This is a genomic window from Paenibacillus barengoltzii NBRC 101215, assembly GCF_004000745.1.
Classification (GTDB): Bacteria; Bacillota; Bacilli; order Paenibacillales; family Paenibacillaceae; genus Fontibacillus; species Fontibacillus barengoltzii.
The window spans coordinates 1-57,671 of sequence record NZ_BILV01000010.1 but is presented as its reverse complement, the minus strand read 5'-3'; the positions used below and the strand labels follow the sequence as shown (position 1 = coordinate 57,671).

The 57,671-nt window shown below is 51.4% G+C and carries 56 protein-coding genes and 1 other RNA gene (1 of these 57 running past the window's edge); 5 read left to right on the top strand and 52 right to left on the bottom strand.

From position 1 onward, the window contains the following. The 11 genes from mraZ to PBA01S_RS04085 form a co-directional block, all read right to left on the bottom strand. On the bottom strand, window positions 1-419 hold the 5' portion of the coding sequence (gene mraZ, locus PBA01S_RS04135; protein ID WP_009225592.1) for a division/cell wall cluster transcriptional repressor MraZ. Its footprint begins 19 nt before the window's first position; the window shows 419 of its 438 coding nt (coding positions 1-419); its start codon is at window positions 417-419; its stop codon lies off the left edge, out of view. Window positions 420-941: 522 nt separating this feature from the next. Then, window positions 942-2,210 carry an adenosylhomocysteinase gene (locus PBA01S_RS04130; RefSeq protein ID WP_028537931.1) on the bottom strand — a complete coding sequence of 423 codons (1,269 nt, stop codon included), beginning with the start codon at window positions 2,208-2,210 and terminating at the stop codon, window positions 942-944. Window positions 2,211-2,222: 12 nt separating this feature from the next. Then, complete coding sequence (gene bshC / locus PBA01S_RS04125) at window positions 2,223-3,860, bottom strand: bacillithiol biosynthesis cysteine-adding enzyme BshC (RefSeq protein WP_028537930.1); 1,638 nt, start codon at window positions 3,858-3,860, stop codon at window positions 2,223-2,225. Window positions 3,861-4,030: 170 nt separating this feature from the next. Next, complete coding sequence (locus tag PBA01S_RS04120; RefSeq protein WP_127575406.1) at window positions 4,031-4,972, bottom strand: ABC transporter ATP-binding protein; 942 nt, start codon at window positions 4,970-4,972, stop codon at window positions 4,031-4,033. Then, entirely contained in the window at window positions 4,969-5,964 is a 996-nt protein-coding gene (locus PBA01S_RS04115) for an ABC transporter ATP-binding protein (RefSeq protein WP_016311494.1), read from the bottom strand. The genes PBA01S_RS04120 and PBA01S_RS04115 overlap by 4 nt, the downstream gene beginning before the upstream one ends. Before the next feature lie 11 nt (window positions 5,965-5,975). Beyond that, complete coding sequence (locus tag PBA01S_RS04110; protein WP_269635492.1) at window positions 5,976-6,947, bottom strand: ABC transporter permease; 972 nt, start codon at window positions 6,945-6,947, stop codon at window positions 5,976-5,978. Next, window positions 6,947-7,879 (bottom strand): ABC transporter permease, encoded by a 933-nt coding sequence (locus tag PBA01S_RS04105; RefSeq protein ID WP_085169626.1) that lies wholly within the window; start codon window positions 7,877-7,879, stop codon window positions 6,947-6,949. Before PBA01S_RS04105 ends, PBA01S_RS04110 begins: the two co-directional genes overlap by 1 nt. A gap of 186 nt (window positions 7,880-8,065) precedes the next feature. Then, window positions 8,066-9,781, bottom strand: coding sequence for a peptide ABC transporter substrate-binding protein (locus PBA01S_RS04100; RefSeq protein WP_127575405.1), 1,716 nt, complete (start codon window positions 9,779-9,781; stop codon window positions 8,066-8,068). 225 nt (window positions 9,782-10,006) lie between these two features. After that, window positions 10,007-10,390, bottom strand: a complete 384-nt coding sequence (locus tag PBA01S_RS04095) for a DUF3397 domain-containing protein (RefSeq protein WP_085169628.1) — start codon at window positions 10,388-10,390, stop codon at window positions 10,007-10,009. A gap of 82 nt (window positions 10,391-10,472) precedes the next feature. Beyond that, entirely contained in the window at window positions 10,473-11,402 is a 930-nt protein-coding gene (locus PBA01S_RS04090; protein ID WP_127575404.1) for a ketopantoate reductase family protein, read from the bottom strand. 104 nt (window positions 11,403-11,506) lie between these two features. Next, a complete protein-coding gene (locus tag PBA01S_RS04085) occupies window positions 11,507-12,160 on the bottom strand; it encodes an RsfA family transcriptional regulator (RefSeq protein ID WP_009225582.1) in 654 nt (217 codons plus the stop codon). A gap of 346 nt (window positions 12,161-12,506) precedes the next feature. On the opposite strand from PBA01S_RS04085, the gene PBA01S_RS04080 reads away from it, so the two are divergent. Further along, on the top strand, window positions 12,507-12,743 hold the full coding sequence (locus tag PBA01S_RS04080) for a DUF2626 domain-containing protein (RefSeq protein WP_009225581.1): 237 nt from the start codon (window positions 12,507-12,509) through the stop codon (window positions 12,741-12,743). 129 nt (window positions 12,744-12,872) lie between these two features. Next, a complete protein-coding gene (locus PBA01S_RS04075) occupies window positions 12,873-13,949 on the top strand; it encodes a coiled-coil domain-containing protein (RefSeq protein ID WP_255315286.1) in 1,077 nt (358 codons plus the stop codon). 15 nt (window positions 13,950-13,964) lie between these two features. Here the strand turns inward: PBA01S_RS04075 and PBA01S_RS04070 are convergent, their stop codons facing one another. Further along, window positions 13,965-15,230, bottom strand: a complete 1,266-nt coding sequence (locus tag PBA01S_RS04070) for a sugar ABC transporter substrate-binding protein (RefSeq protein WP_085169631.1) — start codon at window positions 15,228-15,230, stop codon at window positions 13,965-13,967. Between the two features lie 553 nt (window positions 15,231-15,783). After that, the gene (locus PBA01S_RS04065; protein ID WP_127575402.1) at window positions 15,784-17,115 is read right to left on the bottom strand and encodes a PhoH family protein; all 1,332 of its coding nucleotides are present in this window, start codon (window positions 17,113-17,115) and stop codon (window positions 15,784-15,786) included. 125 nt (window positions 17,116-17,240) lie between these two features. Here PBA01S_RS04065 and PBA01S_RS04060 point away from each other — a divergent pair, with 125 nt between their 5' ends. Then, window positions 17,241-17,816 carry a YhcN/YlaJ family sporulation lipoprotein gene (locus tag PBA01S_RS04060; protein WP_085169632.1) on the top strand — a complete coding sequence of 192 codons (576 nt, stop codon included), beginning with the start codon at window positions 17,241-17,243 and terminating at the stop codon, window positions 17,814-17,816. A 40-nt stretch (window positions 17,817-17,856) separates the two neighbouring features. Here the strand turns inward: PBA01S_RS04060 and PBA01S_RS04055 are convergent, their stop codons facing one another. The 6 genes from PBA01S_RS04055 to PBA01S_RS04030 form a co-directional block, all read right to left on the bottom strand. Further along, window positions 17,857-18,309, bottom strand: a complete 453-nt coding sequence (locus PBA01S_RS04055) for a pyridoxamine 5'-phosphate oxidase family protein (protein WP_016311484.1) — start codon at window positions 18,307-18,309, stop codon at window positions 17,857-17,859. Window positions 18,310-18,415: 106 nt separating this feature from the next. Continuing rightward, complete coding sequence (locus tag PBA01S_RS04050; RefSeq protein WP_085279277.1) at window positions 18,416-19,510, bottom strand: LCP family protein; 1,095 nt, start codon at window positions 19,508-19,510, stop codon at window positions 18,416-18,418. A gap of 93 nt (window positions 19,511-19,603) precedes the next feature. Beyond that, the gene (locus tag PBA01S_RS04045; RefSeq protein WP_085169634.1) at window positions 19,604-19,912 is read right to left on the bottom strand and encodes a YlaH-like family protein; all 309 of its coding nucleotides are present in this window, start codon (window positions 19,910-19,912) and stop codon (window positions 19,604-19,606) included. Between the two features lie 37 nt (window positions 19,913-19,949). Beyond that, window positions 19,950-21,791, bottom strand: coding sequence for a translational GTPase TypA (gene typA / locus PBA01S_RS04040; RefSeq protein ID WP_016311481.1), 1,842 nt, complete (start codon window positions 21,789-21,791; stop codon window positions 19,950-19,952). Window positions 21,792-21,993: 202 nt separating this feature from the next. After that, the gene (locus PBA01S_RS04035; RefSeq protein ID WP_127575401.1) at window positions 21,994-22,488 is read right to left on the bottom strand and encodes a hypothetical protein; all 495 of its coding nucleotides are present in this window, start codon (window positions 22,486-22,488) and stop codon (window positions 21,994-21,996) included. Between the two features lie 161 nt (window positions 22,489-22,649). Then, window positions 22,650-23,309 (bottom strand): TerC family protein, encoded by a 660-nt coding sequence (locus PBA01S_RS04030; protein WP_127575400.1) that lies wholly within the window; start codon window positions 23,307-23,309, stop codon window positions 22,650-22,652. 131 nt (window positions 23,310-23,440) lie between these two features. Here PBA01S_RS04030 and PBA01S_RS04025 point away from each other — a divergent pair, with 131 nt between their 5' ends. Next, complete coding sequence (locus PBA01S_RS04025) at window positions 23,441-24,145, top strand: TerC family protein (RefSeq protein ID WP_127575399.1); 705 nt, start codon at window positions 23,441-23,443, stop codon at window positions 24,143-24,145. A gap of 61 nt (window positions 24,146-24,206) precedes the next feature. Here PBA01S_RS04025 and thiI read toward each other — a convergent pair whose 3' ends face one another. The 6 genes from thiI to PBA01S_RS03995 all read right to left on the bottom strand — a co-directional run bounded on the left by thiI (window position 24,207) and on the right by PBA01S_RS03995 (window position 28,958). Further along, window positions 24,207-25,442 (bottom strand): tRNA uracil 4-sulfurtransferase ThiI, encoded by a 1,236-nt coding sequence (thiI, locus tag PBA01S_RS04020; protein WP_016311477.1) that lies wholly within the window; start codon window positions 25,440-25,442, stop codon window positions 24,207-24,209. 15 nt (window positions 25,443-25,457) lie between these two features. Then, the gene (locus PBA01S_RS04015) at window positions 25,458-26,597 is read right to left on the bottom strand and encodes a cysteine desulfurase family protein (protein WP_127575398.1); all 1,140 of its coding nucleotides are present in this window, start codon (window positions 26,595-26,597) and stop codon (window positions 25,458-25,460) included. Window positions 26,598-26,716: 119 nt separating this feature from the next. Beyond that, window positions 26,717-27,487, bottom strand: coding sequence for a lytic transglycosylase domain-containing protein (locus PBA01S_RS04010; protein ID WP_127575397.1), 771 nt, complete (start codon window positions 27,485-27,487; stop codon window positions 26,717-26,719). 186 nt (window positions 27,488-27,673) lie between these two features. Next, window positions 27,674-28,069: a hypothetical protein gene (locus PBA01S_RS04005; protein WP_127575396.1), complete on the bottom strand. Its 396-nt coding sequence runs from the start codon at window positions 28,067-28,069 to the stop codon at window positions 27,674-27,676. A 28-nt stretch (window positions 28,070-28,097) separates the two neighbouring features. Then, window positions 28,098-28,331, bottom strand: coding sequence for a DUF1540 domain-containing protein (locus tag PBA01S_RS04000; RefSeq protein WP_127575395.1), 234 nt, complete (start codon window positions 28,329-28,331; stop codon window positions 28,098-28,100). 123 nt (window positions 28,332-28,454) lie between these two features. Further along, window positions 28,455-28,958, bottom strand: a complete 504-nt coding sequence (locus tag PBA01S_RS03995; RefSeq protein ID WP_085169640.1) for a YpuI family protein — start codon at window positions 28,956-28,958, stop codon at window positions 28,455-28,457. A gap of 158 nt (window positions 28,959-29,116) precedes the next feature. Between PBA01S_RS03995 and PBA01S_RS03990 the strand changes: the two genes are divergently transcribed. Beyond that, entirely contained in the window at window positions 29,117-31,069 is a 1,953-nt protein-coding gene (locus PBA01S_RS03990; protein WP_127575394.1) for a S8 family peptidase, read from the top strand. Between the two features lie 87 nt (window positions 31,070-31,156). Here the strand turns inward: PBA01S_RS03990 and rnpB are convergent. From rnpB to PBA01S_RS03855, 27 genes are all read right to left on the bottom strand, one after another. Next, an RNA gene (rnpB, locus tag PBA01S_RS03985) (RNase P RNA component class A) lies at window positions 31,157-31,568 on the bottom strand. A gap of 121 nt (window positions 31,569-31,689) precedes the next feature. Beyond that, window positions 31,690-32,805, bottom strand: a complete 1,116-nt coding sequence (locus PBA01S_RS03980) for a Nif3-like dinuclear metal center hexameric protein (RefSeq protein WP_085169642.1) — start codon at window positions 32,803-32,805, stop codon at window positions 31,690-31,692. Next, window positions 32,781-33,542: a tRNA (adenine(22)-N(1))-methyltransferase gene (locus PBA01S_RS03975; protein ID WP_127575393.1), complete on the bottom strand. Its 762-nt coding sequence runs from the start codon at window positions 33,540-33,542 to the stop codon at window positions 32,781-32,783. Before PBA01S_RS03975 ends, PBA01S_RS03980 begins: the two co-directional genes overlap by 25 nt. Window positions 33,543-33,852: 310 nt before the next feature. Next, a complete protein-coding gene (rpoD, locus tag PBA01S_RS03970) occupies window positions 33,853-34,977 on the bottom strand; it encodes an RNA polymerase sigma factor RpoD (protein ID WP_016311467.1) in 1,125 nt (374 codons plus the stop codon). 46 nt (window positions 34,978-35,023) lie between these two features. Continuing rightward, window positions 35,024-36,847, bottom strand: a complete 1,824-nt coding sequence (gene dnaG / locus PBA01S_RS03965; protein ID WP_127575392.1) for a DNA primase — start codon at window positions 36,845-36,847, stop codon at window positions 35,024-35,026. Between the two features lie 101 nt (window positions 36,848-36,948). After that, a complete protein-coding gene (locus tag PBA01S_RS03960; RefSeq protein ID WP_016311465.1) occupies window positions 36,949-37,398 on the bottom strand; it encodes a YaiI/YqxD family protein in 450 nt (149 codons plus the stop codon). Window positions 37,399-37,551: 153 nt separating this feature from the next. Continuing rightward, window positions 37,552-39,633, bottom strand: a complete 2,082-nt coding sequence (gene glyS, locus PBA01S_RS03955) for a glycine--tRNA ligase subunit beta (protein WP_127575391.1) — start codon at window positions 39,631-39,633, stop codon at window positions 37,552-37,554. Further along, window positions 39,626-40,513 (bottom strand): glycine--tRNA ligase subunit alpha, encoded by an 888-nt coding sequence (glyQ, locus tag PBA01S_RS03950; RefSeq protein ID WP_036645656.1) that lies wholly within the window; start codon window positions 40,511-40,513, stop codon window positions 39,626-39,628. Before glyQ ends, glyS begins: the two co-directional genes overlap by 8 nt. A 416-nt stretch (window positions 40,514-40,929) precedes the next feature. Further along, window positions 40,930-41,679, bottom strand: a complete 750-nt coding sequence (gene recO, locus PBA01S_RS03945) for a DNA repair protein RecO (RefSeq protein ID WP_085169645.1) — start codon at window positions 41,677-41,679, stop codon at window positions 40,930-40,932. A 39-nt stretch (window positions 41,680-41,718) separates the two neighbouring features. After that, window positions 41,719-41,856: a YqzL family protein gene (locus PBA01S_RS03940; protein WP_085169646.1), complete on the bottom strand. Its 138-nt coding sequence runs from the start codon at window positions 41,854-41,856 to the stop codon at window positions 41,719-41,721. Window positions 41,857-41,974: 118 nt separating this feature from the next. Further along, window positions 41,975-42,877, bottom strand: a complete 903-nt coding sequence (gene era, locus PBA01S_RS03935; protein ID WP_016311460.1) for a GTPase Era — start codon at window positions 42,875-42,877, stop codon at window positions 41,975-41,977. 359 nt (window positions 42,878-43,236) lie between these two features. Beyond that, window positions 43,237-43,647 carry a cytidine deaminase gene (cdd, locus tag PBA01S_RS03930; RefSeq protein ID WP_016311459.1) on the bottom strand — a complete coding sequence of 137 codons (411 nt, stop codon included), beginning with the start codon at window positions 43,645-43,647 and terminating at the stop codon, window positions 43,237-43,239. Between the two features lie 84 nt (window positions 43,648-43,731). Then, window positions 43,732-44,106: a diacylglycerol kinase family protein gene (locus tag PBA01S_RS03925; protein ID WP_127575390.1), complete on the bottom strand. Its 375-nt coding sequence runs from the start codon at window positions 44,104-44,106 to the stop codon at window positions 43,732-43,734. Then, on the bottom strand, window positions 44,106-44,603 hold the full coding sequence (gene ybeY, locus PBA01S_RS03920) for an rRNA maturation RNase YbeY (RefSeq protein ID WP_127575389.1): 498 nt from the start codon (window positions 44,601-44,603) through the stop codon (window positions 44,106-44,108). The genes PBA01S_RS03925 and ybeY overlap by 1 nt, the downstream gene beginning before the upstream one ends. Beyond that, window positions 44,575-46,866, bottom strand: a complete 2,292-nt coding sequence (locus PBA01S_RS03915; protein ID WP_127575388.1) for an HD family phosphohydrolase — start codon at window positions 46,864-46,866, stop codon at window positions 44,575-44,577. Before PBA01S_RS03915 ends, ybeY begins: the two co-directional genes overlap by 29 nt. 49 nt (window positions 46,867-46,915) lie before the next feature. Then, complete coding sequence (locus PBA01S_RS03910) at window positions 46,916-47,887, bottom strand: PhoH family protein (protein WP_085169650.1); 972 nt, start codon at window positions 47,885-47,887, stop codon at window positions 46,916-46,918. Window positions 47,888-47,893: 6 nt separating this feature from the next. Then, window positions 47,894-49,075, bottom strand: a complete 1,182-nt coding sequence (gene yqfD, locus PBA01S_RS03905; RefSeq protein WP_085169651.1) for a sporulation protein YqfD — start codon at window positions 49,073-49,075, stop codon at window positions 47,894-47,896. A gap of 3 nt (window positions 49,076-49,078) precedes the next feature. Further along, window positions 49,079-49,366, bottom strand: coding sequence for a sporulation protein YqfC (yqfC, locus tag PBA01S_RS03900; protein ID WP_016311453.1), 288 nt, complete (start codon window positions 49,364-49,366; stop codon window positions 49,079-49,081). A 180-nt stretch (window positions 49,367-49,546) separates the two neighbouring features. Beyond that, window positions 49,547-49,990 (bottom strand): GatB/YqeY domain-containing protein, encoded by a 444-nt coding sequence (locus PBA01S_RS03895; protein ID WP_009225545.1) that lies wholly within the window; start codon window positions 49,988-49,990, stop codon window positions 49,547-49,549. 16 nt (window positions 49,991-50,006) lie between these two features. After that, window positions 50,007-50,180, bottom strand: coding sequence for a 30S ribosomal protein S21 (rpsU, locus tag PBA01S_RS03890; protein WP_005547957.1), 174 nt, complete (start codon window positions 50,178-50,180; stop codon window positions 50,007-50,009). Between the two features lie 131 nt (window positions 50,181-50,311). Next, window positions 50,312-50,677 (bottom strand): histidine triad nucleotide-binding protein, encoded by a 366-nt coding sequence (locus PBA01S_RS03885; RefSeq protein ID WP_016311452.1) that lies wholly within the window; start codon window positions 50,675-50,677, stop codon window positions 50,312-50,314. 248 nt (window positions 50,678-50,925) lie between these two features. Then, entirely contained in the window at window positions 50,926-52,080 is a 1,155-nt protein-coding gene (locus PBA01S_RS03880; protein WP_127575387.1) for an ABC transporter permease, read from the bottom strand. Window position 52,081: 1 nt separating this feature from the next. Continuing rightward, window positions 52,082-53,206, bottom strand: coding sequence for an ABC transporter permease (locus tag PBA01S_RS03875; RefSeq protein ID WP_085169653.1), 1,125 nt, complete (start codon window positions 53,204-53,206; stop codon window positions 52,082-52,084). Between the two features lie 43 nt (window positions 53,207-53,249). After that, window positions 53,250-54,185: an ABC transporter ATP-binding protein gene (locus tag PBA01S_RS03870; RefSeq protein ID WP_127575386.1), complete on the bottom strand. Its 936-nt coding sequence runs from the start codon at window positions 54,183-54,185 to the stop codon at window positions 53,250-53,252. 137 nt (window positions 54,186-54,322) lie between these two features. Beyond that, the gene (locus PBA01S_RS03865; protein ID WP_127575385.1) at window positions 54,323-55,435 is read right to left on the bottom strand and encodes a sensor histidine kinase; all 1,113 of its coding nucleotides are present in this window, start codon (window positions 55,433-55,435) and stop codon (window positions 54,323-54,325) included. 3 nt (window positions 55,436-55,438) lie between these two features. Beyond that, complete coding sequence (locus tag PBA01S_RS03860) at window positions 55,439-56,182, bottom strand: response regulator transcription factor (RefSeq protein ID WP_127575384.1); 744 nt, start codon at window positions 56,180-56,182, stop codon at window positions 55,439-55,441. 34 nt (window positions 56,183-56,216) lie between these two features. Next, a partial coding sequence (locus tag PBA01S_RS03855; protein ID WP_304363567.1) for an SbcC/MukB-like Walker B domain-containing protein occupies window positions 56,217-57,671 on the bottom strand: 1,455 nt, incomplete at its 5' end.

The window sequence follows — 57,671 nt, the reverse complement described above, 5'->3', positions numbered from 1 at the left end:
TCCACCAGCTTCTCAGCAATTTCGTTAAACGTATCTTCCGACTGCTGGAAGTATTGCTCCCACGTGTCTTTGCTCCAAATTTCTACGCGATTCGACACGCCTAAAACAACGCAATCCTTCTCCAGTTTGGCATACTGCCGTAAATTACTCGGCAAGTTTACCCTTCCCTGTTTATCCCATTCACATTCGGTTGCTCCCGAGAAAAAAAACCGGGTAAACGCACGGGCGTCGGATTTCATCAGTGGCAAGGCCTTCAGCTTCTGTTCCAGCACTTCCCATTCCTGCATTGGATAAACGAAAAGACACTGGTCCAAGCCGCGGGTTACAACGAAAGAGCTGCCGAGGAGTTCACGAAACTTAGCCGGAATAATAATCCGGCCCTTATCGTCAATGCTATGTTGGAATTCCCCCATAAACATTGGTGACTCACTCCTTACCTCTTTCCCCCACTTTGCACCACTTTACACCACTGTGATATGTAACTATTCCACACTAAATGTGAAATTCCTTCTTAGGTTCAAATTTTTTTTGACATGAGTTGGATTCGAAGAGTGCATTGCTTTAGGACAGCGACCGCGGTAGAAGCTTCGTTTGGCGCTTAGGAAGCAGCAAAAAGGACTATCCCGACAGATTGAATCTGCCTGAGATAGTCCACTTATCGTGCGTTAACAGTAAAAACTACGGTTATTTTATGGATTGATCTCTAGTTTCTGCGAATTAACAGCATTTTGTACCGTTATTTTAGGTGAAATCCTCCAACTTTGCTCTATCCGTCGAAATTAGCGGTAGGATTTACCGTTAAATCTCCTCTAGCGGGAGAAAAGCAACAATTAACGGTACGATTTACCGTTAACTATCGCCTCTTGGCGATGGAGCAATATCAGTTGGAACAAGGATCTTCTCTCCACCAGCGATCGAACTGCTCCCGCACTCCCAACAAATTAATGCTCTTGCCAGCTATCCAGGTAAGCGCGTTGCTCCGCGGACAGCGTATCGATGTTCACGCCGAGGCTTTCCAATTTGAAGCGAGCTACCTGCTCATCCAATTCGTAAGGGACATTAACAACCGTCTTCCCGATTTCTTTATAACGGTCATTGACGTATTTCAAAGACAACGCCTGCAGCGCAAACGTCATGTCCATAATTTCAGCTGGATGTCCATCACCAGCAGCCAAGTTCACCAGACGGCCTTCGGCGAGCAAGTACATTTTGCGTCCGTCTTTCAGCTGATATTCTTCAATGTTCTTACGCACCGTGCGAACAGAAACCGAACGCTCCTCAAGCTCTGGCTTGTTCACTTCCACGTCGAAGTGGCCGGCATTGGACAGAATCGCGCCATCCTTCATCACATCGTAGTGCTCGCCGCGAATGACATCGCGGTTGCCTGTTACGGTAACGAAGAAATCGCCGATCTTCGCTGCTTCCAGCATCGGCATCACTTGGAAGCCATCCATCACCGCTTCCACCGCTTTGATCGCGTCAACTTCGGTAACCACAACGTTAGCGCCGAGGCCTTTGGCCCGCATCGCCACGCCTTTGCCGCACCAGCCGTAGCCGACAACAACCACGGTTTTCCCCGCAACGACCAGGTTTGTCGTCCGGTTAATGCCATCCCACACCGATTGGCCGGTGCCGTAACGGTTGTCGAACAAGTATTTGCAATAAGCATCGTTAACTGCAACCATCGGGAATTTCAACTGACCTTCCTTGTCCATCGCTTTCAGACGCAAAATCCCGGTAGTCGTCTCTTCAGCGCCGCCCCGCACATTTTCCAGCAAATCCTGACGTTCCGAGTGCAAGATCGTCACCAAATCACCGCCATCATCGATGATCAGATCCGGCTTCGTCTCCAGCGCTTTAATCAACAAGGCTTTATACTCTTCCGGTTCAGGATTATATTTGGCGTAAACGGTGATGCCATCTTCAACGAGTGCAGCACATACATCGTCCTGCGTCGACAGCGGATTGCTGCCGGTAATCGTCACTTCTGCCCCACCGGCTTGGATGACTTTCGCCAAGTAGGCTGTTTTGGCCTCCAAATGAAGCGAGATGGTTACTTTCAAGCCCTTGAAAGGTTGCTCCGCTTCGAATTGCTTCCGAATTCGGTTCAGCACCGGCATATGGGCTTCCACCCAATCAATCTTCAAATGCCCCTCCGGCGCAAGCTTCAAGTCGGTAATGATGCTGTTCTGAATGGCCAACGAACTCATTAATGTCTCCTCCTATAAATAGATAATTCGATGTTTGCCAGTTAACTCATAAGGGATATTCATCAGGTCTTCGATCCAATCCTCCCCATACCGATTTAATGCATCAAAGAGATTGTAGACTCTCTCCTGCGGTTTGCCTAGAGGGAACAACGAAAGTTGAATCCGATCGAAATGGCGTAAGCCGGTCTCATGAATTTTCTCCAGTGTATCCTTCGCTTTGCCCCGCAAATACTCAATTTGACCAATGATTTTGTCCCGATTCACCGCCCCGAGTCTGGATAAGTCGTTTTGAATCCCTGCCAGTTCCTCAATGAGCGGATTGTACAGATCCACAAACGCAGCGATGACCTCATCAAACCGTTGGTCGACCGGCATTCGCTCCTGCGCTGCAAGCCAAGCATCACGTCTGCGTCGGAAGCCTTCCGCATCCTTCACATCGTCCCAGCTGAGCTGGTATTTTTGCATGTGCTTTTGGACGGTGCGATCGACTACGGTGAAGGCTTCCCGTGCCAGCAGCAACGGCATTTTCAGCCCCAGTTTATGAAACGCTTTGCGCGTCAGACCCCAGTATGCAATTTCGCCGGGGCCAAGAACCGAGCCGAGGACAGGCAGTAAACTATCCTGCATCAATGGGCGAGTTAACACATTGTTGCTGAACCGCTCGGGATGCTCTCGTAACTCGTCAAGCAGTTCGTCAACCGTAAAGGAGACCTTGCCCTTACGATCCTCGAAGCGGCCCTCCCGTTTAAACAGCAGCAGCCTTTCGCGTTCATTAATATAGAACAAATTTGCTCCATCTACAGCCACTTCAGCCGAAGGTTCAAATCCCAAGTTTGCCAAATCTCGTACCGTTTCGTGGTAAGCCGACTCCAACTCGTCATTGCGACGAATCATTTGCTCAAACACAGGGATCTCCAAGCGGCGAAGCTCAGGATCCGACGAGTCGAGCAGCACCAGCCCGTATTTTCCAAACAAAGTCCCCATGAGCTTGGCAAAAGCGACGGACAAGTTATCCGCATCCGCGGATGAGCTTCGTGCCAAATCCAGGATCGCCGCCTTATGCTCACTATCGGGCAGCAGCTGCTCCAGCTCTGTTAGGGCCTTGTCCCACGCCTCAGACATCACTTTCGTAAAGCTGACGGGGAGCCGTTCCATGCCGCCTCGGTGCATGCGAATCCGACGCACCTGCAAATCCGGCGCCATGACATAGGTGTGATTAACCTCATCCCAATCGTGGTCTTCGCCGGCAATCCAGAACACCGGCACCACCGGGCGATTTAACCGGACAGAAGCATCCTTCGCCGCTTTGAGGATGGTCACCGCTTTATAGATCACGAGCAGCGGCCCGGTAAACAATCCGCTTTGCTGCCCGCCTACAATTACCGCCGTTCCCGGCTGCTCAAGCTGATGGATTGCCTGCTCCACGGCTGGGTCCGGGTTATACTGTCTGTTATATTCACGAAGTCGGGCTGCTAGCGTCTTCCGATCTACGCGCGTATGCTCTGATTGATCAAGCCATGCGACTCGTTCAGCCCAGCTGCTCGCTTCCGCCGGGTTGCTCTCATACAAATGCTGAACCGTAGCAAACTGATTTACGTAGACTTCAGCCAGCGGCCCCGCAAATGAAAGTTGCTCTTGAACGACATTCATCAGTTTGCGTCCTCCTGTCTGCATCAAAACCTTACTTGATTGTAACGGATGTCCCACTGCTCCGTCAAAGAAATCCTTACTTTTGCTAAACCTCTAACTTTCCGTAATTAATAAGGCGCAAAAAAACTCCCGCATCCGTCATACACGGCTGCGGGAGTTCGCAGGTTCGATCAACCTTTTTTCGGCATGGAGACGAAATGGCCTTTCGACACTTCCACCAACTCGGAATTCTCCAAGTCGTACAAGCCTCCGCTGGCTGCGCCTTCTTTGCCGATTGGACCGCTGGTCGTATCCTCCAGAACAATCCGTTTCTTATTCGCTTCAACTTCAGGATCCGGAATCGGAATCGCGGACAGAAGGGTTTTGGTATAAGGGTGCAATGGATTGGCATACAGCTCCTCACTATCTGCCAATTCTACGATCCGCCCCAGGTACATCACGGCTACACGGTCACTGATGTGCTTCACCATGGACAAGTCATGTGCGATAAACAGATACGTTAATCCGAGACGTTCCTGCAGATCCTCAAGCAGGTTAACAACCTGGGCTTGAATGGAGACGTCCAGCGCCGAGATCGGTTCGTCACAGATGATGAACTTCGGATTTACCGCAAGCGCGCGAGCAATCCCAATCCGTTGACGTTGACCGCCGGAGAACTCATGCGGATAACGGGTTGCATGGTCCGGGTTGAGACCAACCATATCGAGCAATTCCTCAACGCGTTTCTTACGTTCGGCTCTCGAGCCGGCCAAACCGTGGATATCCAGCGCTTCCCCGATAATATCCGTTACGGTAAACCGCGGATTCAGCGATGCATATGGATCCTGGAAGATCATCTGCATGTCCCGGCGCATCGCTTTCATTTTCTTCGGCGGCAATTTGCTGATATCTACGCTGTTGAAGCGGACACTGCCGGCAGTAGGCTCGTACAAACGAAGAATCGTACGGCCTGCGGTCGATTTACCGCAACCCGATTCGCCAACGAGGCCAAGCGTTTCGCCTTCGGCAATCGAGAAGCTGATGTCGTTGACAGCTTTCAGGACGTTACCGCCGCCAACGTTAAAATACTTTTTCAAACCTTCAACTTCAATTAACGTCTTGCCTTTGCTCATGACGACTGTACCTCCTTGGCCATCGGATGAAGATCCCAGCAACGGGCGGTATGTGTTTCGCTAAATACCGTCGCGCCTGGGTCGATGCGTTCACAAATCTTCATCGCTTGGTCGCAACGAGCAGCGAATGGACAACCAATTGGCGGCTTAATCAAGTCCGGCGGCGTCCCGATAATTGGAATCAGCGGTTCGCCTTTCTTCTGGTCCAAACGCGGCATCGAACGTAACAAACCTTTGGTGTACGGATGTTGCGGGTTTTTAAAGATCTCCCACTTCGTTCCGGTCTCCACCACTTCACCCGCGTACATAACGATGACGCGATCACACATGCCGGCTACAACGCCAAGGTCATGGGTAATCAAAATGATGGAGGTGCCCAGCCGGGATTGCATTTCTTTCATGACGTCCATGATTTGAGCTTGAATCGTCACGTCGAGCGCCGTTGTAGGTTCGTCAGCGATCAACAGCGCAGGCCGGCAGGCAAGCGCAATGGCGATCATGACGCGTTGCCGCATCCCCCCGGAAAATTCGTGTGGATATTGGTTAAAGCGGGCTTCTGCATTTTTGATGCCTACAAGCTTCAGCATTTCGATAGCCTGTTTCTTCGCTTCGCCCGCTGACATTTTCTGATGTTTGATTAATACTTCAGTAATTTGTCGGCCTACTTTGATTGTAGGATTCAAGGAGGTCATCGGGTCCTGAAATATCATGCCAATATCTTTCCCGCGGATCGATTCCATTTGCTTGTCGCTTTTCTTCAATAGGTCTTGCCCTTGGAAAATAATTTCACCTTGCTTAATAATGGAAGGAGGAGACGGAATCAGGCGCATAATCGTTTGGGCTGTGACACTCTTGCCGCTGCCGGATTCGCCGACGATCGCAACCGTTTCACCTTTCCCCACTTCAAAGTTCATACCGCGAACGGCCTTCACTTCTCCACCTTTGACTTGGAAGGAAACATGCAAATCTTTAACTTGTAAAATCGGCTCCATCATTCCACCTCCTACTTCTTCAGTTTAGGGTCAAGCGCATCGCGAAGACCGTCACCAAAAATATTAAACGCCAGCATGATGATACTGATCAGAATAGCCGGGAACAGCATCCGCCAAGGATAATACAACCAGCCGGTCAAGGCATCGTTGATCATCGAACCCAGCGAAGCAACCGGGGCTTGAACGCCCAAGCCAAGGAAGCTAAGGAATGCTTCTGCGAAAATGGCGTTAGGCACAGATAAGGTCACCGTAACGATGATTGGGCCAACTGCGTTTGGCAACAGGTGGCGGAACAACAAGCGTCCGTGGCCTGCGCCCATCGAGCGGGATGCCAATACGTATTCACGGTTCTTCAGCTGCATAATTTCACCGCGGACAATCCACGACATATTAATCCAGCCGGTGATAGTTAATGCCAGGATAATCGTCCCTAAGCTTGGCTCCATCACGACTAGCAAAAGAATCGTAACGAGCAAATAAGGGATGGAGTACAAAATCTCCGAAAACTTACTCATTATTTCATCGACGCGACCGCCGTAGTACCCCATGATTCCGCCGTAAATAACGCCAATCAAGAGGTCGATACACGCCGCCGCCAAACCTACGATCAGGGATATACGAGCCCCCATCCAGGTACGGATAAACATATCACGACCGAGATCATCCGTGCCAAACCAGTGTGCGGCCGATGGCGCTTTGTTCGTATTTAGAAGATCATTCGAATAATAGTTGTAGCCGTAAATTTTACCGACAATCCAAGGAGCGATAATCGCAGCGAGCGTAACTAGCGCCAAGAAAATCAAAGCCGTCATCGCCAGCTTATTGCTGCGCAATCGTTGCCATGCATCACGCCAAGCAGAAATACTTTCGCGTTGAATGACTTCGGCTTCTTTCTCGTCCGCGCCAATTTTGCGGAAATCCTCCGCTGTCAGATCGACCGGTGTCGGCATCACTTTCATCGGATTTGTATTTTCCATGCGCATTATCCCTCCTTCCCTTTCGCAAGCTTAATTCTCGGATCCACCAGCACGTAAAGGATGTCTGTGATAAACCGAGCCAACATCAGCAATACGCCGTAAAAAATCGTAATCCCCATAATCAGCGGATAATCGCGAACGCTGATCGCTTGCACGAACTGCTTCCCGATGCCGCCAATCCCGAAGAGCTGCTCAATAACCACAGAACCGGTTACAATGTTTGCCGTCATTGGTCCCATGTAGGTGATGACCGGCATAATCCCGTTACGAATAACGTGACGGAACAGAATGGCCATCCAGCCCAAGCCTTTTGCTTTTGCTGTTTTAATGTAGTCCGCATGCAATACCTCCAGCATGCTGGAACGAGTCAAACGGGCAATAAACGCGATCGGCTGCGCCGTGAGAGCCGCTACCGGCAACACATAGTACATTGGACCTTTAAAACCCATCGTTGGCAACCAGTGCAGCTTCGAAGCAAACACATACTGCAGCAATGAAGCCACGACGAAGCTAGGTACCGCGATGCCCAGCACCGCTAACACCATCGCCACATTGTCAATCAATTTGCGATGATACAGCGCTGCCAGCATACCAAGCAGTACCCCAAGGATTAACGCGACGATAATCGCCACGATCCCCAGCTTCAATGAAGCCGAAAACGTTTGACTGATAATGTTCGATACATCCTGGTTGATTTGCTTCATGGAAATTCCCAAATCGCCCTGAGCAATTTCACCCAAATATTTCAGATATTGCTGGTAAACGGGCTTATCGAGACCTAACTGTTCTATAAGGCGCTCCTTAATTGCCGGAGGTACCTGCTTCTCTGAAGTCAGCGGATTCCCTGGAATCGCCTTCATCAAGAAAAAGGTAGCCGAGATCAAAATAAACAGTGAAATTAACATGTAAAAAAACTTACTGGCAATATAGCGTACCATGCCCGTTCACACCTCCTTCTTTTAAATTTCGACATATATCGATTTTAGGTGAAAAGAACCACTTTGTCTATTCCATATATTTGTATAAGGACGTAATGCTTGGAAGAAGAGGACACGCAAAAAAAACGGGATATATATGGAATACCCACATATATATCCCGAGATTTCTATGCGATTAACAATGACTTATTTACGATCATCCGTAATATAAGCGCGGCTGTAATCGATCGCACCGCTGTAGTCGAGAACTACACCTTTCAACCACGGTTTCGTAGCCGAAACGTTCGTGTAGTAGTAGATCGGCATCAAGACTTGGTTGTCCTTGATCAAGATTTCTTCTGCTCTTGCGAAGTTCTTGTCGCGAACAGCCATATCGTCGCTAGTTTTGGCTTCTTTGATCAGCTTGTCGTATTCTTCGTTCGAGAAACCAGTGTCGTTGTTGCCGCCACCTGTTACCCACATATCCAAGAAAGTCATCGGATCGTTGTAGTCAGCACTCCAACCAGCACGAGCTATTTGATAGTTCAGGTTTTGACGGTTTTCGATGAATACGGCCCATTCTTGGTTTTCCGTTTTCACGTCAACGCCCAGGTTCGTCTTCCACATATCAGCAACCGCCAAAGCGATCTTCTTGTGCGCTTCACTGGAGTTGTAAGTCAATGTGATCTCAGGCAATTTCGTATAGCCTTCTTCTTTCATACCTTGTTCCAGAAGCTTCTTCGCTTCTTCCACGTTTTCTGTGAAGTAGTCGTCTTTGTGTTCATTACGATATTCGTCATTCAGACCTTTGATACCCGGAGGTACGAAGCCAAATGCCGGAACTTGTCCGCCCAGCGTTACGTTGTCAACAATTTTTTGACGATCGATTGCCATCGAGAACGCTCTGCGGATATTTACGTTATCAAACGGTTTAGCCGTTACGTTAAATTCATAGTAGTACGTACTAGCAATCCCTTTGATATCCAGTTCGTCTTTCAGTTGATCTTTCAGGATCGGAATTTGGTCGGTTGGAATTTCACCGTTAGGCGCACCAGCGCGATCCAATTCGTTGTTTTGGTAAGAAGCCAGCTCTGTTGCACTGCTGTTCACCAGGGACATTGTGATTTTATTCAGCTTGATGTTGGCTTTATCCCAATAGTTTTCGTTCTTCGTAACTTCGATCGTTTGGCCTTTCACCCAGTTGGTCAGCGTGAATGCGCCGTTAACGATCATTTTGCTTTGGTCAACCGCCCATTTCGGGTCGTCCTTAACGGATTGGTGAACCGGATAGAACGTATAGAAGGAAGTCAGACCCAGGAAGTAAGGAGTTGGAGCTACCAGTTCTACTTCCAGCGTGTAGTCGTCAACTGCTTTGACGCCGACTTGGCTGAAATCCGTGATGGTTCCTTCGTTATATTCTTGAGCATTTTTCAGATAATACAATTGGTAAGCATAAGGTGCAGCCGGATCTGTGTTCGGGCTCAGAACGCGCTCCCAAGCGAATACGAAATCGTTCGCCGTTACAGGGTCGCCATTGCTCCAAGTTGCGTCCTTGCGCAGATGGAACGTATACTTCGTTCCGTCAATGTCCCAGCTTTCAGCTGCAGCGGGGATAACTTGACCGGATTCATCCATACGAGTAAGACCTTCATACATCAATTTCAGAACCGTGTTCGCTTGGCTGTCTTGAGCTTGAGCCGGATCAAATGTTGGCGGTTCAGCGCTCAGGTTAATTCTAAGCGTTTGATCTGCGGCCAGTTTCTCTCCGCCGGTGTTACCATTGTCGGAAGCTGTATTGCCTCCATTTGCTGCGCCATTGTTAGCAGCGCCACTGTTTCCGTTGTTCGATCCGCATGCGGCAAGCAAAGTGCCGACTGCAAGAACGAGCGTCAGAAGAAGCAATAGACTCTTACTCTTCTTCATCTAGCAATATCCCCCTTAAAATGGTTTGGTATATGTTTTTAGATTATACAACCAGCGGTCAAAAAAATCCAACACAAAATTAAAGATTTTTCGCGTAATTTGTCAAATTTCGCGCTAGACTTTAACAAAATAGTCCAATATACAATATTGACATTTGATTTTCTTAACAATTAACCAAGAATGTCATCCCTTTATTCGGTATTGGAAAGTTAAGCATAGTTTGACCTAAGCGGCGGTGATATATGTAATAAAGCTGATCAAAAATAATAAAACGTATGCTAATCCGGTTGCCGCAAACGCCAAACGCCACACCACACGCAGCAGCTTGCGTGCGTCGACCCTTCCCTTCAAGCGAGTCTGCGCCCCGCCAATCAATCCGCTAACCACCAATAGAATGATTACGATCAGATAGAAGCCAAAGGTCGAATGGAACACATTATTAAACAAAGCAGAGACCGACAAGATCAGAAATAGCGTCGTTACGTCCATGGCCAGCTTTAACGCTCTTTTCTTGTCCCGTTTGACATAATAATGAATGAAGTAAACGAGCCCAAATGGAATGACCGGTATCATAGCCAACACGATAAAGGAAGAGACCAACGCTTCCAAAGCCTCACCTCCGCATCAATTTTGGTTATAGAAAAAATCAATTCAAAAAAGTAAGTAACTATATTTTTATATCCATGTCAGCTTACAAAGCTCGGACCAACCGCCAAACCATCTCGTGTCCAGGAACCGCGACCCCTTTGCTGCGCGCCATCTCAACGATTTTCCCGTTAATCTGATCAATCTCCGTTGGCGCTCCCTGCTGCACGTCCTTTAGCATGGAAGAGATATTCGTTGAGGTTGATCGACAAACCTTGACGATTTGATTGAACATATCGGCATCGTGTGGAATCCCGTAAGCCTCATAAACCTGTAATCCTTCATCGCAAAGTTGCTGGAGCAGGCCCATTCGTTCATCGTTCTCCAACAGTTGGCCGTTATTCAGCCGCCACAAAGCTGTTAAGGGGTTAATCACCGCATTGATTAGCAGCTTTCTATAGACTTCTCTCCCGATGTCTTTCGACAAAAGGGCGGTAAATCCTGCCTTCACCAGCAATTTCACGAAACTTTCTGCATGAGACTCCAGATCGGCCATATCGCCGTTCGCACCAATCTGCGTTGTCCCCTGGCCAGCCCGGTTCACGCTGCATTCATCCAGCCGTTTGGCACCTTCCGTTGTAATCGCCGCATAGAGCGGTATCCCCGGCAATGCTTTGCCGATCAGCTCAAGATGTCCGATCCCATTTTGAAAGCACACAACCTTCGTCTCTGGCCCCACAATCTGCTTCAGAAAAGACAGCAGCTTCGCATCGATATGGCGTTGCTTCGTCGTTAACACCAGCCATTCAGCCGCCCGCTCCGGCACGCCACTTTCTCCAGCGGGTAAAGCTTTGAACCGCTTTCCATGCACAACGGTTGTGGACCCGTCCGCTTCAGTAAGACGAATCCCTTCTTTATTCAGCTTTGCAGCCTGCTCAGCGGTTCTTGTCCAAAAACGTACCGGCACACCAGACGCCGCCAGCTTACCGCCAAACAGCAGCCCCAGTGCACCGGCGCCGATGATATCGATCTGCATAAAGCTCCACTCCCTTTCTGTATCTCCTAATCCCTTTATACCAAACTCCCCCCTAACGACACAAAAATCCCGCCATTTAGGCGAGATTTTGCGATAGTTTTCGGTTATTCGATCCGTTCTAAATTTCCGTTCGCATCCATTTTGAATCTGGATTTGTTTTCTTCGTCTTCTTCATTTAAGAAAGCTAATCTTCTAGCCCGGTCCATGATCTGAATTAACGCTTTATAGTCGTCGTTCACAACCCGATAATCCGTCTGCACCTCATTGACCTGCGCCGACAACTTCTCGTTTTCCTCGCGAAGCTTCGCAATCTCCTCTTCTTTCTCTTTAAGCTCTTTCTCCAGCGTTTTGATTTGCCGATTCGTTTCCTGAATCGTGTTTTTCCATCCGCGTAAGAAGCGGATCACCGCGTCAATCGAAATCGTCTCCTCCGACACCCCATCTCCGCGATAACCGTTGTCGTCCATATCGACGGAAGTAAGCGAGGCCATGCCGGAACCGGCCGTTAGCGAGTTTTGCTTTTTCATATAATTACGTTTCTGTCTTTGTGCTTTCGCGATGCTGATGGCCGCTTCGTACTTCTTGCGAACGCAGCTGTTCCATCGGAAACCGCAGGCCGCCGCCGTTCTGCCTATCCGTTCCCCGACCTCTTCGAAAGCGTTTAATTGGGTGCTGCCCTCCCGTATATGCCGAAGGGTAACCTCGGCCAGAATCAAATCATCTTCTGGGCTCCATGCATCTTGTCTCACAGCTGTCATGCTATAAAAACCTCCTAACGACATCCTAATCTAACCGTCATCCAACCGGCGGTCTCCGGCAGGCGTAAGGGTAAAATGCTTCTTACTCCATTTCTATGCCTCTCATAGAGTTCATAGAATCTATTTGATACTAAAATGTATTTCCAAAATCCGGGGACTCCATACATGACGTTTCATGAAATGAATAACAAGAGCAGGGGGCGCCAACACTACTGTAAGGTTTGTCACAACAACACCTTCGATATTTGGCTAAATCGTGACTTTTCGTTTACACTTTTCAGCCTAACGGGTATAATGGGAAAAGGAATGGAAGGCTCGTTGATACATAAGAAAGGGGGATTACCTCGTGGCACGCATGTTTCGCGTCCTTGGCTTCTTCACACTGGCTATTGGGCTTATGGCCTTTGCGGGCGATCTGACGGAAATGGCTTTGCTGTTCTTCTTGCAAACCGCCTTTTTCGTCCTTTTCGGCTATCTGAAGCTTACCGAGAGAACCTATATCCTGCTGTTCTGGGGATATATGATCGTCGCATTTACCGGTTTCAGCTACTGGACGGTCTTCAAAATGGGTTTACCCCTCTAATCCCAAATCTCATAAGTATTTCAAAAAGGTGTTTCGGCATGATGCTGGAACGCCTTTTTTCGTGAGTTCTGCTATTTCGGGACCTGTTATCATATATATAGGACAACTACAGATGGGAGAGGATCGTTGTTGAAGATACGCATCATATCGCTCTGTCTATTGCTGTTGCTGGCAGCTCTTCAGTTTGCCAGTTTGTCGGCTGCCGCTGCTCCGCTGACTGCTGAAGAACAACAGATCCTGGAACAAAGCTTGTCCATTCAGGAAATCGACCGGGAAATCGAGCGAATCGCTTCCCGCCAGCAAGAGACGGCAACAGACCTTCACAAGCTGCAGGCACTATTAAGCGATAAAAACGAGCAAATCCGGATCAGCCGCGAACAAGCTGGCTTAAGACTACGCGCGTATTATATGGGGGAACGGGAAAATCTGCTGTATGCTTTGCTGAGTGTGAACAGTCTGAAGGATTTTTTTACCGTATTGGATTATTATCAACTCATTCTGGATCGGGATCGTACCATCCTTAACCAATACAAGTCGGAATATGCTGATCTGACGAAGACCAAACAGAAGCTGGAAGCCACGTCCACTGAACTGGCCCGTATGAAGGAGGAACTGGAGCTCCAGCGCACCCGGGTGGCCGCGCTTCGACAAAGCGTCGACGAATCCCTTGGCCTCAGCGCCGATCCCGAGAAGTTAAAGGCGTTAATTCAGGAGTTGACTGCCTATTGGGAGAACGTTGGACTGTACGAGCTTCGCAGATATTTTCAGGCACTCAGCTCCGCGATGTCGCAATTCTCCGACTTTTTGAAGCAGAACGAGAGCAGTTTGATTGCTGAAAAAGGGGGCTATCGTCTTGAGGTCCACGAGCAGGATCTAAATGCGTTTCTCTACCGCAAGAGCGAGCTGCTCAAGGATATGAGCTTTCAATTCAAAACAAATAAGATCATCGCACGCGGCAGTCGGGAAGGCTTGGAGCTCGAAGTCGAGGGGCATTATACGGTGGAGCAGGAACCGGAGAACGCAATTGTTTTCCACGTAGACCGTTTGCTGTTTAATGGATTGGCTCTCCCGGATACGACGCGTGCTGAACTGGAGCGGGATTTCGACCTTGGCTTTTATCCGAAAAAAATCGTCCCCTTCGTGGAGGCCACTGAAGCGGTGATCTCCGAGGGGACGTTAACTGTGAAATTGAAGTTGACATTATAAATACGAGGTGATGTTTTATCGACTTAGCTCAGCCAACCGTCCGCGATATTGTTTGCCGGTTATCGCTCCGCTTAAAAAATCGGTGGTGGGCGGTGCGAAAGCTGCGAGCTGTTCCGGTAGCGATGGACTGGCTGGCAGCACAATGCCGGATCCCGCAGCCAACGTGGCGGGGATCCAAGCGGGAAGCTGATTTCGCGCGGCTTCGTAATAAATCGTTTTGAGAACGGGAAGATTCCCGGTAGTTTCATACCATCGCGCTTGATTATAAAGGGAGGTCATTTCCGAGATCCACAATCCGGCCGCATCGGGATGATCCGTTTGGGAAGAAACGGCGTAACTTCGGCCGAGGATCCACGTCGACGCTAGATTCTGTTGCAACTCAGGCATCCAGATTTTCGTGCGAGGATGCCGGTGCTTCTCGGCTTCCGTTGCCGTCGTGATCATCATCGACAGTTCGCCGTCACTCAGCTTGCTCCACGCATCCAATCCAGTCAAGCTAGAATCCATGAGCGTTGAGCGCAGTGATTCCAGCAGTTGCAAGGCGTATGTCAGATGCCCCTCTTCCATTGCATAGAAGGGTCCTGAACCGGTTGGTTTCCAGCCTCCGCCGACTTGCCATAGTAAGGTCGCTGCAGCGTAGGGATCACGGAAATCCAACCCTAATAGGTAGGGCTGGGAATGTTGTTTTTTGAAGGTGGAGATGAAGACGTTCCAATCATCCGCTGTAGCCGGCGGGCGTTTCCATCCTAACTGCTTCAGCTTGTCCTCATGATAGACCAGCACATAGGGATCCACATCGAGCGGGACTCCCCAGACGTAACCATTCCACTCGTTCGGAATTAAGGAAGCGCTTAACACTTCGCCTGACAACGAGCCCGAGAAATACCCCTCCGTGGGCAGCAGGTAACCGTCCGCCGCAAAACGGCGAACCCAGACATTGTCCAAAAGCAGGACGTCCGGCGACTCCCCAAGCTTCATTAGCTTGCGTTGGTACGCGGGATAACTCTCCTCCATCGGCACATTCACTAGATCCACCTCCACCGGATGGCTCAGCGTAAACTGCCGGTTCATCTCCTCCAGACGACGGAAGTCAGTCTCATTCATCTGTACTGCCACCTGGATGTGGCCAGTCTCCTCCTTGGTTTGCGCTTCAGGCGGCGTAACCGGCTGAGCCTCCCCGCCGTCTTCTTGGCGAACTAGCGTTAATTCTTCGCTAGGCGACAGATTAATTAAAGCGAGCAGGAGGATTGCAAAAAGCACCCAATGATTTTTTCGCTTCACGCCTGTCCTTCCTCTCCACAATTTAGGAGCGCACGTCACGTCAATCGATAACCTTCTGATACTCCGTATTGTAGCAAATTGCCGGATGAATTGTCCCGTAAAAAAATGTATAAGCCGCGGCGGGCCCTCTGACCGATATGTGATTTCGAACTGTAACTGATCCGCCTCTTAGTTGAGTTTACCACCATTCACTGAAAAGTCCGGCTCACGTGATTCCTGCAAAAATACAGTTTTTGTGCGGGGAAGTTGCTATTTTGTCTAGAAAGCCTGGAAAAGTGCAGGTTTATTTGTGGAAAAGCCCTTTTTGCCCTATTTCGCGAAAAATAATTGCACTTTTGCAGGTTCCTACTTCGAGAACACACACGAAAAAAGCCCGGTGAATCAAGTGACACGATTCGCCGGGCTGTTGCTATTTTTTTCTCGCAATGGACGGATGAGACGCGCTCACAATAGACAACCCGGCAAACAAGAATGGACCGAAGTCGTTATTGCCAACTTGCCACCCACCGTAGCTGCCCGAAGGATCGACCGAGTCCTGAGCGAGCTCTCCCTGCTACAATAAATCCGCCGCCAGCTGAGCCAGCTTCGAGCGTTCGCCCTTCTCCAGCGTGATATGCCCGCTGATCCCCTGGTCGCGAAAGCGTTCGACCAATATGGTTAACCCGTTGCTGGAAGCGTCCAGATACGGATGGTCGATCTGCTCCGGATCACCGACCAGCACGATCTTGCTGCCTTCGCCGACGCGCGACACGATTGTCTTCACCTCATGGCGGGACAGGTTTTGCGCCTCGTCCACGATAATAAACTGCCCCGGGATTGAGCGGCCGCGGATGTAGGTGAGGGCTTCGACCTGGATGCTGCCCAGCCCCATCAAGATTTTCTCAATGTCACCGGATTTCTTCGTATCGAATAGATACTCCAAGTTATCATAGATCGGCTGCATCCACGGGCGCAGCTTTTCTTCCTTTTCTCCGGGAAGATAACCGATATCTTTGCCCATCGGGACAACGGGCCGGGCAATCAACAGCTTTTTGTATTTGTGCTCATCTTCGACCTTCAACAGCCCGGCGGCTAACGCAAGCAACGTCTTCCCCGTCCCGGCTTTGCCCGTGATCGTGACGAGCGGAATATCATCGTTAAGCAGCAATTCCAATGCCATGCGCTGCTGCGCATTTCGAGCGCTGATTCCCCAAATCGGCTCATTGCTAAGATACAACGGTTCCAAACGAGTAGCATCTTCGTTTACTTTCAGCAAAGCGGATTTTCCGGTTCCCATCTCATCTTTTAATATCACAAACTCATGCGGATAAAGGGAATAACTAAGTCCCAGCGGTTTAATGGGCAAAAAGCGATACGTATAAAATTCATCTATCACCGATGGGTGAACCTTAATGGTTGAATAACCTCCGTATAGATCGCTGGGGCCTACGGTTCGGTCTGACAAGTAATCCTCAGCATGAAGTCCTAGAACATCGGCTTTGATCCGAACCAGTACATCCTTGCTGACCAGGATCACCGGCCGCGGCGTTTCCATCTCCGCTTGCTCCAGGTGATAATTCAGGGCTACGGCAAGAATCCGGTTGTCGTTAGTGACTTCCCCGAACATTTCCTGAACCTTGACGAAGCTGCGGTGATTTAACTCCACCTTAATTCGCCCGCCGCCCTCCAGCGGTACGCCATCATGCAAATGGCCCGTCGACCGCAAGCCATCCAGCAAGCGGGAGACGCCCCGCGCATTCCGGCCGATCTCGTCGGCGTTACGCTTCTTGCTGTCGATTTCCTCCAGCACGACAGCCGGAATGACCACATCATGTTCGTCAAAGGCAAATACGGCCCCCGGATCATGCAATAATACATTCGTATCCAATACAAAGATCTTCTTCACCATTATCCCCTCCACCGCGGTCATTGCAGCCTTATGAGCATACATATTTTTTGGCGTCCCGGGAACTCTATAACCGATATTAGAACCCGGTATCGAGAGATCAATTCCGAAAGGACGGATCGAACATGCGATTATGGCTGTGTTTGTTACTGACGGCTACCCTGCTTACAAGTTGCGGAACTCGTTCTGAAAAGGCATCACCCTCTCCAAATAATCAAACAGGGAATGCGCCCCAGGCACAAAGCGTGGACCCTTATGCAACCAATATCAACGATAAAGAGGTCATGTCGGACCAGGAAAGACAAGAATATTTGGAACAACTGGTGAAAAAAGTCCCCGGCGTGAAAGGCGCGCATTGTGTCATTATGGGCAAAACCGCCATCGTAGGTATCGATGTAGATAGCCGCCTCGAACGTGCAAGGGTTGGAAGCATTAAATATACGGTAGCTGAAGCGCTTCGGAAAGATCCGCACGGGGCCGGCGCCATCGTCACCGCGGATATCGACTTAAATCAACGAATTGCCGAGATCGGCAAAAAAATCCGCGAAGGTCGGCCGGTATCCGGCTTCGCCACCGAGCTGGCAGATATTATCGGCCGGATCGTCCCTCAGATTCCGAACGATACCCGTCCGCCGGAAGGCAATCCGAAGCAAATGCAAATCGCCCCTGGCGACGGCGGAACGCGGCAAAATCTGCGTTAAGTTTGTCCCAAGAAGGAAAAAAAGCCTAGCGATCAATTCGCTAGGCTTTCTTCATGGCTTCAAACACTTGACGATCCAGCATGTCCGCAGCACGCTGGTCATAAACTTTGGCATATTCCGGCGGTGACACCAGTTGCGCGCCATAAAACAACGCGTTTCGCACCGCATCGATCTGGATGTCGAAACAGCACATATTAAACGGCACTCCATCCAGTGGATCCTGTACAACGGAAGCTCGGCCATTGATGGCATAAATCGTATCCTGGCCAAACACCGTCACCGTCGCCCGCGGATTGGCCTTCAAATTACCGACCAATCTGGAGCGATGATCCAGAGCCAGCCGCAACTTCGAAGGATCCACCGCATACACCCAAGAAATCGCACTGGATGTAGGGCCGCCGGATTCCTGATCCACCGTGTTCAACAGTACATACGTTTCGGACTGGAGTAGGGAATAAAGCGAATCAGACAATTGGGTTACGACTTCGGACATTAGACCAGCCCTCCTGTACGGTGTTACATCGGATTTCTGCTCAATACGCTTCAGCTATCCTTAAGTCAATTGTATTATAGCACGCATTAAAACTTGCATTCAATCGTCAGTTGACCTGTCCGTCTTCCGTCTCCCCGCTGTTTGCCTGCGCCGAACCTGCCTTCCCGTCGAGCTGATCCTTCAGCGCCTGCTTGGCCGCTTCGAGTTCATCCTGATGCAAGTACACGTACGGACTCTTCCAATCCCCGGTTACTGGCATGAAATCTACATTTTCCTTGGAAATATTCCAGTACGCTTGAATGATATTCTTCATTTGCTGCGATTCCAGGTCCGTCTCCAAATTCTTGCCGACGGATTCAATGACTTTGCCAGCCCCCATGACCCCATTCAGCGACTTCGCTTGATCAATCAGGGCGTGAAGCACTTCATTTTGTCGGCGGTTACGATCGAAATCATCCGAACCCTTCGTCTTCGGACTACAGTTCGATTTGCGGTAGCGAACATAACCTAACGCATCTTCCCCGTTCAGGTGCTGCTCGCCTTTCTTCAGATTGATATTCGTGCCATCCGCCGTATCCCGATAACACATGTTGGCATCCACATTGACGTCCACGCCGCCCAGCGCATCCACCACATCGCGGAACCCTTGGAAATTCAGCACCGTTACATAATCGATGTTGATCCCAAAAAACTTGCTCATCATCGTTTTCATTTCCTGAGTGGCAGGGATTCCTGATTTCTTCTCTGCCGCTAGGAAGTTCGGATAGTACGCATTGAGCTTATTCGTCTTATATCCGTCCAATTCCAGCTTCGTATCGCGCGGAAGAGAGACAACCGTGGCCGATTTCGTATCCGGGTTCATCGCGATGACCATCATCACGTCACTCAGATGGGTGCCGGTCTGCGGACGGTAATCCGTCCCTAGGAGCAACATCGTAATCGGCTTGACCTTGGCGGATTTCTCAGGTGCCACCTCGCCTGAGGTCCCTGTGGCATCGATCACCTTATCGGCGGTATAGAATAAATACCCTGCATAAAGGCCTACCCCAATCACTCCGATAATGAGGAGCGTCAGGACGGTTCGGAAGAACCGTTTGAGGCCGCTGGATTTTCTTTTTCGAGTGGAACCCCGTTTTGAAGCTTTTGTCGACCCTCGTTGGCCTTGCCCTCGTGGAGGTAAGCCGCTGCGGTTAGAACTCATGAACTAAAACACCTTATTTCTGTAAAAATGTTGTTGTATTCAATAAGACGTACCGAGCTTCGGAAAAGTTACCGGTTCGAAAGCGAAGGTAAATTATACCGATTTATCGCCAGACGGCGAACCCTTCTTGCTCTGCTTGTTCCGTCGTCCCTCGACAAAATAACGAATTCTCACCATAAGCATCAAAACGACAGCCACCAGCAAACATTGAATGATCGGCAGCTTATCAATTTGGAAAATAAGCAGCAGGAAGGAACCCAGCGCCATGAGGAGGTACAAAATAATCTCCTTAAACAGCGGCAGCTTCTGCTGTGCACGAAACACCTTATTGTAAACATAAATAATCAGCACGAAGATCAGCACGTAGGAAATTATCGGATGGCTGGCAAACCAAGCCTGCATAACGAAACCCTCCTTCAAATGGCAACCTTATTCCTAATTATAGGTTGGCTTCCGCCATTTTGCGATGTTTTTCTGCACGTTCCCGCTCGCTCTTGTTCAGAATCTTCTTGCGCAAGCGAACCGATTTTGGCGTAATTTCGCAATATTCGTCGTCATTCAAATATTCCAGCGCCTGTTCCAGCGAGAAGAGCCGCGGTGTCTTCATCTTCACTGTTTCGTCCTTCGTAGCAGAACGGACGTTGGTCAGTTGTTTTTCTTTACAAATATTTACAACGATATCATTATCGCGGGTATGCTCCCCTACGATCATACCTTCATAAATTTCTGTACCTGGTTCCACGAACAGGATGCCGCGATCCTCAATGGACAAGATCCCGTAAAGGGTCGAAACGCCGTTTTCACTGGAAACCAGCACGCCTTCATGACGTCCGCCAACTTGCCCGCCAACAAATGGACCATAGCTGTCGAACGCGTGGTTCATCACGCCGTAGCCGCGAGTCAACGTCAGGAAATGCGTCCGATACCCGATCAAGCCGCGGGCTGGAATCAAGAATTCCAAGCGAACTTGGCCATTACCGTTGTTGACCATATTCACCATTTCCGCTTTGCGGGAACCTAAACTTTCCATAACGGCGCCCATGCTCTCTTCCGGCACGTCGATCAGCAGGCGTTCGATCGGTTCCATCTTCACGCCGTCGATTTCCCGTACGATAACCTCAGGCTTAGATACTTGCAGCTCGTATCCTTCACGACGCATATTCTCGATCAGAATCCCCAGGTGAAGCTCACCACGGCCAGATACGATAAAGGCGTCCGGGCTGTCCGTCTCATCCACACGCAAGGAAACGTCCGTTTCGAGTTCCTTAAACAGACGCTCGCGCAGTTTACGGGAAGTCACCCATTTACCCTCACGTCCCGCAAACGGGCTGTTATTTACAAGGAACGTCATTTGCAGCGTTGGTTCATCGATTTTCAAGACCGGCAAGGCTTCCGGGTTGTTCGGATCGGCGATCGTTTCCCCGATATTGATATCCTTAATCCCGGCAACGGCGACGATGTCCCCGGCGCCCGCTTCTTCGATTTCCACGCGGCGCAAGCCTTGGAAGCCAAACAGCTTCTCGATGCGTGCAGTCTTCTTGCTGCCGTCACGGGTCATGACTGCGACAGATTGACCTTGGCGAATCACGCCGCGGTTCACTCGGCCAATGGCGATCCGTCCCAAGTATTCGTTATAGTCCATCAACGTGACGAGGAATTGCAGCGGCTCATCGACGTTCTCCGTCGGTGCCGGAATATGATCGATGATCGTTTCATACAATGCCAGCATGTTGTCATCCTGCTTCTCTGGATCCAGGCTGGATGTGCCGTTCAACGCCGAAGCGTAAACGACAGGGAAGTCCAACTGATCATCGCTGGCTTCCAACTCGATAAACAGATCCAGCACCTCGTCGATGACTTCGGCCGGACGTGCGGCCGGACGGTCGATTTTGTTCACCACAACGATAGGTGTCAGATGGTGTTCCAGCGCTTTGCGAAGTACGAACTTCGTCTGCGGCATGCAGCCTTCGTAAGCATCCACCACGAGCAGCACGCCGTCGACCATTTTCATAATCCGTTCTACTTCCCCGCCGAAGTCGGCGTGTCCCGGAGTATCCACAATATTAATCAAATAGTCTTTGTACGTAATGGCAGTATTTTTGGCCAAAATGGTAATTCCGCGTTCCCGCTCCAAATCGTTGGAGTCCATGGCCCGCTCTTGCACTGCTTCGTTCTCCCGGAAGATCCCGGATTGCTGCAGCAGTTTATCGACGAGTGTCGTTTTCCCGTGGTCAACGTGGGCAATAATCGCAATATTGCGAATTTGTTTTCTATCATGCATAGGTTTGTCTCCATATCCTTTCGTCTCTATAGATTATTGAGAAGGGTTTATCAATACAATTTGCACTTCGAACAGGAATTAGTCGACAAGACCAAGTGCCGTCTCATCCACCACAAAACAAAGCGTCGACTTAAATGCCGACGCTTGACATATCCCTTATATTATACGTGAAATCTTGAAATTTTCAAGAACTATCCCTGCCTCACCATGATCTCCGACGGTTGCCTCGACCTGCAATCAACCAAATCCCGGCAACGATTAGAACAATAGCCAAGAAATAAACGATGGATGAAGCAAACAACGTCCAGCCAAGCAAGAGGAGTGATATCGCTCCCAATATCATGGCGGCGATGAATATTCCGTTCTGCCGCTGAGGCGCGAAGTAACCATACTCAAACAAACCGACGGCAACGCCGAGGAAGAAGATCGGCCAGGTGTATTTCAAGGTTTGCCATCCACCGATAACCCCGGTAAAAAAAACAAGGCTGTAGACGACCAGAATGGCACCAGGAAGCAGTAATTCCGCAGGACCTTTCCGCCAGAAATGCCAGATGTGCAGCAAAATCCCAGGGATCAGCAGCAGCAGCGGCCAAAGCGCTCTTCCCAGAAAGCTGAAAAACCCTAATTTACCGAGCAGGATAATCACTCCGGCAGCGAGGATCAAGACGCCAGTCATGAGTTTGTTGTTGTCGGACATATCCACCACACACCTTCCAGAAGACAATGAGGGACAAGACGTTGCAATTTACGACATCCCCTTCACTTCCAGTTTATATGAATTCTGCCCAAAAAACCACTCGGCCTAAGGCGGGGCCCGATGTTTTTTTTCGGATGGTGTGGATGGAACTGCCGGGGGCGTTAGCTGCGCCCGGCGTTATATTTTCGCAGCCAGCCGAACATAATAACGACCGCGGCGGTTCCCGCCGGTACAGCTCGTGCCAATGCGGGGGCGGCCGCCGCAAGCGCTGGTCCAAGCTGCGGATCCTGCAGCAGCATATCTCCGGCAGTGTATCCGAGTATGCCTGCTCCGGCATAAACGAGGAGCGGCAGACGCTGCAGCCAATCGGCGATCAGATTGCTGCCCCAGACCACGATCGGAATGCTGATGGCGATCCCGATCACAAGAATCGACACATCGCCCTCTGCCAGCGCGGCGATCGCCAGTACATTATCCAAGCTCATAATAAAATCGGCGGCAAGAATCGTCTGCACCGCCTTCCACAATGAGCTTGCGCCCGCCACGCGGGAGTGTTCCTCCTGCGGCAGCAGCAGCTTTACGGCAATAGCAGCCAGCAGTACGCCGCCTGCCGCATGAATAAACGGGATTTTCAACAGTAACACGGCTACCCAGGTCAAGACGCAGCGCAGCAGTACGGCTCCCAGCGCTCCCCACCATACCGCCCGCTTACGTTGTTTAAGCGGCAAATTCTTGCTCGCCATAGCTATAACAACGGCGTTATCGCCGCTGAGTACGAGATTGATGATTAATATTTCCGATAACAGCAGCAAATGTTCCAAGCTTATCCCTCCCCCCTACAACTTGTATGAGGGATGTAGCCAAGCTATGCCACTTTAAAAAACAACTCTGGACAAATGAATCCTTTTAGAGATTTAATACGTATATACGTCTATAGAGGAAGTGACATAACGTGGACTTATTTAGCGCTGCTTTTTTTCTCGCCCTGATCAATATCATTTTTATCGATCTCATTTTGGCGGGTGATAATGCAATCGTCATCGGGATGGCGGCAAGAAAACTGCCCCACTCGGTCCAGAAGAAAGCCATTTTATACGGTACCATCGGTGCCGTGGTACTAAGGATCGCCGCAACGCTGATCGTCGTATGGCTGTTGCAAATCCCCTGGCTGCTGGCGGTAGGCGGATTGATGCTGGTCTTTATCGCCTACAAGGTGCTGGCGGATGAAGGCGGCCATGACAACATCGAAGCGAAGGATAAGCTATGGCCGGCGATCCGTACGATTATCATTGCCGACGCCGCCATGGGACTCGACAATGTCATCGCCGTAGCGGGGGCGTCCAAGCAGCACATGGTGCTGGTGGTGATCGGCCTGCTGATCAGCGTCCCGATCGTTGTTTGGGGTAGTACCTTGTTTATTAAACTGTTGGACAAGTTCCCTTGGATCGCATATCTTGGCGCTGCAGTACTTGCCTACACAGCCGCCAATATGATTACCGAGGAGCGCCATTTCGTGCATTTCTTCGAAGAGAATCCAGCTCTTCGTTATCTACTGATCGCCATTGTAATCGCCGCCGTACTGTTAGCGGGTTACATGAAGAAGCGCCAACAGCGCAAAGAAACTGAAGGAGCTCAGACGCATCCGGCAACCCGCTAGAAACAGTAAAACCCGCCGAAAGCCATTTGAATTGGCTTGGCGGGTTTCTCTTTTTTTATAGTTAGAACCAGCTTTCCTGAACGACATTATCCTCTGTGTTCTCCCGTCGCTTAATGGTGCGCCCAGGGCGGATAAAGATCGTTTCCGTATCCTCGACCGCTTTGTCAATCATTTCATCCAAATCCGTCAGCGAACGCTCCACATTCTCCAGGACTCGCAGATTCGGGTTGGTTGCTGGAGATTTCGGAACAAATAACGTACAACAATCTTCATAGGGCAAAATCGACAAGTCGTACGTGCCAATCTGCTGCGCCAACGCAATGATATCCACTTTGTCGGTCATCACCAACGGCCGAAGTATTTGCAGATTCGTTACGCGTCCGATCGCATTCATGCTGGACAACGTTTGGCTGGCTACTTGGCCCAAGCTGTCTCCGGTGACCAGAGCCAAGGCGCCATTCCGTTCCGCCAGCTTCGTGGCAATGCGCAGCATTGCTCTTCGCATCATCGTGATGATCAAGTTATCCTGACCGGTCTGTGCCAGCTTCGTTTGAATTTCAGTAAACGGCACGAGGTGCAGCTTAATGAAGCCGGAATACCTAGCTAACACTTGGGCTAAATCAATGACCTTCTGCTCGGCTTTTTTACTCGTAAAAGGATAGCTGTGGAAATGAACACATTCGATTTCCAATCCGCGACGCAGCGCCGACCAACCGGCAACCGGACTGTCGATTCCGCCGGACAAGAGCAGCATGGCTTTACCGTTTGAGCCGAGCGGGAATCCTCCTGCCCCCGGGATCACTTCACAGAACAAATACGTACCCTGCTCTCGAATCTCCACGCGCAGATCCACTTCGGGGTGATGAACGTCCACCTTAAGTTCGGGGTTCGCGTTCAGGATAGGAGTGCTGACCAGTCTGTTCATTTCATGCGACGAGTGGGGAAATGCCTTCCAGATCCGGCGGGCAGTCACTTTAAACTTCGTTCCCGGGGCCGGCCCCAGTTCGTTAATGAAATCAACTCCCGTCTGCAGAATATCTTCCAACCGGGAGGGGACAACTTTGATGGGAGACATCGAAGTTACGCCAAACACGTTCTTCATCTCCGCAATCATCGGCTCTAGCGGCTCTCCGTTGATGGCAATAAAAATTCTTCCATATTCTTTGATGACTTGCGCCCGGGGGAATTTATGCATCAGTGCTTTGACATGATTGTGAATCACTTGCTCGAAGCGTGAGCGATTTCGCCCCTTAAGGGTGATTTCTCCAAAACGGAGCAGCAGCATATCATATTCCATTTTAACGTTTCTCTCCTATCGTAAAGCCTGCAGCCGCTTCACACTTCGTTGCAACGCGGCAAGCAGGGCGTCAATGTCTCGTTCTTCATGTTCATCGCCTAGACTGATCCGAATGCCGGACGAGGCAACTTCCTTCGTTTTGCCCATAGCAAGCAGAATACGGCTTGGTTCACTTCGCTTGGAAGAGCAAGCTGAGCGGGTAGATACGAAAAAACCTTCTTCCTCCAGCATGTGCAGCAACGCCTCAGCTTTCATCCCCGGATAAGAAAAATGCACGATGTGCGGCGCGCCTTGCGCCGGGGAGTTGACCACAAGCTCCGGCAATTCTGCAAGCCCCTTCATCAGACGCTCACGCAAGCCATATAGCTTGGTTGCTCGAGTCTCGCGACCTTCCTTCGCCAGACGTAACGCCTTCGCGAAAGCCACGATATAAGGGATGTTCTCCGTACCTGAACGATAGCCGCCTTCTTGTCCGCCGCCAGCCAGCAGCGGCGCAAGCCGAAGCCCTTCTCGGACGTACAGCAGGCCTACCCCTTTGGGTCCTCTTAGTTTGTGCGCAGACAGGCTGTATAAATCAATTCCGTTGTCATTCAACGACAAGGGCAGCTTGCCAAAGCCTTGAACGCCGTCCACATGGAACAGCAACCTAGGGGCAGTCGCTTTCAGCATACGGCCGATTTCCTCCACCGGCTGTATGGTCCCGGTTTCGTTGTTCACATGCATGATCGTCACCAGCACGGTATCTGGGCGCAACGCTTCCCGCACCTGCTCGACGGTCACGCCTCCATTCTCGTCAACTGGAAGAATCGTCGTTTCCCAGCCCCATGAGGCCAACTGCTTGACACTCTCGAGTACAGACGGATGCTCCGTTGTCGTTGTGATTAAATGTTTGCCCCGTTCGATAAACTGGAGGGCAACCCCTTTAATGGCCATATTATTGCTTTCCGTCGCCCCGCCGGTAAACACGATTTCCCGAGGTTGAACGCCTAGTGCAGCGGCGCTTACCTCCCTTGCTTTGTCCAACAGCTTTGCACTATCTTCGCCCAGCCGGTGTAATGAAGACGGGTTGCCATAGTGCCTTGCCATTACTTCTGCTACAGTCTTGGTGACGTCCTCATAAGGCGGGGTCGTCGCCGCATGGTCGAAATAGATCATTAGGTTCACCTTCATCTCAAAAAAGATCAAATGAAAAACGCGTATTCCCGAAATCACCGCGATCGGAGCGTTTTCCATTTGATCTTTCGAATCATGTACTTCTCAATTTTATAACCAAATTAAGCCTCGTATTTCGCTTGCGCTCGCATAATCTTGGCAATATAGCCTTGCGTCTCCTGCGGCAATAAGTGGAACTTCTCCATCAGTTGCTCATCGTTGCTGATGCCCAGCCGTTGCAGTCTGCCTGGTCCAGCGTTGTAGGCCGCAAGAGCCGTTTTAATATCCCCGCCGTAACGGTGGATTTGATATGACAAATATTTGGTGCCGCCATCAATATTCTGCGCAGGATCAAACGGGTCGCTGACTCCCAGCCCTTTCGCCGTTGCGTCCATCAACTGCATCAGCCCTTTGGCTCCAGCGGACGATACCGCCTGCGGATTAAAGGAGGATTCCGTCGCAATGACCGCTTTGATCAGACTCTCCGGCACTCCATATCGCGAACTAGCTTCGGCAATCAAAGACTGCAAATCAGCGGTAACCTCCGCGGCTTGCCCCGGAACATCCCCTACTGTCGCTGCCGCAGCGGCCGTTAAGTAATTCGGAAGCAGCTCTGCAAAAGAGGCTGCGTCTAACGAATCTCCACCGTCGATCCCCGCAGAATATAGATACCCTTGAAGCGATGCTAATAAAGCTTGAGTATCAACACTGGAGCCGGTCTCAGGCAAAGATCTCTCGCCCTGCTCAGCCAACATCATTTCCTGAAGCAATATATCAAACAACGAGCCGTCCATATCCCCGGTTGCTCGTTCAGATGACGATTGTTGCAAATTTAATGGATTTAAAGACTGAAGCTGAATCAGCTGTTCCACCGTTCGCGGATCGATTTGCATGCGTAATAAGCTCCTTATCGAGGAATAACTAGTTCAATGCCTATATTTTACACGCAATCCGCGACGCATACCACCCTTTTTCGATAAAAGCTGCAGAAAAGAAAAGGCCAACGCCTTAAAGATGGCGTTAGCCGGTTAGTATGACGGTCATGATTCCAGCGCTTCCGCAGCCCCATCGGACGTCGGTTAGCGGGTAAATGGCATCAGTACAAAGTAGCTTAACGTGGATACGAGCCCCAGGCCGATCGCCCAAGCCCCAGATGTTTTGTTGCCTTGGCTGTAGGCATAGAAGCCCATAACCGCAGCCAGCGGCCCCAGAATAATCGACCAAAAGAACAATGAGGCGATCCCTAAACCCACGCCGACATAACCAACGGTGCGTCCTGCCGTATCGTTGTTATCTATAGCATCGTGAGATTCATCGGATCTTTCACTGCGGATCACGTTACCGCTGTACGTCCCGGCCGGGGTAACCTCGGCCGCATACTCCTCACGGTGCTCACGGTTCACTTTACGCGGATAGTCGGTGCGGCTCTTTTCGGCCGATTTTTTGTGCGGTTTGTCTGATTTGGTATCCGTCATCTGAAGCACCTCCGTGAAATGTGTTTCCTTACGACGATTTGAACTTCGGTTTAAACGTATGGCAGCAAGTGGAAGCGGACGATGCAGCAGCATCTTGGTGTTCCGTATCAAACGATTCACCGGCGAACTCCGCCGAATAATGGTTCTTCGCATGCTGGTCGACATCGATCATAATGACGTCGGCATTGCACACATTTTTCTCTCCCCAATAGGTGCAGTTGGATACGCTACATTTAACTATGGGTTTTTCCCCATTTGGCATATTGATCACCTCGCGTATCATTTTCTCCCCGGTCTGATTCCCTTATGCGCTGCGCGATTAGCAAATCGTTCCCAAAAATAAAAAGATGCCGTCATCACGGCATCTTGTCGTTTCATTTGCATTTTATTTGGCGGAACGGTTTAATCGCAATTGGGTTAAATAATCGCTCTCATAATAATTGAGATCGTCCCGCAATTCCTCAAAAATTCCGGTGATATCCAGCACGATGTCACGCGCCGCGCGAACCGGTTTCTTGCGGAATCGAATGGCATCCTGACCCGTATAGGCGTATCTGCCATCTTCGGAATAGCTTTCATTTTTAGGATAGAAGAAGTTATTAACGCAATCATGATACACATGGTACAGCACTTTCTCAGCAGCTTCCTCGTCAAAGGTACCGCGACGGAGGGCAACGCCTAGCTTCTCGTAGCAAACCTCACTGAACACAAGCAGGTGACGCAGATCTGACAAAAATCCTTGGTAAAACAATACTCTGTCTTCGTCTTGGCCTTCCATTAGCTGCGGCAAAGAATGATGGTTTAAGAACGTTTCAAGCTTCTGTACCGCTTGTTTTAGCTTCTCTCGAGTGGCTTCACACAACTGCCTGATGTTATTGGCTTGTGGCATGCGAACAATTCTCCTTCACCTGTAATGATCGGTATAGTCATTAACGAAATTATCGTAACACAATTTTACAGAATACGGTATCCCTCAAGAATAAAATCAGGGGCATCACCTCACGCTATGGCTATGGACATTGGACATATAATAAAGGAGGTTTACTGATGAACTGGCGCAGATGGGCCGCTTGGGGGTTGACGGGGGCCGCGGCAGTAGCTGCGGTTTCGCTTCTCTTCCCATCCTCGGACAATGACAAGACGACTCCGCGGAATTCCGTAACTCAACTATCCGTGCCAAAGCCGGCGGAGGAGCAGAAATTAAAGCAAAGCATGCTGAAGCGGGATATGACTGCTACCGAACGGTTATCTCGCATGGACGCACGGGGCCATCTTCGTTCGCTTGCGGCAAGCTCTTCCGGCGGCAGTATAGGTGACAAGCTGCAACGTGCTGCGCGGGAATTGCAGAAGGATCATAAGCATTTTCAGGCGATCCTCTGGTACGATGCCAAGAAAGGGCAAACCCGGCAGTTTCGGCGAGAGGATTTTAAACCGGACCCGGCTGTAAGCAAGCAACTCAACACCTATTTGGGGTACGCGAAAAAGGCGTTAAGCAAATCAAGCAGTTATGAATCGCCATCGTTCCCGGAGAAGCAGCCAAAATATTTCATTGCCGCAGAGCCTGTAAAAGGGAAAAAGCAAGGGATTATCGCGGTGATGGACATCGGGATCTTAGGTCGGGTGCAGGATCATCAGAATAAAAACCTGCGGTTGATCCCTTATCCGAAGGAAGGCAAGTTCAAGGTGGAATCGGTGCATGCGGACACGCTGAAAGACATCACGGTGAAAACAGGACATGACAACGAAAAAGCAAGCCATTATTATGAGAACGAAATCGTGGTGACGTTCCACAGCAAGCCTACGGACGAGCAAATGAAGCAGATGTTGGCGGACATCTCCGGCAAACCGCCGCGGAAGCTGAACAGCACCTACATTTTCCGTTCGGATACAATGAGCATGCAGCAGTTGAAGCAATATTTTCAGAATAAATGGAAGCCGAAGTATATCGAGCCGCATTATCTGTATCTGACCAATGAAACCGGCGACAGCATTTGGGACGACCCGGGAAGTTACTATTACGAAGACGATCAGGTATCCGACACCCAAGGTACCGAAGAAACTCCCGAGATTCCAAACGATCTGCTGTTCTCCGAATACCAATGGAACCTGCCGATTATTGAAACGAATCGCGGCTGGAAATTATCCAAGGGCAGCAATGATGTGATCGTAGCAGTTGTAGACACCGGCGTGGATTTGAAGCATCCCGACCTGCAGGGGCGGTTGCTGAAGGGATACAATGTGATCAACCCGGACCAAGAGCCCACCGATGATGTAGGTCATGGCACGCATGTGGCGGGCATTATTTCCGCCAATGTGAACAACGGCGAAGGGATCGCCGGCATGATGTGGGGCGGTAAAATCTTGCCGGTCAAGGCGCTCGATCAATCCGGCTCAGGCACAACCTATTCGGTGGCTCAAGGCATCATCTGGGCGACCGACCACGGCGCCAAAGTGATTAATATGAGCCTGGGCAACTACGCCGACGCTCAATTTTTGCATGAAGCAATTAAATACGCCTATGAGCGGGATGTGGTGTTGATTGCGGCTACGGGCAACGATAACACCGAACGGCCGGGTTACCCTGCAGCTTATCCGGAAGTGTTGTCCGTGTCAGCAACCGACTATAATATGCAAAAGGCTTCCTTCTCCAACTACGGCGATTATATCGACGTGATGGCGCCAGGGGAAAGCATTGCCAGCACCTATCCGGATAATCAATATGCCGCGTTATCTGGGACATCGATGGCAAGCCCGCACGTCGCAGCCCTTGCTGCTCTGATCCGATCGGTCAATCCGGACCTGAAGAACACCGAGGTCATGGACATCATCCGGAAGAACGTGATCGATTTGGGTGACAAAGGACGGGACAAATATTATGGATATGGGCAAATCGACGTCTATGCCGCGTTGCAGGCTGCTGGCGGCAGTGCAGCTCCGCTGCAGTTCTGGCCGCAGTCGGTCCAACAGAAAATGGATCGCGCAGTAGAGCGCGCGAAATAAATTTCTAAACCAAAAGCCTCCGCATCGCTGGATACATCCAAGCGATGCGGAGGCTTTAACATTGATATAGGTCATGTTCCCTTTAGTGATGAAAGTTTGCCATAAGCCGGGTTCTGTACTCGTTGCGGTATAACGGGAACCACCCTCCCGCCTTGAGTGACAATCATCTATCTAGGCCGCACATTACTGAACGGCTCCAGCAACCAACCCGGACGCGCCTCGGGCAAAGGCCGCTTCGCGAAGAAGCTGCGTCCCATTAGGTCTTGCTCCAGGTGGGGTTTACCAGGAACGAAGTCGCCAGCGTTCCTCGGGGTCTCTTACACCTCGGTTCCATCCTTGCCTGTGATCCTCCACGAAGTGGAGAAATCCATCGGCGGTCCATTTCTGTGGCACTATCCTTCAGCTCGCGCTGACTGGACGTTATCCAGCACCCTGCCCTGTGGAGCCCGGACTTTCCTCCCGCGGCTTTGCAGCCGCCGGCGATTGTCTGTCAAACTTTCGTAAGGCAACACTAGTTAGTATACAGACATTGATGTCTGCTGACAAGAGCGATTTGCCGGTAAACCTGACGTTTCCTGCCAGCTTTGGAGACCGTTGTTTTCGTAATGTTAGCCGCCTGTTTACATGAATCGAAACGGCTCAGTATTAACCTGAGAAGCATGTACCCGGGTCGCATATTTGCCTTCGTTTAATTTCTCTGTCAGCCAGGCCGCAACGCGAGGCTTCATGATTTTCTCCGCATTATGCCCAGGATCGATGATGGCAACTCCAGCCATCCAAGCATCCTGCGCGGTATGGTAATCGACGTCCCCGGTGACAAGTACGTCCGCCCCGCGGAATTGAGCACTCTTCCAATACCGCCCACCGGAACCGCCCAAGACCGCGGCCTTGCGAATCGGCCGGTCCAAATCTCCAACAACACGAACCATCGGCACGTCCAGCCGTTCCTTGACGCGCTGCACGAAGTCGCGAAGCGTAACCGGCTCTGTGAGCTTCCCGACCCGCCCGAGTCCAAAAGTGCGCCCCTTCAGATCCATCGGGTATAGATCATAGGCTACCTCTTCATACGGATGCTGCTTCAGCATCGCTTGAATGACCTTGCTGCGCAGGCTGTGCGGCACAACGGTTTCAATGCGTACCTCTTCGACCCGCTCCAGTTTGCCTTGGCTGCCGATGTATGGGTCGGTCCCCTCTCCGGGTTTAAACGTGCCAAAGCCTTCGATATTGAAGCTGCAGTGGCTGTAGTTGCCGATATGACCTGCTCCAGCATTCAACATCGACTGAAGCACCGGCTCGTGATGATCCTTCGGCACAAACACGACCAGCTTATACAGGTTGTCCGTATGCACATCTTCAAGCGAATCGGCACTTTCAATGCCCAAGACTTCCGCCATCCAGTCGTTCATCCCGCCGTCGGTGACGTCGAGGTTCGTATGCGCGATATATACCGCAATATCGTTTTTGATCAGCTTCTCGTACACCTTTCCCATCGGCGTATCGCTCTGCAAATGAGCCAGCGGACGATAAATGATGGCGTGATGGGCAACAATCAGATCCGCTTCCAAAGCAATTGCCTCGTCCACAACCTCCTCATTTACATCCAATGCCACAAGCACATTGCGAATTTCCTTCTGCAGACTGCCTAATTGGAGGCCAATTTTGTCCCCCTCCATCGCCACATGCTTGGGAGCTAATTGCTCCATGTATTGCACTACTGTTTGTCCTTTGGCAAACATGCCAGCACCTCCTTTAACTGCTCCGATAACCGAGTGAGCTCCGCTTCCTTCTGACGGGAAGCCTCCAACGTCGAAGAAGCCACCGACCGGCGAATCCCCTCCAACTTACGAAGCTCTGATTCCCATTTCTTGAAAAAGACTTCATTCGGGGCTGCCGTTAATCGAGGCCCCATCATAAGCAGGAGCTCGCGAGTTAAGCTGACTCGACCTCCTGCCAGCTGGCGTTCCCGATAGAGCTCCGCATTTCGGGCTTCGGCATCCGGCGTGGTTTCGGCCATCAGCACTTCGTAAATTTTGCCGTCCTCTTCCAGGATCGCCTCTTCAGCCAAATACCAATCGTGCTCAAGTAGCCAGCGGCGGACAAATTCTCCGCCAACATTCGGTTGGAGCACGAGTCGCTTGACACCGACCAGCTTCGCTTGACCCGCATCGAGAATGGAGGAGATCAGCGCCCCGCCCATGCCGGCGATGGTAATCACGTCCACCTCGCCCGGGGTAATGACAGCAAGTCCGTCTCCTTTGCGGACTGAGATGCGCGCCGTCTCCCCGGCCTCAGCCACCTGGCGGCGGGCCGCTTCCAGCGGGCCGTCATTCACTTCGCCAGCAACGGCGAAGACCGCCTGTCCGCTGCGCACGGCAGCCACGGGCAGCAGCGCGTGATCTGATCCGATATCGGCAAACCGGCATCCCGCCGGAAGCCAGTCGGCAATGAGCTGCAATCTAGCTGACAATTTCATGTCGATTCTCTACACCACCCATTTTTTCTTAACCCATAGATAATAGCAGATCTGCCAAAGAGCAAGCGATCTTCAAGTGCCGAGGCATCACAAATCGCATCATCTAGCAACGCACAACAATTTGCATTGCCCCGGGAAAAACGGTAAAATAAAAACCAATAAAGAAAAAGAAGGAAATTATTCCAAAAGTAAGGGGCGACGCTTCACGGACTCAGAGCCGTTCACGACAGTATAGTTCCATAAAGCGCCGCTTTAACAAAAATGACCTTGCTGCTTGGCTGCAGAAGGTCAAGATTGCAGGCGTTAACACCTATTCGAGGAAGTCCTTCAACCGCTTGCTGCGGCTCGGATGGCGCAGCTTACGGAGCGCCTTCGCTTCGATTTGCCGAATACGCTCTCGCGTGACGCCGAAGACTTTCCCCACTTCCTCAAGGGTTCTCGTACGTCCGTCGTCCAGTCCAAACCGTAAACGAAGCACGTTCTCTTCGCGTTCAGTGAGCGTGTCCAGTACATCCTCCAGCTGTTCTTTCAGCAGCTCGTAAGCCGCTGCGTCGGCTGGCGCCAAGGCTTCCTGATCTTCAATAAAGTCGCCAAGATGGGAGTCGTCCTCTTCCCCAATCGGCGTTTCCAGCGATACCGGCTCTTGGGCGATCTTCATGATCTCCCGGACCTTCTCCACGCTAAGATCCATCTCCGCCGCGATTTCTTCCGGTGCTGGTTCGCGTCCCAGCTCTTGCAGCAGCTGCCGGGATACCCGAATCAGCTTGTTAATCGTTTCGACCATATGAACCGGAATCCGAATCGTACGGGCCTGGTCGGCAATCGCACGGGTAATGGCCTGACGAATCCACCAGGTGGCATAGGTACTAAATTTGAAGCCTTTCTTGTGGTCGAATTTCTCCACGGCTTTAATCAAGCCCATATTTCCTTCTTGGATCAGATCCAAGAACAGCATGCCGCGACCAACATAACGTTTGGCGATGCTGACAACCAACCGCAGGTTGGCTTCAGCCAAACGCCGCTTCGCCTCTTCGTCCCCGTTCTCGATCCGTTTGGCCAGCTCCATTTCGTCGTCCGCCGACAACAGCGGGACGCGTCCGATTTCCTTTAGATACATCCGAACTGGATCGTTAATTTTGATTCCCGGAGGAAGCGAGAGGTCGTCGTCGTAATTAAAATCATCGTCATGCGAGTCGTCTCCATCGCCGCGACTGCGATGATCGTCGTCGCCGTCACCGGTGATGTCGATGCCAAGATCGGCCAATTGTTCAAAAAACTCGTCCATTTGCTCGGGATCCTGATCGAAAGGCGAAAGCTTCTCCATAATTTCTTTATAAGTTAAGGATGATCTTTTCTTCCCTTGTTCGATCAATTGATCCCTTACCTGCTCTAAGGTAAGTTCCGTTTCTAGTTCAGTATGTTGATCATTCGTCATTTCTGGCTCCCTCCTCCCTAGAAACATCATCGAAAGTCCGTTCGTCTTACTGTCTCTCTAGGGCAATAATCTCACTTGCAATTTGCGCCGCACGCAAATAGTCACCGGCCCGTTCGGCCGATACCATTTCCTCTTTCTTGCGTTTGATCTGCTCCAGCAGCGGCACCTTTTGAATTTCACGGATACAATCGTCCAACTCCTGTGTGGTCCATTCAGCCGGTGTATCCATCATCGCGATCGAGATGACCGTCTGCTCAAGCCGTTCATCCTGAAGCGAGGATATGAACCGACTGGCATCCGGGGGTTTCCCTTGCGCATAATAGGCGTATAGATAAGCGGCAATCGCCACATGATCTTCGATGTTAAAGTTCGTCCCAAGGCGTTCGCCTACATAGCGGGACACCTCTTCGTCCTGAAGCATGAATGAAAGCAGTCTCCGTTCCGCCACATGAAAAGCGGGCAGCAACGTCGGCATGGATGCCTGCCCTTTTTTATGCCTACCATTATTCCACCTTTCGGGCTTATTATCCCCGGCATTTTCCTTTTTTTGCATAGCTGTTCTCAGCTCGTTGCACTCTTGCTTCAAGCTGTCGAAGGACACCTGCAATTCGGCGGAGAGTTCCTTCAAATAAATTTCGCGTTCGCTTGGGGAGGAGAGCGCCGCAATAATCGGCATCGCCTCTTTGATATAAGCGATCTTTCCGTCTTCTTCTAGCAGTATATGGTTTTTTCTCAGATATATAAGCCTAAATTTAACGGAAGATACCGCACCTTCCAAAACTTGATGACGGAACCGCTCGGCTCCGTACTTTTGGATAAATTCATCAGGGTCCAACCCTTCGCTGAGCATTGCAATTTTCACTTGGGAAAAACCTGCACCTTCAAGGATCGGAATGCTCTTTAAGGCTGCAGCCTGACCGGCGGAGTCTCCGTCATAGCAGACCAACACCTCATCGGCAAGGCTCCGCATGATCGCCGCATGGTGTTCCGTCAAAGCGGTCCCCATGGTAGCAACACCGTTGTGAACTCCGGCTTCCCATGCGCTGATGACATCGCCGTAACCCTCAAACAGGACGATTTGGCCTGTCTTGCGGATCTCGTTCTTGGCTTGATGCAAATTGTAAAGAACTCGGCTCTTTGTAAACAGCTTGCTTTCCGGCGAATTTAAGTATTTCGGTTGCCCGTCGCCGAGCACTCTGCCCGCAAACGCAATGACCTTGCCGTTTCGGTTGTGTAATGGGAAGATGACCCGATCGCGGAAGCGGTCCACATAACCGGTACCGTCCTGCTTCGCTGACAGCAATCCGCCCTTCTCCATCGTTTCCAAATTAAATGATCTCTTGTCCAAAAACTGGACGAGCGTATCCCATCTGGCGGGTGCGTAACCAATCTGGAACGTATCGATGGCCTTGTCGGTAAAGCCGCGGGATTTCAAATATTCCATCGCCGGCTTCCCGTATTCGGTGTTCTTGAGCAAATAATGATAAAGCTTGGAGGACCACTCATGGGCCTGCAGCAGCTCTTCCAACTCCCGGTTACGCGGAGTATCGGCGTAACTTCTGCCTTTATCCTCGTAAGGGATATGCGCCTCGTCCGCCATGATTCTGACAGCTTCGGGAAAGGTTAATCCTTCGATTTCCATCCTGAATTTGATGGCATTTCCGCCTTTGCCGCAGCCATAGCAATGGAAAATTTGGCGTTCGGGTGTGACTGTAAACGATGGGGTCTTCTCCGAATGGAACGGACATAACCCCTTCAAGTACTTCCCCTGCTTCGTTAGATGAACGTGCTTGCTGACCGTATCGACGATATCGTGCTGACGCAGAACCGCCTCGATGACTTCCTCCGGAATGCCACGCCCGGTACTCATCCAAATCACCTTCATCTTTCACGCGTGAGTATTGCTCAAAATGTCAAAAACACCGACATTTTGCTGCTCTCGGGTGACACGTAAATAGTAATTCGCTAAAACTATACATTCTCCTGCAAACGAAGCAAAAGTTTTGACAAAGCGTCGGCAAACCGCTCACGATCCTCGATGGTAAAAGGCTTGGGCCCCTTAGCGCGATGCCCTGCCCGTCTAGCTTTCGCATGATGATGACGGCGTTCGAGCAAATAGTCGATATTTCCCGGATGATAGATATCACCGCGCGGCGAAATCCCATGGCAGTCTCTTGCGATGATCAATGCCGCCAGCCCGTAGTCCTGGGTCACAACGATATCGCCCTTCTCTACATGGGCGGCAATGTACATATCCGCGCTTTGTCCGCTGCGATCCACCTGGACAACCGTCACGCCCGGTTCCGGCTGCAGAACATGATCATATGAGGCCACCATAATCACAGGCACACCAAATCTGCCAGCCGTTTCGGCAATTTCCGCCTTGACCGGACAGGAATCCCCATCGACGACGATCCGCATCCACCACGCCTCCATGTAATACAATATAACCTCGAAATACCTGAATCTAAACAAGACTCAGGTGAAACTCTCGTTTTTTGCCGAATAGCGATGGATGGCTGACGGCAAGCCCATCGCTTGCCGTCAGCCATACTTTTGCTTCATTGCCTTCTATTATGCCCAAACCAATTTGCCGAAATCGGCAAAAGCTTTGAGATCTTCATCAATCGCCGCCAGCAAGGCCAACCGGTTCGTCCGGATCGCATCATCCTCCGCCATAACCATGACGGCATCAAAGAACACGGTAATCGCATCTTTTAATCCGCTGATCAGCTCCAGCGCACCAACCGCGTCGCGGGCAGCCAGCGTCTCCCGGTATTTATCCGAGACCGAACGCCATGCCTCGTACAACGCTTGTTCTGCAGGTTCAGAGAGCAGATCGGAGCGAACCTTCTCACCGGTGGCTTTGGCCGCCAGATTGCTGACCCGTCCAAACGATTCAACGGTTGCTTTGAACTCGTCCTTCGCATCTACCGCTTTCATCAGCGCCTTGCCGCGTGCTACCGTCGAGACAACATCATCATAGCCCGCCGACAGAACGGCGTCGACAACGTCATAGCGGAGGTTTTCGTCCGAAAGCGTCTTTCTGACGCGTAAGCCAAAGAAATCCACCAGGTCCTTCATGATTTCATCTTCGCTGCGTTTCAGCCCGCGGAATTGCTGATGCGTCTCCAGCGCCAGCTTGAAAATCTCCGTAAGCGAAACGGACAGCTTATGATCCACGATGATTTGCACAATGCCGGCAGCCTGACGGCGCAGGCCGTACGGATCCTGGGAGCCGGTTGGAATGATCCCAATGGAGAAACAGCCAACAATCGTGTCAATCTTATCCGCGATGCTGACAATCGAGCCAACAGTTGAAGCAGGAACGGCATCATCGGCAAACCGCGGCTGATAATGCTCAAAGATCCCTCTGGCCACCGCTTCGGGTTCGCCGGCTTTACGGGCATAATCTTCACCCATAACTCCTTGCAATTCAGGGAACTCGTAAACCATCTGAGTTACGAGGTCAAACTTACAAATTTCCGCTGTACGCGCAGCAGCTTCGGCTGTTCCGGTATCCGTCCCCAGCATCGCCGACAACTTCTCGGTATTGCGACGGATGCGGCGCACTTTGTCCCCGATCGTACCAAGCTCATCATGGAATACGATACTTTCCAGCTTGGACAGCGCGTCTTTAATCGCCAACTTTTGATCTTCCTCATAGAAGAATTTCGCGTCGGACAACCGAGCACGAAGCACCTTCTCGTTCCCGCGGGCAATCACGTCCAGCGACGTGTTGTTCCCGTTACGCACGGTGACGAAGTAAGGAAGCAGGTTGCCTTGCGCATTCAGTACCGGGAAGTAGCGCTGATGTTCGCGCATCGAGGTAATGAGCACTTCCTGCGGAATGTTCAGGAACGATTCTTCGAACGTACCGTACAGCACCGTTGGCGTCTCGACCAAGAACAGGACTTCCTCCAGCAAATCTTCCTTCACGGCGATGTGCCAGCCTTTTTCTTTAGCCAAGGCGTCGATTTGGTTCTGGATCAAAGCTTGACGTTCATTAACGTCTGCGATCACGTGCTGGCTGCGCAGCGTTTCCACATAGGCTGCGGGCTCTTCGATGACGGTTTCCGTTCCAAGGAACCGGTGTCCCCGCGTCACGTTACCGGATTTCACTCCAGCGATTTCAAGCTCGATGACGTCTTTGCCGAACAACGCCACCAGCCAGCGAATCGGGCGCACGAACTTAAAGTCGTAATTGCCCCAACGCATGTTCTTCGGAAAATTCATCGCCTGCAAAATGCCCAGCAATCCGTCAGCAAGAAGACTCGATGTCTCTACACCAATTTTGCTTTTGCTGACATAAACATACTCCGTACCGCCAACCTCACGGAACGTAAATTGCTCCGGGTTGGCTCCCTGGCTGCGGGCAAAGCCAAGTGCTGCTTTACTCCACTGTCCGTTTTCATCCAGGGCGATTTTACGCGAAGGCCCTTTTACTTCCTCATGCACGTCCTCTTGCTTTTCTGCCACATCTTTGACGAGGACAGCCAATCGGCGAGGGGTTGCATAAGCCTCAACGGCTCCGTGTTGAATGACCGATTCCTCCAGCCATTTCTCCGTCCGCTCCTTTAATTGCTCCATCGCGGCGCGGATGAACCGGGCCGGCATTTCTTCCAGTCCAATTTCAAACAACAGATCCTTAGCCACGTGCAGCACCCCCTTTCTGAAGCATCGGGAATCCAAGCTTCTCACGTTCCTCTAAATAAGTTGCTGCAACTTGACGGGCCAAATTCCGCACCCGCGTAATATATCCTGTCCGTTCGGTGACACTGATCGCCCCACGGGCATCCAGCAGGTTAAACGTATGCGAGCATTTCAACACATAATCGTAAGCAGGGTACACCAAATGCTGCTCCATTGCTTTGTTCGCTTCTTGCTCGTACATGTTAAACAGCGTAAACAGCATTTTCACATCGGAGATTTCAAACGTGTATTTAGAATGCTCATATTCCGCCTGATGGAAAACATCACCGTACGTCGTGCCGTCCACCCATTCGAGCTCGAACACGTTCTCCTTGTCTTGAATGTAGGAGGCCAGGCGCTCCATCCCATAAGTGATTTCTACGGCGACCGGGTTCGTTTCGATCCCGCCGACTTGCTGGAAGTAAGTAAACTGCGTAACTTCCATACCGTCCAGCCAAACTTCCCAGCCAAGACCCCATGCGCCTAAGCCCGGATGCTCCCAGTTGTCTTCGACAAACCGGATGTCATGCTCCAGCGGGTTAATGCCGAGCCGCTTCAAGCTTTCCAGGTAAATCTCCTGGATATTGTCCGGCGACGGCTTCATGATCACCTGGAACTGATGGTGCTGGTACAACCGATTTGGGTTCTCCCCGTAACGGCCGTCCGCTGGACGACGGGAAGGCTCCACGTAAGCCACATTCCACGGCTCCGGGCCAATCGAACGCAGGAACGTCATTGGGTTCAGCGTACCGGCCCCTTTCTCCACGTCATACGGCTGCACGACGATGCAATTCTGTTCTGCCCAGAACTGCTGGAGCGTCAAGATCATTTGTTGAAAGTTGATACTCATGGCGAACCTCATCTCCTAACCTTCAGGTTTGTTCAGCAAGCATGGGCTAGAAGGGAAAAATAAAAAGCCCCCGCCTCTACGCCTGCTGTCAGACGTAGGGACGAGAGCTGTAAGTTCCCGCGGTTCCACCCTACTTGATTTGCCGCCGCCTCCTGTCGGAGACCATCGCTGCAAATCCGCTTTTCACGATCGGTTTGTGCTCCCGGGCTGCCGCTTCACAAGACCGTCTATCCGGGCTCCCACCCTCCCCGGTCGCTTGTTCCCTCTCCTGATCCTCAACATCGACTCAGAAAAAGGGGGTCATAGACTTCTTCTTGCTACTCTTCCCGTTCAACGCACAATTCTCCCTCTTGCACATTACATTTTGAGGGAGAAAGTCTTTTATATATTAACTAATTTTATCTCGTTCGTCAAATTTCATACTTGTCCAGTTGATCGAGAAAATGACGGGATTTCAACTTCAGCCCAAGCTGCATATCCATGAAGGCACGCATCACGGTCTTTAGCTCCCGTTTCGTCTCGTCCTTCACCTCGACGTTTCCGAGCCGGCGCAGGTCCATTTTCTCAAATAACATGAGCAATTTAAGCACGCCCGGTGTGACCTGCATCGCGGCCGGATCTTGATGGCGGCAGGATCGGCAAAGTCTCCCGCCTAGACGCGGGCTGACATGCGGTGAATCGTCGACCCGCCCGCAGGAGACGCAGCTTTCAAATGAAGGTCCATAGCCTGCGGCCTGCAAGATTTTCATTTCGAAGAGATGGATGACGATCTGCGGGTCCTTGCCCGACGACAACCCATCCAGGCAAGCCTTCAATTGAGTGAACCAGAAGCTGCCCACCTCTTCATCCTGCAGGGTCTTGTCCAACAGCTCACAGGCATACGAAGCATAGGCCGCGAGAAAAATGTCCTCACGCAAAGAAAAGTGAGACTCAATCATCTCACCCTGGTTCAAGGTGCCCAATCCGCCGTTTTGGCGGAAGAACACGTATTCTCCATGTGTAAAAGGCTGAGTCAGGGCCCCGTGGCGGCTCTTCACCTTTTTGGCGCCGCGCACCAGTACCCCGATTTTGCCACTCGTTTCGGTACATAATGTAATAATTTTATTGCCTTCCCCATAGTCCATACTGCGGATGACAATTCCTTCCACCCTGTAGAGCATTTCGTTTCCCCCAAACTCGCCTCTCCCGCCAAATCCGTACTACTCGGCTTCTTCCTCTAGAATCAGCTCTTCGGCAGCCGCAGCCTCCTCCTCATACGCGCTGCTGGCTTCTTTGTAAAGCAAGTAAGCATCGACATCTCCAGTCATCGCAAAATACTTCCACGAAAAATCTCGCATTCGTATTCACCCTTTCTTCGGAAATGACGCCTGCATCTACAAAGATAGGATGTGCGCATGAACGGGATCTATGCGTTGCAATAACTCCCAGTATAAAGCTAGAACTAGACGTTACGCCTTAAGCGTCCTTATGGAACCCGAGGTCCTTCAAGATCCGTTCTTGGTTCCGCCAGTCTTTCTTCACCTTCACCCATAACTCAAGAAAAATCTTCGATCCAAGCAAGTTCTCGATATCTTGCCGGGCCAGCTTGCCTACTTCCTTCAGCAGCGCCCCTTGCTTACCGATAATGATCCCCTTCTGGGAATCGCGCTCTACAAAAATGACCGCGGAAATGTACACGACACCGTTCTCCTGTACGCGCATATCTTCAATCGTGACAGCGATGGAGTGCGGCACTTCCTCGCGGGTGAGATGCAAGATTTTCTCGCGGATCAGCTCAGCGCAGACAAACTGCTCCGGATGGTCCGTAACCTGATCCTCCGGATAATACTGCGGTCCTTCCGGCAGGTATTTGCCGATCTGCTCCAGCAGCCGGTTCACGTTGTTCCCCAGCATGGCGGAAATCGGTACGATTTCGCTAAATGGATAAAGCTGACTATACTCTTCAATCAACGGCAGCAATTGTTCTGGCTCTACGCGGTCGATTTTGTTCAGCACCAGAATGACCGGTGTCCGTACATCCTTCAGCCGTTCGATGATATAGCGGTCTCCACCGCCCAATCCTTCCGCCGCATCCACGAGGAACAATACGGCTTCGACTTCGCCAAGGGTGTTGAGCGCCGTCGTATTCATGTAGTCGCCAAGCTTCGATTGCCGCTTGTGAATCCCTGGCGTATCCAGGAAGACGATCTGCATCTCTTCCGAAGTATAAACGCCATGGATTTTATTCCGCGTCGTTTGCGGTTTATCGGACATAATGGCGATCTTCTGCCCGATGATCTGATTCATCAGCGTGGATTTCCCCACATTCGGGCGTCCCACAATCGCCACAAAACCGGATTTGAATTTTGCTTTTGCCATATCGTGAGTTCCTTTCATGTGACCTGATCCGTCCTTCCGTCGGAATCGGTCCGTGTTGGTTCTGGGAAGTCATGTTGCGTGAGATCTGTACTGGTTTCTGTATTGGTTTCTGTAGTTGGTTCGTTTTGGGGTTCGACAGTTGGTCTAATCCGTCCGTGCGTAACGGAACGTAGAGACCTTATTTGCCAATTTCCCGGGAATTTCCCGCGCTAACGGAACTCAGAAGCCTTATTCGGCGCTCACAACGATCATACCCAGCGAAAGATCCGAATTAACGTCTCCTGGTTCCGTTAGAGATCCAAATCGCCTCAATAAAGCGAAATAACGTCTCTCCGTTCCGTTAGAGATAATCCCGCCACTTACTTCTGTTCCTCCAAATGGGACGGACCGAAGGCGTAGGGCAGCAACTCCCGTACCGTGGTCTGACGGATGTCGCCCTTCAGATTACCCAGGATGACAGGCATGTCCGGCCCGCATAGCTCAAACAGCACTTGACGGCATACCCCGCAAGGCGCAACCGGTTCTTCAGTGTCGGCAACCACGGCGATGGCTTGAAACGTTCCGGGTTGATGCCCGTCGGCAATCGCCCGGAACATCGCGGTACGCTCCGCACAGTTTCCCGGGGAATAAGCCGCATTCTCGATATTGCAGCCGTGATGAACCTGTCCTTTACTATCCAGCAGAGCTGCCCCAACGCCAAATCCCGAATATGGAATATATGCTGCTTTGCGGGCTTCGATCGCTTCTTTCATCAGTTGACCGTAATCCATAACCCTATCATCTCCTTCAACCATAGCAAAAATAAGTTACAGGGAAATCCACAGTCCATCCCGCCGTTATCAGGAGCACTGACCTTACAGCAGCCCCAACCAACGCATCAATGGCTGATAAAAAATCAAGATCCCGATGACTACGGCGACGACCGCAGCGACCAGTACAGCCCCGGCCGCGGCATCCTTAGCGATCTTGCCAAGTCGATGCCACTCAGGGGCTGCGAGATCTACAACGGCTTCAATCGCCGTATTAACGAGCTCAAGAGAAATAACTAAGGCGATGACGAGCAGTAATAAGGCTACGTCTCTCGCGGGGAGGGATAACGCAATCGCCGCGGCAATCACAATGACCGCCGCGACGCAATGGAACCGCAAATGCCGCTCAGTCTTCAGCGAAGTAACGATTCCCTCCAAGGCACATCGAAAAGATGAACTCCAGCGGCGCGACGGCTTCATTAGCGAACAAGCCCTACCTCGGCAAGCGCCGCTTCTTGTTTACCCATCATTTCCGCCTCACTGACCGCATCCTGATGATCGTAACCTAACAGGTGCAGGAACCCGTGTACAAACAAAAATCCAATTTCCCGCTCCAGCGAATGACCGTACTCTTCACTTTGCGCTTTGGCCCGTTCCACGGAGATGATAATATCTCCAAGCATATCGGTCATATCGTCCAACTCTTCATCTTCTTCCAGCTCATAGACGATTTCCGGCTCTTCCTCCAGCGATTCGTTCATCGCAAACGACAACACATCGGTCGGCCGGTCGATGCCGCGATAATCACGGTTTAATTCGTGGATCGCCTCATCATCTACGAATGTAAGCGCCACTTCACCTTCCGTGATGCCCTCCGCTTGTCCAGCGATCTGCAGCACCCGCTCTAAGAGATCAATCAGCTCCTGACGGATCTCCATTTTATCTTGCTCATTGCTCCAAGCCAGCTGTAGGCCCATTAGCGTTTTGCCCCCTGTCCTTCTCCTCGTTCTCTTTACTCTTCTTCACTTCCTCCGGATACTCAATCCGGGAATGGAAGATGCCCATGACCGTTTCCTTTAACGTTTGGGCGATGATATCGAGCTCCCGCATCGTCAGATCACATTCGTTAAACTGGTGATCGTCTAAGCGGCTCTTAATAATCTTCTCGATCATGGACTCCACTTGCTCTACCGTTGGTTTGCGCAGAGAACGTACCGCTGCCTCAACACTGTCAGCAATCCCAACTACAGCCGCTTCCTTCGATTGAGCCTTCGGCCCCGGATAACGGAAATCATCCTCCGTGAAGTCCGGCTCGACGCCTTGTTCCTCCGCTAAGCGCAGCGCTTTGTGGTAGAAATAATGCAAAAACGTCGTTCCATGATGCTGCTCGGCGATATCCCGGATCGGCTTCGGCAGCTTGTACTCCTTTTGCATCTCCACCCCATCTCGAGCATGGGCGATAATAATCGATTTGCTTAACTTCGGATCGATAAAGTCGTGTGGATTTTCCATGTTGTTCTGGTTTTCGATAAAATAGCTCGGCCGCTTCGTCTTCCCGATATCGTGATAATACGAGCCAACACGGCACAGCAGTCCGTTGGCACCAATCGCTTCGGCGGCCGCTTCCGACAGGTTGCCGACCATCACGCTGTGATGGTACGTCCCCGGCGTCTCCGTCAACAGCTTGCGCAAGAGCGGGTGGTTCGGGTTCGACAGTTCCACAAGCTTAAGTGCTGAGAGAATGCCGAAGGTGACCTCGAAGAACGGCATCAAGCCGATGACCAAAATCGTGGTCAACAATCCTCCCGCCACAGAAAATCCAAGCGCATATAACGTGCTGGTTTGCGTCCAGTCCTGATTATCAATCAACTGCAGGGCAAAGATCGACAGCGCGCCAAACAAGCAAATCATAATCCCCGCCTTGAGCAGCGTAGAGCGCTGGCTGGCCCGGTGAATTGCAAAAATGGCAGCAAACGAAGTCACTAAAGCGAAGAACCCAAACTGAAAATCAAAAATTTCGCTTTGCCGCTGATTCAAAATGATGCTAGCCAGGACGCTAAACAAAAAGGAGCAGAGATACGCAAGCGGCAAGTCCAATAGCAGTGTAATCAGCATCGCACCGGTAGCAATCGGGGCTAAATACCCGACAAAAGCCTGCTGCTCGCTCTGCAGAATGTTGATGACATGCATCGAAGCAATCGTGATAAAAATAATAAGCAGCAGCATAACGAACTGCGCGTTGTTGTATTTAAACCGGCTGGCGCCTTCCGATTGACGAATAAACATAATCAGCCCGGTCGCCATCAACAATGACAGCAAAAGAAGCCCCAATTGCGGTGAATAATCAACCTCATCTTTGAGAAGGCCGTTCTTCTCCAGCAGCGTGTACATTTCCTGGGTAATTCTCTCACCCTTATGTACGAGCACGTCCCCTTGCTTAATATACACCGTAGGCGTATTCTCGCGCGCTTCCACCTTCGCCGCCTTCGTCGCCTCTTCATCATAGAACTTATTCGCGGTGATGGACAGACGAGCAAGCTCCTGTACGACCTCGCGTGCCGTCCGTTTGCTTAACGAGCTGGTGCTGACCATTTCCGCAACTTTTGCCCGTGCGGTCTGCGCTTCAACGATTGGATCCGCCGTCAGCCGGGCTACAATATCCGCAGCAACCGGCTTCATCGCGTTGATATCCTCTGAGGTTAAGCGAGGAATTTTGATAAACGTCTCTTCCGAGATGTGATATTGCTGTTCATCAATGCGCTGAGTTACTTCCTCAAATAAGGTCGCCGAATAAACGCTGGAATTCCGATTGTTCATGATGAAATTCTGCACATGATCCTTCACCCGCTGCGGCAGTTCCTCGCGGTAGATCTTGATCTTATCTTCCTCTGAAACCTGGTCGTCCTGGTTCAACCGAAAGATCCGGTCAAGCATTTGCGCGACAAGCGTTTCATTGCGGAGCGGCAGAATGGTATAGACCTGTCCTACTTTCTCAGCCGCCTCTTCTTGCGCTTTCAGCGTCGCCTTCGTATCCGGAATGTCCATCGGCGCCAAGATTTCCTTCTCGCTTGGCAAACCTACCGCAATGTCATACGTTTCGGGCAACAGTTTGGGCGCCAAGCTGACGTAGAACATAACGACAAGCAGCGCGAACAGAACATAACGCACGCTGGTGCTATACTTCCATCCTGCAAACCTGGATTGTAACGCGCTTTTCTTTTGCTGATCGTCATTAGTCATATTAGACAGCCCTCCTGAACATGGTAAACCCTAACAACATCCCAGAAGCTTACCCTAAGTTTTCGGCAGCGCGGTCGTACGCCATAATGATCTTCTGGACCAGCGAATGACGAACGACGTCGGACTCGGCAAATTGGACGAACCCGATCTCTTCGATCCCGCTCAAAATTGCCTTCGCTTCGACCAAACCGGATTTCTTCCCTTTAGGAAGGTCGATTTGCGTCACGTCCCCGGTAATGACCATTTTGGATCCAAAGCCCAGCCGCGTCAGGAACATCTTCATTTGCTCCGGCGTCGTATTTTGAGCTTCGTCCAAAATAATAAAGGAATCATCCAGCGTCCGGCCCCGCATATAGGCAAGCGGCGCGATCTCGATTAAGCCGCGCTCCAACGCCTTCGCAGTCTGCTCCGGTCCCATGACATCGTACAATGCATCATACAGCGGACGCAGATAAGGATCCACCTTCTCCTGCAAGTCCCCCGGCAAGAATCCCAGGCTCTCCCCTGCTTCCACCGCCGGCCGGGTCAAAATAATCCGTTTGACCGAGCCTTCCTTCAGCGCGCTAATCGCAAGAACAACGGCCAAGTACGTTTTGCCTGTCCCAGCTGGGCCGACACCAAACACAACGTCCCGTTTCTTAATCGTCGTAACGTAGTGCTTCTGCCCGATCGTCTTCACCCGAATGGGCTTGCCGCGATACGTGATCGCAATTTCACCTTTATATAAATCAAGCAGCTGATCTGCACGGAAATCCTTGGCCAAATCGACGGCATATAAAACGTCCCTTTCGGTCAAGATATATCCGTTCCGAATCAGTTCCAGTAATACCACAAACAACTGCTCTACCTTCTCCGCTTCGCGTTGTTCCCCGCGGATGGTAATTTCCGATTCTCGCAAAACAATGCTTGCTGGTAAATGCTGTTCAATTAACTTCAGGAACGAATCCTGAGGGCCAAATAAAGAAAGTCCTTCAGCCGCACTGTGAAGCGGTAATTTGATGTTCACCAGTTGTTCCGACAAATAGCCTCATTCTCCTTGATCTTGTACTATCGGCACTTCTTCCGCAATGTTCTGTTCTACTTCGAAATGCACTTTTATATAAACTTTACCATTGTCCGCCTTCTCATGCAAAATTTTTTGATCGAGAATGACGCTATCTGTGCCGTATTTCGCCAGAATATCGCGTTTTGCTCGCTCAATCCCCTCTTGTTTCGCCTGTTCTTCCGTCCGTTTCAACTCAAGCTCCGTCGTTTCCATCACCTTCTCGGTCATCCAGCCAATCGGGAGCTTCCAACCGCGCCATGTCAGCGGATCCTGATCCGTCATCGTCTCGGATTGCGCATAGCTCACTTTCCCATAACCGGTGAACTGAATTGCAGTATCACCAAAATATAAATACCCCCGTTGCTTGCGCTCTCCTGTATAAACCTTCTGTTTATATACTAGCGGCACTTGGATATTATACTCGTGCCAGACGATACCGCGAATCTTCGCTACGGGCATGATCGGCTTGCCGCCCTGGAATCCCGACACCAGCACTTGTCCTTTCTTCACCCGGTCGTTCTTCCTGACCTCCGGCTGACCTCTCTCCGCATAAATATGGGTGATCACCGCGTCATGCTTGCTGACCAAATGGCTTGGGCTAACCAGCTTCTGATCCTTAGGCTTCGTTGCCTCCACGACTTGGATCGTGATTTTCGTCCCTGTACGAGTTACCCCAACCCAGGACGCACCCGGCAGCTTGCGGCTCAGCTCGGCAGACAGCTTGTCCTGCTCAGGCAAACGAAAAATCCATTGAAACGGATAAATCCCCTCCTGTCTCGCCGCTTGGAGAATGTCTTGGGAGGCAATTTCCTTGTTGCCTACCACCTCGACATCCCAGACTAGCGAAGATAAGCAAAAAATCGCCGCAATAAATAAAGCGAATCCGGCGATAAACCCCTTCCGCTTCCACACGCGGCCTAATACAAACGGGAGCCCGGAGCGGCCCTGAACCGACAATCGGCAGCCTGTCCGTTTCAAGAGCGGCCGCAGCCGGAAGAAATCGGGCAGCGCGATCTTCATGTTCATTTGCCCCCCAGGCAAGGGCTGGACATCCCAAATGTCGATGCCCTGGTGAGATAACTCATTCACAAGCTGTTCGATCGATCCTCCGCGGACCGTGACGGTAACGATGCCTCTCAGCTGGTTTAAAGCCGGTGATTTCACGCTTCATTCCTCCGTTCCACGATATTTAATGCCGAAGATCCGGCCCTCCACGACCACTTCTTCAGGCATGATAGCTTTAATAACCAAACCGCTTCCCTCAACTTCCAGCGTTCCTTCACTCAGCGCCAGATGCAGCGCTTCGGGAGAGAAGTGGACCACACCCCGATGATTCTCTATATATAGCTGCTGACCTCCAATTAAGGTGAGCCTCGGCAAATCGAATACAAGATCACTTGGCAGGTCGAGCGCATCGACCGTCCATTTGCGAATTTTGCGGACAAACCGGCTCATATGAGGCAATCCTCCTTCCCCTACTGTACAAATTATGCGGCCCTGCTTGGATTTATGAGAAGGGAAAAGGGAAAGCAAAAGCCAAGGCTGCATAGGACGGCAACCTCGGCTTGCATAGGGGATATATAATGAAAAAACACCTTCTACGAATACATCGTAAAAGGTGTTTGTCTCTCGAAGTTATGGCAAAAGCTGTTGAACCGTCTGGTTTACGAGCTTACCGTCTGCCCGGCCTTTTACCTTGGGCATCAGTGCACTCATCACTTTCCCGAGATCGGCTTTCGAAGAAGCACCGGTTTCCTGGATGGTCTGCTGTACAATGACTTTAATTTCTTCTTCGCTTAGCTGTTCGGGAAGGTACTCAGCAAGGATCTCCGCTTCCGCTTTCACTTGCTCGGCAAGATCGTCACGACCCGCTTTCTCAAATTCTTGGAGGGCATCTTTGCGCTGTTTGATTTCACGACTTAGGATATCAAGCACTTCATTATCGTTCAAAGTTCTTTTCAAATCTATCTCAAGATTCTTGATCGTAGCACGAACCATTCGAATGGTGGAGAGCTTGAACTTGTCTTGACTCTTCATCGCTTGCTTCATATCTTCGTTCAATCGCTCGCTAAGATTCATCGTTGATTAAATCCTCCTAAAACTTTCTCTTACGAGCAGCCTCGGACTTTTTCTTGCGCTTTACGCTTGGCTTTTCATAATGCTTACGTTTCTTCACCTCAGCCAATACTCCATCTTTCGCGATGGAACGTTTAAAGCGACGAAGTGCAGCATCAATTGTCTCGTTTTTGCGAACTTTAGTTTCAGACACCAGTTTTCCCTCCCTCCGACCAGACCGTCCAAGAGCATAACACGGTTCATCAAACTTCATTATAGGGGAAAGAGAAATAGGGTGTCAACCTGAGCACCGGCTTTTTTCTCTTCCAAATTCTAAAAGGAGTTTTATAGCGCGTGGGAGCTAGAGGATTGTACCAATGCGCCCAGCTTGGCGCCTCCAATCAAATGATAATGCAAATGCGCGACCGCTTGTCCGCTGTCAGGTCCGCAGTTATTGATCAGCCGGTATCCGCTCTCTGCCACGCCTAGCTTCTTCGCGACTTCCTGCGCAACGCGATGCATCTCACCGATCAGACCAAAATCTTCAGAAGCCACGTCATTCATGGAAGCGATATGCTTCTTCGGAATGACCAGCACATGTACCGGCGCAGCGGGTTGGATATCGTGGAAAACGAGAACGCGATCATCCTCGTATACCTTGTTTGACGGGATCGATCCTTCAACGATTTTACAAAACAAACAGTTGTCCATCAGAAAGCCTCCTAAACAGAATCTGTGATAGCTTTCATTTTACCGAAAACAGGCAAAAAAAAGAAGCACCCTGCCGCCTCACAGAATGAGTTGGCTTTACGCACGGACGTATTGGACGGAAACAGCTGTCGACTCTTTCTGTAACCAATACGTCCGGCGGGGTGCTTGTAAATAGGATGTCGGCTAACTGTAGTATAACAGCAGGTTGATACTGTTACTGTGATGTGCATCACGGGCAAACAAATATTTTAAACGAAATTGCGCGTGTCGTTGTTCCGTGCGATCTTGTAAGCTGCCAGCAGGAAGAAAACTAGAGCGAACGCGGCCAGAACGGACAGGTTAAACCCGATCTGAGCTAAGCTTTCGCCTTGCTGCAGGTTTTCAATCGACTGAAGCACCCAGTGCTGCGGCATGAACTCAGAGATTCTCCGCACCGCTTCCGGCATGATCTCGCTCGGGAAGAAGCAGCCTGCCAACAAGCAGGTTGGCGTCACAATGATATTTTGCAGCGCGCTGGAGATGCCGCTGTTCTTGGAGAACACGACGATGACGAGCGACAGGCCGATCGATACGAGCGCAAACAGCATCAGAAGCAGCGCCATTCTTCCAAACGGCACCCCGGTATCGATGTGGAATACAACTTCCAGGAAGAACAGGGTGACCACAATCTGTACCGCCATCACAATGAGATTGACTATTAAGATGGAAATGACAAAATGCTTGGCGTTGATTGGAGAAGAAATGATGCGGAAGAAAGTGCGGTCCTCCCGACTTTTCAGAATCAACTCCGACAAATTCACGGCCGACATCATCATCAACATAATGAGAAAGCCAATCGTTTGATACGTCATCGCCTGCTTTTGCTCGACAGAACTGTCAGCCGAATGAACGGTGAACGTAATCCCGGACTGTTGATATTCTTCGTAAAGCTGGGCGAATTTCGCCTCGTCTCCCTGAGCCACCCGGCTTAGGGCTGCCAAATTCCCAGTGTAATTGTAGAGCATCGCTTTCATGTAAGCAGTGACCGTTGTGCCTTTGACCGATTGAATTCCGATATGGTCAGGCTCCCCGGCAAGGATGCTATCGGAATAACCGGCACCCAGCACCAAACCGCTGTCCAGCTGACCGGCGGCCAGTTGCTCGCGAAGCTCCGACTCCGTCACTTCCGTCAACCGAATTTGATCCAGTCCTTCCAGAAACCGAATCGTATCCGTTGCAATTGGTTTATCCCCGTCTTGATTCACTACGCCAACTCGCAGTCCGGCATCTCCCCCGTTGCCATAAATCATCAACGATAATAAGATTCCGGCCAGCGGCAGGGCTACATATAAAATAAGATTACTGCGTTTACGGAACGTCTTCCGCAGCGTTTGGGACGTCAACCACCAAATATCCTTAATCATGTTACAGGCCCTCCTTGCGCCGCATCATCCAGGCTGCCGCCGCCAACAGCACGACACCTAAACTTAAATTTAAAGCTACGACCGGCCACATCGCCGAAATTTGATTGTTATAAATAATTTGCGTAATCGCTACGTTCGCCCATCGAACCGGTGACAAGTTGGCTGCCGCCGCCAGCGGACCAAGTTCCCCCATCGGAAAGTACGCTCCTCCTAAGAATGCCGCGACTTGAGTAAAAATCAAGATCACGCCTTGCGTCGCCGCCTCTTTCAGCACATAGCTTACTGCGAGACCCAGACTGACGGCCATGATTACTTCCGAGCTTAGCACTGCCATCACCGCACCCGGATGCTCTCCCCAATAAGCATTAAAGGCAAATTTACTAAAGAGAATCAGGAGGATGACGCACAACAGGTTCGTCACCATGTTGCCAAGTACTTTACCAGCGAAAATCTCACCCTTGGCAACCGGAGAGGCTGCTAGCCGCATGCTGGTCCCTTGGCGAATCTCCCCGGTAATCAGCCGGCTGGCAGACAGCGAGCTCCACAAAGCGATCATCGAGGTCATCGCCATCGCGTAATAATCGATGGAGCCCGGCTGACGGTCAGCTGCAATTGAAGTCTCTTTGATATATTCCCGCTGATTCGCCGCACCTGCTGCCAGCGCCCCTTCCGCCTGGCCGGGAGCGTTCTTCTCAATGGCCATGATCGCGTTGTATTGCTGGGCAAAGGCTGTCAGCATTCCTTGCACGACGTTGCCTTGAATCGGATCCCGGCCGCTTAAATAAAGCAACACACCTTGATCACTCAGTTCTACGTACTCATCGTAATGGTCGGCTTCAACCTCTTTCTGAGCGTCTGCGCCCGGAGCCAGTTGCTCGAACGTTAATCCCATACCGGCCGTCTCTTGGGAAAAAGCCTGGAAGGCTTGCGTTAAAGCCGGATTCTCACCGTTGTCCTTCACCAACACCCGAATATCCCCAATCTGGGCCGTACTCTCAAAGGCATTTGTCAGGGCAGTGCCTAGAATTAAGATCAGCACAATCGGAAAAGCGAGCATAAACACCAACGTCCAACGGTTGCGAACCTCCTGCTTGAGCTCCTTAAGTGCTATCGATATCGTATTCATTTCTCAAATCTCCTCCCAAAGCAATCGGATTGCGATCGCTGCCCTAGTCACGCAAGTTACGTCCGGTCAGCGTCAAGAACACCGTTTCCAGATTTGGCTCCTGCTCCTCGACAGAACGAATGACCGCCCCGCCGTTGATCAGCTGCTTCAGGATGCCGCTCAAGTTATCCACCGACAGGTCGCTATGGATGCGAATCTCGGATTCATGCGCCGTTGCCGTCCTTACCCCTGGCAAGCGTCGGATCAGCCACAAGAACGCCTCACCATCCTGTTTCAGTTCAATACGCACTTCCTTCATGTCGGTGATCGTGGCGATCAACTGCTCTTTCGTGCCGTCCGCGATAATTTTGCCATGATCGATAATGGCGATCCGGGAGCAGATTTCTTCAACTTCCTCCATGTAATGGCTCGTATAAATGATCGTGCAGCCCATTTCATTCAGCTTCCGGACGGAGGTGAGAATATAGTTACGCGACTGCGGATCAATGCCGACCGTAGGTTCATCCATGATGATCAGCTTTGGCCGATGCGCGATGGCACAAGCGATGTTCAGCCGCCGTTTCATCCCGCCGGAAAAGTTCTTTGGAAAGCTCTTCGCCTTATCCTCCAGACCGACAAACCGCAGCGCTTCCTCCACCCGTTCCTTCAGCTCCGCTCCCCGCAAGCCGTACAAGCCGGCGAAAAACTTCACATTTTCGTAAGCAGTCATATCTTGGTAAATCGCCAAATCCTGCGGAACAATCCCTAGGTTCATTTTGGCGAAACGGTTGTGCTTGCTAATGTCTTTCTCCAAAATGCGGATCTCCCCGCTCGTTGGTCGCAGCAGCGATGCAACCAGATTAATCGTGGTGCTCTTGCCGGCGCCGTTGGATCCTAGAAACCCAAAGATCTCCCCTTCCCGCACGGATAAGGACATATTATCAACTGCGATAAAGTCGCCGAATTTTTTCGTGAGTCCGCGAATCTCTAAAACGTTCATTGCAACCTCTCCATTCTGCTTCGTTCTTGACCCTATTGTAGAAAAAAAGGATGCCCTTATGTCAGTGCATAAGTTCATCCTTTGTGCATGAGAAAATTCATATTGTCTTGGGGGCGGCTCCCCGTCAATGAGGTTCTTCATGGTTTGGGAGATACGTAGGGGATTAAAGTAGTCACCTTAAACCCTTGCGCGCCGTCCGCAATGACCGTGCCGTTCACCGAGGCTGCGCGCTCTTCCATGCCGATCAGCCCCATGCCTTTAACGATCTTGTCTTGACCACGTCCATTATCCGTTACAACGGCTTGAATCCATTGCCCGAGAACCCGCACCTCAACCTGTACAAAGGTCGCTCCACTGTACTTGGCTGAATTGGTCAGCGCCTCCGTCACGTTGTCATAAATGATTTTCCAATACAGCGGCGTAATTTTCTCCAGATCGCCGCTATGGACGACCAAGGTCTGCAGGCCGGAACGGTTGCCAAACGCTTCGACAGCGCTCTTCAGCCGATGGATCCCTAACTGCTCCACCGGAGGCTTCAGGTTCTTCAACGTTTGTCGGATCCGTTCAATCGATTCCTGGGCGATGCCAATCGCATTCTGCAGCAGCTTCTCCGCCCCGGCCGGGTCAGTGTGCAGAACACGCTTGGCGGCCTCCATCTGGATCAGCGCCCCGGTCATCGAGTGGCCGACGCCATCATGAATTTCCTGAGAGAGGCGATTTCGCTCTTCCAGCTTATACGTGTATTCCGAAGCCCGAATGAAGTCCTCGTTGTCATTCAACTGCTTCCTTAGCTTATCCTGCTTCAAACGCAGCTTGTCCAGCTGCTCCTCCTGCCGGTTTAACCTCAGCAACAGACGATAAAAAAGATATCGATTAAACCAACTGATGATCACGATAAACGCATAAACCACTGCCAGCGTCCCTTTCAGGAAGAGGAGCGGGATCGCAAGCAACGCCGCAGCTAAGACGAGCGGGCTCTTCCCCTTGACCATTTCATAGGCGGTTGGCGGCAACAACAGCGCGAACTCCGGAGAGAAGTATACCGCACAACAGACGCAGTAGATCAGCATTGCTCCATAGAGCGCATTTCGATACGCCATTTTGGGAAGCAGCAGCGCCGTGAGGTCCAGAGCCAAATAAAGTAAAGCGAACAAGATCAGCCAAGGGGACGGGGAAGCTTCCCTGATATAAATCAAAGCAATGGCCAGGCCCAGCACGAGCCACTTATTGCCGATGCTCCACCGTTCCATAAGTTAGCGGACCCTCCCGGTCAAGTAATAAATAGCGATTTGCGTACGATGCTCCAGCCCGGTTTTGTTCAGAATCGAGGTGATGTAGTTGGCTACGGTTCCCTCCGAAATAAAAATGTCCTTGGCGATTTCCTTGTTGGACAAGCCCTTGGCAATGCGAGACATGACTTCCAGCTCCCGTTCGGTGAACCGCGCCAGATCGCTTGGCGACAGACCGGTGCCTTCCGGAGTTATCGCAGCGGAAGGGGCCGCCGGTGAAGCAGCCGTATTGGATTGCGCGCTCGCCGATTCCGGCGGAGGCGATACAGCTGTATCCTGCGAAGCCCCGCCAGAAGCAAGCGTCTGCTTCAGCTTATCCAGCACCACGTCCTGCAAGACGTTGTGGCCGTAATACACGCTTTTGATCGCGTCGCGGATACGTTCCGGGTCGTTATTTTTCAGCAAATAGCCCTTCGCGCCGAAACGGATCGCGTCCATGATATATTCATCGTCGTCAAAGGTGGTCAGAATCAGCGGCTTCGCCAGCCCTTCCTCCGTCAGCAGCCGGGTTGCTTCCACCCCGTTCATATTGGGCATCCGCACGTCCAGCAGCGCTACATCTACCGGGTTAGCGCGGCAGTAGTCGACCGCCTGTTGCCCGTCCTCTACGGTCTCCGCCACCTCAAACTCCTCGAAGCTATTTAAAATAATTCGCATTCCCTCACGAATAAACGAGTTGTCATCTGCGATCAGCACCCGTATCTTCATCCTGCTCCTCCGTTTCGTGTCCTTACTCAGGCAGCTACAGCCGTTCCAGCTTAATTTGGGAACCCGCCCCGCCGCTGTCCGCTGGAATGACCACCAGTTTGCGGGCCAACCGGGTCTGCAGCTCGGCAACGTGGCTGATGATCCCCACCGAGAGATGGTCGTGATGCAGGTGCTCCAGCGAGGTGATGACCGTATCCAGCAGTTCGGGATCCAGCGTTCCAAAGCCTTCGTCCAGGAAAAAGAATTGCAGCGGATATTGGCCGCGAAGCTGAATCTGTGCCGACAAGGCCAGCGCCAGCGCCAGGGAGGCGAGGAAGGTCTCCCCGCCGGACAATGTCGCCACCGGGCGCTTCACGCCGCCGCTTGCATCGTCGCGGATGACAAAGCCGCCGCCAGAGTCGGTTTCCAGCGCATACCGCTGCTTCGTCAGAAACCGCAAGCGTTGGGAAGCGGCATGACTGACGTTCATCAACTGCTCCTCCGCGACATACTCAACGAACGCGTTCCCGCGCAATGCCGATTGCAGCTTAGCGAGCAAGCCGGCTTCATGCTCCAGCTGGCTGCGGACCTGCTCCAGCTCCTGCCAGCGGACATGCCGCACCTGCAGGTCCTCCCAGTCCCGCTCGGCCCGGGCCTTGAACTGCAGGGCCGCTTCATCCTGCTCTTTTGCCGCAGCGAGGGCCGCTCCAATGTACTGCCATTCCTCGTCGCTGACCGTTTGCCCCGACAGCTTGGCATCCAGCTCACTTAGGCTGATGACAAGCTCCTGCTCCCGGCTGCGGTGTTGCTGCACTGTCTCCACGAGCAATTCCGCTTCGCCCGGGGCCAGCAGGTTATTTAATACGGAAGCTTCCTCCTCAAAAGGCGAAGCCTCCAGCGCCTGAACCCAGCGGACCTGAAGCTCGGCTTCCTGGTCCCGGGCCGCTGCAGCGGCTTGGGCCGCCAACGCTTCCGCTTTGGCGAGCTCATGGCTGCGGGCCGCGGTTTCGGTCTGCATCGACCGGCTGCGTTCCGCCTGCTGACGAAGGGTTGCCAGCTTCTCCCGGGCTTCGGCAAGCAGCTCATCGACCGGTCGTTCCCCGGCCACGGCGTGCAATCTCTCCTGTTTCTCCCGAAGCAGCTCCTGTTTTCCCTGCTCCTGTACTTCCCATTGCACGAGCGTTTTGTCCAGCTCGATTATTTCGCCGGTTAATGCCTGCAGCTTGGCCGTCTTCTCCTCGATAAACGGCACGCTGACAGCCAGCCGCCCCCGCAAATCTTCGGCCAGCCGATCCTTGGCGGCATACGCCTCCATTTGCCGGGCGGCTTCCTCCGGCGAGAGGCCCGGGTACAGCTCGGCCCACTCGCGCTGCTTGGCCGCGAGGGCCTCACGATGCTGCGCGCTGCGGGCGGCCGCCTGCTTCAGCTGGCCGGAAGCCGCGGCTTCCGCCGCTTCGGCAGCGGCACGCTGCGGCTGCAGGGCCGCCAGCGCGCTTTGCGCTGCGCGGCC

Coding starts and splice junctions, on each gene's coding strand:
- PBA01S_RS04130 (WP_028537931.1), bottom strand. CDS start 2,210: ATGAGTTCGTTGGCCATTCAGAACAGCATCATTACCGACTTGAAGCTT.
- bshC (WP_028537930.1), bottom strand. CDS start 3,860: ATGAATGTCGTTCAAGAGCAACTTTCATTTGCGGGGCCGCTGGCTGAA.
- PBA01S_RS04120 (WP_127575406.1), bottom strand. CDS start 4,972: ATGAGCAAAGGCAAGACGTTAATTGAAGTTGAAGGTTTGAAAAAGTAT.
- PBA01S_RS04115 (WP_016311494.1), bottom strand. CDS start 5,964: ATGGAGCCGATTTTACAAGTTAAAGATTTGCATGTTTCCTTCCAAGTC.
- PBA01S_RS04110 (WP_269635492.1), bottom strand. CDS start 6,947: ATGCGCATGGAAAATACAAATCCGATGAAAGTGATGCCGACACCGGTC.
- PBA01S_RS04105 (WP_085169626.1), bottom strand. CDS start 7,879: ATGGTACGCTATATTGCCAGTAAGTTTTTTTACATGTTAATTTCACTG.
- PBA01S_RS04100 (WP_127575405.1), bottom strand. CDS start 9,781: ATGAAGAAGAGTAAGAGTCTATTGCTTCTTCTGACGCTCGTTCTTGCA.
- PBA01S_RS04090 (WP_127575404.1), bottom strand. CDS start 11,402: ATGCAGATCGATATCATCGGCGCCGGTGCACTGGGGCTGCTGTTTGGC.
- PBA01S_RS04085 (WP_009225582.1), bottom strand. CDS start 12,160: ATGACAGCTGTGAGACAAGATGCATGGAGCCCAGAAGATGATTTGATT.
- PBA01S_RS04060 (WP_085169632.1), top strand. CDS start 17,241: ATGCGATTATGGCTGTGTTTGTTACTGACGGCTACCCTGCTTACAAGT.
- PBA01S_RS04055 (WP_016311484.1), bottom strand. CDS start 18,309: ATGTCCGAAGTCGTAACCCAATTGTCTGATTCGCTTTATTCCCTACTC.
- PBA01S_RS04050 (WP_085279277.1), bottom strand. CDS start 19,510: ATGAGTTCTAACCGCAGCGGCTTACCTCCACGAGGGCAAGGCCAACGA.
- PBA01S_RS04045 (WP_085169634.1), bottom strand. CDS start 19,912: ATGCAGGCTTGGTTTGCCAGCCATCCGATAATTTCCTACGTGCTGATC.
- typA (WP_016311481.1), bottom strand. CDS start 21,791: ATGCATGATAGAAAACAAATTCGCAATATTGCGATTATTGCCCACGTT.
- PBA01S_RS04035 (WP_127575401.1), bottom strand. CDS start 22,488: ATGTCCGACAACAACAAACTCATGACTGGCGTCTTGATCCTCGCTGCC.
- thiI (WP_016311477.1), bottom strand. CDS start 25,442: ATGGAATATGATATGCTGCTGCTCCGTTTTGGAGAAATCACCCTTAAG.
- PBA01S_RS04015 (WP_127575398.1), bottom strand. CDS start 26,597: ATGATCTATTTCGACCATGCGGCGACGACCCCGCCTTATGAGGACGTC.
- PBA01S_RS04010 (WP_127575397.1), bottom strand. CDS start 27,487: ATGCAAATCGATCCGCGAACGGTGGAACAGCTGATTCAGCTTCAGTCT.
- PBA01S_RS04005 (WP_127575396.1), bottom strand. CDS start 28,069: ATGACGGATACCAAATCAGACAAACCGCACAAAAAATCGGCCGAAAAG.
- PBA01S_RS04000 (WP_127575395.1), bottom strand. CDS start 28,331: ATGCCAAATGGGGAAAAACCCATAGTTAAATGTAGCGTATCCAACTGC.
- PBA01S_RS03995 (WP_085169640.1), bottom strand. CDS start 28,958: ATGCCACAAGCCAATAACATCAGGCAGTTGTGTGAAGCCACTCGAGAG.
- PBA01S_RS03990 (WP_127575394.1), top strand. CDS start 29,117: ATGAACTGGCGCAGATGGGCCGCTTGGGGGTTGACGGGGGCCGCGGCA.
- PBA01S_RS03980 (WP_085169642.1), bottom strand. CDS start 32,805: ATGTTTGCCAAAGGACAAACAGTAGTGCAATACATGGAGCAATTAGCT.
- PBA01S_RS03975 (WP_127575393.1), bottom strand. CDS start 33,542: ATGAAATTGTCAGCTAGATTGCAGCTCATTGCCGACTGGCTTCCGGCG.
- rpoD (WP_016311467.1), bottom strand. CDS start 34,977: ATGACGAATGATCAACATACTGAACTAGAAACGGAACTTACCTTAGAG.
- dnaG (WP_127575392.1), bottom strand. CDS start 36,847: ATGAGTACCGGGCGTGGCATTCCGGAGGAAGTCATCGAGGCGGTTCTG.
- PBA01S_RS03960 (WP_016311465.1), bottom strand. CDS start 37,398: ATGCGGATCGTCGTCGATGGGGATTCCTGTCCGGTCAAGGCGGAAATT.
- recO (WP_085169645.1), bottom strand. CDS start 41,679: ATGCTCTACAGGGTGGAAGGAATTGTCATCCGCAGTATGGACTATGGG.
- PBA01S_RS03940 (WP_085169646.1), bottom strand. CDS start 41,856: ATGCGAGATTTTTCGTGGAAGTATTTTGCGATGACTGGAGATGTCGAT.
- era (WP_016311460.1), bottom strand. CDS start 42,877: ATGGCAAAAGCAAAATTCAAATCCGGTTTTGTGGCGATTGTGGGACGC.
- cdd (WP_016311459.1), bottom strand. CDS start 43,647: ATGGATTACGGTCAACTGATGAAAGAAGCGATCGAAGCCCGCAAAGCA.
- PBA01S_RS03925 (WP_127575390.1), bottom strand. CDS start 44,106: ATGAAGCCGTCGCGCCGCTGGAGTTCATCTTTTCGATGTGCCTTGGAG.
- ybeY (WP_127575389.1), bottom strand. CDS start 44,603: ATGGGCCTACAGCTGGCTTGGAGCAATGAGCAAGATAAAATGGAGATC.
- PBA01S_RS03915 (WP_127575388.1), bottom strand. CDS start 46,866: ATGACTAATGACGATCAGCAAAAGAAAAGCGCGTTACAATCCAGGTTT.
- yqfC (WP_016311453.1), bottom strand. CDS start 49,366: ATGAGCCGGTTTGTCCGCAAAATTCGCAAATGGACGGTCGATGCGCTC.
- PBA01S_RS03895 (WP_009225545.1), bottom strand. CDS start 49,990: ATGAATCTTAGCGAGCGATTGAACGAAGATATGAAGCAAGCGATGAAG.
- PBA01S_RS03885 (WP_016311452.1), bottom strand. CDS start 50,677: ATGGACAACTGTTTGTTTTGTAAAATCGTTGAAGGATCGATCCCGTCA.
- PBA01S_RS03880 (WP_127575387.1), bottom strand. CDS start 52,080: ATGATTAAGGATATTTGGTGGTTGACGTCCCAAACGCTGCGGAAGACG.
- PBA01S_RS03875 (WP_085169653.1), bottom strand. CDS start 53,206: ATGAATACGATATCGATAGCACTTAAGGAGCTCAAGCAGGAGGTTCGC.
- PBA01S_RS03870 (WP_127575386.1), bottom strand. CDS start 54,185: ATGAACGTTTTAGAGATTCGCGGACTCACGAAAAAATTCGGCGACTTT.
- PBA01S_RS03865 (WP_127575385.1), bottom strand. CDS start 55,435: ATGGAACGGTGGAGCATCGGCAATAAGTGGCTCGTGCTGGGCCTGGCC.
- PBA01S_RS03860 (WP_127575384.1), bottom strand. CDS start 56,182: ATGAAGATACGGGTGCTGATCGCAGATGACAACTCGTTTATTCGTGAG.